General features: G+C 66.5%; 47 protein-coding genes (1 of these 47 only partly in view). 32 read left to right on the top strand and 15 right to left on the bottom strand.

Annotated features, from left to right (window positions below):
• Window positions 1–670: 670 nt before the first annotated feature.
• The 4 genes from KAK88_RS13095 (at window position 671) to KAK88_RS13080 (ending at window position 7816) form a co-directional block, all read left to right on the top strand.
• Complete coding sequence (locus tag KAK88_RS13095; protein WP_242076944.1) at window positions 671–3976, top strand: helicase-related protein; 3306 nt, start codon at window positions 671–673, stop codon at window positions 3974–3976.
• A gap of 137 nt (window positions 3977–4113) precedes the next feature.
• Complete coding sequence (locus KAK88_RS13090; RefSeq protein WP_242076943.1) at window positions 4114–5472, top strand: alpha/beta hydrolase; 1359 nt, start codon at window positions 4114–4116, stop codon at window positions 5470–5472.
• Entirely contained in the window at window positions 5469–7013 is a 1545-nt protein-coding gene (locus KAK88_RS13085) for a GMC family oxidoreductase (RefSeq protein ID WP_242076942.1), read from the top strand. The genes KAK88_RS13090 and KAK88_RS13085 overlap by 4 nt, the downstream gene beginning before the upstream one ends.
• A complete protein-coding gene (locus KAK88_RS13080) occupies window positions 7013–7816 on the top strand; it encodes an SDR family NAD(P)-dependent oxidoreductase (RefSeq protein ID WP_242076941.1) in 804 nt (267 codons plus the stop codon). Before KAK88_RS13085 ends, KAK88_RS13080 begins: the two co-directional genes overlap by 1 nt.
• Before the next feature lie 59 nt (window positions 7817–7875).
• Here the strand turns inward: KAK88_RS13080 and KAK88_RS13075 are convergent, their stop codons facing one another.
• The 3 genes from KAK88_RS13075 to KAK88_RS13065 are packed head-to-tail and all read right to left on the bottom strand — an operon-like array spanning window position 7876 to window position 11595.
• Window positions 7876–8769, bottom strand: a complete 894-nt coding sequence (locus KAK88_RS13075; RefSeq protein ID WP_242076940.1) for an SDR family oxidoreductase — start codon at window positions 8767–8769, stop codon at window positions 7876–7878.
• Window positions 8762–10609: a glycoside hydrolase family 15 protein gene (locus KAK88_RS13070; RefSeq protein WP_242076939.1), complete on the bottom strand. Its 1848-nt coding sequence runs from the start codon at window positions 10607–10609 to the stop codon at window positions 8762–8764. The genes KAK88_RS13075 and KAK88_RS13070 overlap by 8 nt, the downstream gene beginning before the upstream one ends.
• The gene (locus KAK88_RS13065) at window positions 10606–11595 is read right to left on the bottom strand and encodes an SDR family oxidoreductase (RefSeq protein ID WP_242076938.1); all 990 of its coding nucleotides are present in this window, start codon (window positions 11593–11595) and stop codon (window positions 10606–10608) included. Before KAK88_RS13065 ends, KAK88_RS13070 begins: the two co-directional genes overlap by 4 nt.
• A gap of 295 nt (window positions 11596–11890) precedes the next feature.
• On the opposite strand from KAK88_RS13065, the gene KAK88_RS13060 reads away from it, so the two are divergent.
• From KAK88_RS13060 to KAK88_RS13050, 3 genes are read left to right on the top strand one after another with little or no spacing between them, the layout of a single operon-like run.
• Window positions 11891–13414: a TolC family protein gene (locus KAK88_RS13060; RefSeq protein ID WP_242076937.1), complete on the top strand. Its 1524-nt coding sequence runs from the start codon at window positions 11891–11893 to the stop codon at window positions 13412–13414.
• A complete protein-coding gene (locus KAK88_RS13055) occupies window positions 13411–14472 on the top strand; it encodes an HlyD family secretion protein (RefSeq protein ID WP_242076936.1) in 1062 nt (353 codons plus the stop codon). The genes KAK88_RS13060 and KAK88_RS13055 overlap by 4 nt, the downstream gene beginning before the upstream one ends.
• 53 nt (window positions 14473–14525) lie before the next feature.
• Window positions 14526–16784, top strand: a complete 2259-nt coding sequence (locus tag KAK88_RS13050) for an ABC transporter permease (protein WP_242076935.1) — start codon at window positions 14526–14528, stop codon at window positions 16782–16784.
• A 30-nt stretch (window positions 16785–16814) separates the two neighbouring features.
• On the opposite strand, the gene KAK88_RS13045 is transcribed toward KAK88_RS13050, so the two are convergent.
• The 3 genes from KAK88_RS13045 to KAK88_RS13035 form a co-directional block, all read right to left on the bottom strand.
• A complete protein-coding gene (locus tag KAK88_RS13045; RefSeq protein WP_242076934.1) occupies window positions 16815–19286 on the bottom strand; it encodes a TonB-dependent receptor domain-containing protein in 2472 nt (823 codons plus the stop codon).
• Complete coding sequence (locus KAK88_RS13040; RefSeq protein ID WP_242076933.1) at window positions 19273–20229, bottom strand: FecR family protein; 957 nt, start codon at window positions 20227–20229, stop codon at window positions 19273–19275. Before KAK88_RS13040 ends, KAK88_RS13045 begins: the two co-directional genes overlap by 14 nt.
• A gap of 109 nt (window positions 20230–20338) precedes the next feature.
• Window positions 20339–20929: an RNA polymerase sigma factor gene (locus KAK88_RS13035; protein ID WP_242076932.1), complete on the bottom strand. Its 591-nt coding sequence runs from the start codon at window positions 20927–20929 to the stop codon at window positions 20339–20341.
• A 134-nt stretch (window positions 20930–21063) separates the two neighbouring features.
• On the opposite strand from KAK88_RS13035, the gene KAK88_RS13030 reads away from it, so the two are divergent.
• Both KAK88_RS13030 and KAK88_RS13025 read left to right on the top strand, forming a co-directional pair.
• Entirely contained in the window at window positions 21064–22029 is a 966-nt protein-coding gene (locus KAK88_RS13030) for a glucosamine inositolphosphorylceramide transferase family protein (RefSeq protein ID WP_242076931.1), read from the top strand.
• A gap of 3 nt (window positions 22030–22032) precedes the next feature.
• Complete coding sequence (locus KAK88_RS13025) at window positions 22033–23184, top strand: glycosyltransferase (RefSeq protein WP_242076930.1); 1152 nt, start codon at window positions 22033–22035, stop codon at window positions 23182–23184.
• A 3-nt stretch (window positions 23185–23187) separates the two neighbouring features.
• On the opposite strand, the gene KAK88_RS13020 is transcribed toward KAK88_RS13025, so the two are convergent.
• Window positions 23188–23778, bottom strand: a complete 591-nt coding sequence (locus KAK88_RS13020; protein ID WP_242076929.1) for a class I SAM-dependent methyltransferase — start codon at window positions 23776–23778, stop codon at window positions 23188–23190.
• A gap of 124 nt (window positions 23779–23902) precedes the next feature.
• On the opposite strand from KAK88_RS13020, the gene KAK88_RS13015 reads away from it, so the two are divergent.
• From KAK88_RS13015 to pyk, 5 genes are all read left to right on the top strand, one after another.
• Window positions 23903–25936 carry a TonB-dependent receptor gene (locus KAK88_RS13015; protein ID WP_242076928.1) on the top strand — a complete coding sequence of 678 codons (2034 nt, stop codon included), beginning with the start codon at window positions 23903–23905 and terminating at the stop codon, window positions 25934–25936.
• 163 nt (window positions 25937–26099) lie between these two features.
• Complete coding sequence (locus tag KAK88_RS13010) at window positions 26100–27308, top strand: LL-diaminopimelate aminotransferase (RefSeq protein WP_242076927.1); 1209 nt, start codon at window positions 26100–26102, stop codon at window positions 27306–27308.
• A gap of 2 nt (window positions 27309–27310) precedes the next feature.
• Window positions 27311–28255: a DUF808 domain-containing protein gene (locus KAK88_RS13005; RefSeq protein ID WP_242076926.1), complete on the top strand. Its 945-nt coding sequence runs from the start codon at window positions 27311–27313 to the stop codon at window positions 28253–28255.
• 72 nt (window positions 28256–28327) lie between these two features.
• On the top strand, window positions 28328–30031 hold the full coding sequence (locus KAK88_RS13000) for an alkaline phosphatase family protein (protein WP_242076925.1): 1704 nt from the start codon (window positions 28328–28330) through the stop codon (window positions 30029–30031).
• A 136-nt stretch (window positions 30032–30167) separates the two neighbouring features.
• Window positions 30168–31613 carry a pyruvate kinase gene (pyk, locus tag KAK88_RS12995; protein WP_045810132.1) on the top strand — a complete coding sequence of 482 codons (1446 nt, stop codon included), beginning with the start codon at window positions 30168–30170 and terminating at the stop codon, window positions 31611–31613.
• On the opposite strand, the gene KAK88_RS12990 is transcribed toward pyk, so the two are convergent.
• Genes KAK88_RS12990 through KAK88_RS12980 form a run of 3 tightly spaced genes read right to left on the bottom strand, consistent with a single transcriptional unit; the run spans window position 31610 to window position 34209 of the window.
• Window positions 31610–32647, bottom strand: coding sequence for an oxidoreductase (locus tag KAK88_RS12990; RefSeq protein WP_242076924.1), 1038 nt, complete (start codon window positions 32645–32647; stop codon window positions 31610–31612). The two genes, pyk and KAK88_RS12990, sit on opposite strands and share 4 nt — an antisense overlap.
• Window positions 32648–32654: 7 nt before the next feature.
• Window positions 32655–34079 (bottom strand): helix-turn-helix domain-containing protein, encoded by a 1425-nt coding sequence (locus tag KAK88_RS12985; RefSeq protein ID WP_242076923.1) that lies wholly within the window; start codon window positions 34077–34079, stop codon window positions 32655–32657.
• Window positions 34072–34209 carry a hypothetical protein gene (locus KAK88_RS12980; protein WP_242076922.1) on the bottom strand — a complete coding sequence of 46 codons (138 nt, stop codon included), beginning with the start codon at window positions 34207–34209 and terminating at the stop codon, window positions 34072–34074. The genes KAK88_RS12985 and KAK88_RS12980 overlap by 8 nt, the downstream gene beginning before the upstream one ends.
• Between KAK88_RS12980 and KAK88_RS12975 the strand changes: the two genes are divergently transcribed.
• The 9 genes from KAK88_RS12975 to tdh all read left to right on the top strand — a co-directional run bounded on the left by KAK88_RS12975 (window position 34208) and on the right by tdh (window position 45808).
• Entirely contained in the window at window positions 34208–35743 is a 1536-nt protein-coding gene (locus KAK88_RS12975; protein WP_242076921.1) for an acyl-CoA carboxylase subunit beta, read from the top strand. The two genes, KAK88_RS12980 and KAK88_RS12975, sit on opposite strands and share 2 nt — an antisense overlap.
• Window positions 35744–35793: 50 nt before the next feature.
• Window positions 35794–36477: a hypothetical protein gene (locus tag KAK88_RS12970; protein WP_242076920.1), complete on the top strand. Its 684-nt coding sequence runs from the start codon at window positions 35794–35796 to the stop codon at window positions 36475–36477.
• A gap of 36 nt (window positions 36478–36513) precedes the next feature.
• Window positions 36514–38493, top strand: coding sequence for an acetyl-CoA carboxylase biotin carboxylase subunit (locus KAK88_RS12965; RefSeq protein WP_242076919.1), 1980 nt, complete (start codon window positions 36514–36516; stop codon window positions 38491–38493).
• Window positions 38493–39875, top strand: coding sequence for a methylmalonyl-CoA mutase family protein (locus tag KAK88_RS12960; RefSeq protein ID WP_242076918.1), 1383 nt, complete (start codon window positions 38493–38495; stop codon window positions 39873–39875). Before KAK88_RS12965 ends, KAK88_RS12960 begins: the two co-directional genes overlap by 1 nt.
• On the top strand, window positions 39872–42028 hold the full coding sequence (gene scpA, locus KAK88_RS12955) for a methylmalonyl-CoA mutase (protein ID WP_242076917.1): 2157 nt from the start codon (window positions 39872–39874) through the stop codon (window positions 42026–42028). The genes KAK88_RS12960 and scpA overlap by 4 nt, the downstream gene beginning before the upstream one ends.
• Entirely contained in the window at window positions 42028–42450 is a 423-nt protein-coding gene (gene mce / locus KAK88_RS12950) for a methylmalonyl-CoA epimerase (protein ID WP_242076916.1), read from the top strand. The genes scpA and mce overlap by 1 nt, the downstream gene beginning before the upstream one ends.
• Before the next feature lie 52 nt (window positions 42451–42502).
• Entirely contained in the window at window positions 42503–43417 is a 915-nt protein-coding gene (locus KAK88_RS12945; protein WP_242076915.1) for a DUF4232 domain-containing protein, read from the top strand.
• 42 nt (window positions 43418–43459) lie between these two features.
• Entirely contained in the window at window positions 43460–44650 is a 1191-nt protein-coding gene (locus KAK88_RS12940) for a glycine C-acetyltransferase (protein WP_242076914.1), read from the top strand.
• Between the two features lie 105 nt (window positions 44651–44755).
• Window positions 44756–45808 carry an L-threonine 3-dehydrogenase gene (tdh, locus tag KAK88_RS12935; protein ID WP_242076913.1) on the top strand — a complete coding sequence of 351 codons (1053 nt, stop codon included), beginning with the start codon at window positions 44756–44758 and terminating at the stop codon, window positions 45806–45808.
• 17 nt (window positions 45809–45825) lie between these two features.
• Here tdh and KAK88_RS12930 read toward each other — a convergent pair whose 3' ends face one another.
• Entirely contained in the window at window positions 45826–46848 is a 1023-nt protein-coding gene (locus KAK88_RS12930; protein ID WP_242076912.1) for a DNA topoisomerase IB, read from the bottom strand.
• Window positions 46848–47192 carry a hypothetical protein gene (locus KAK88_RS12925; protein WP_242076911.1) on the bottom strand — a complete coding sequence of 115 codons (345 nt, stop codon included), beginning with the start codon at window positions 47190–47192 and terminating at the stop codon, window positions 46848–46850. The genes KAK88_RS12930 and KAK88_RS12925 overlap by 1 nt, the downstream gene beginning before the upstream one ends.
• Before the next feature lie 91 nt (window positions 47193–47283).
• Between KAK88_RS12925 and rlmJ the strand changes: the two genes are divergently transcribed.
• Window positions 47284–48099, top strand: a complete 816-nt coding sequence (gene rlmJ / locus KAK88_RS12920) for a 23S rRNA (adenine(2030)-N(6))-methyltransferase RlmJ (RefSeq protein WP_242076910.1) — start codon at window positions 47284–47286, stop codon at window positions 48097–48099.
• A gap of 22 nt (window positions 48100–48121) precedes the next feature.
• Window positions 48122–48853 carry a glutamine amidotransferase-related protein gene (locus tag KAK88_RS12915; protein ID WP_242076909.1) on the top strand — a complete coding sequence of 244 codons (732 nt, stop codon included), beginning with the start codon at window positions 48122–48124 and terminating at the stop codon, window positions 48851–48853.
• On the opposite strand, the gene KAK88_RS12910 is transcribed toward KAK88_RS12915, so the two are convergent.
• Window positions 48850–49908 (bottom strand): YeiH family protein, encoded by a 1059-nt coding sequence (locus tag KAK88_RS12910; protein ID WP_242078601.1) that lies wholly within the window; start codon window positions 49906–49908, stop codon window positions 48850–48852. The genes KAK88_RS12915 and KAK88_RS12910 overlap by 4 nt on opposite strands.
• Before the next feature lie 79 nt (window positions 49909–49987).
• Between KAK88_RS12910 and KAK88_RS12905 the strand changes: the two genes are divergently transcribed.
• Window positions 49988–50863 (top strand): LysR family transcriptional regulator, encoded by an 876-nt coding sequence (locus KAK88_RS12905; RefSeq protein ID WP_242076908.1) that lies wholly within the window; start codon window positions 49988–49990, stop codon window positions 50861–50863.
• Between the two features lie 146 nt (window positions 50864–51009).
• Here KAK88_RS12905 and hemF read toward each other — a convergent pair whose 3' ends face one another.
• Entirely contained in the window at window positions 51010–51891 is an 882-nt protein-coding gene (gene hemF, locus KAK88_RS12900; protein ID WP_242078600.1) for an oxygen-dependent coproporphyrinogen oxidase, read from the bottom strand.
• A gap of 103 nt (window positions 51892–51994) precedes the next feature.
• On the opposite strand from hemF, the gene KAK88_RS12895 reads away from it, so the two are divergent.
• On the top strand, window positions 51995–53254 hold the full coding sequence (locus KAK88_RS12895; protein ID WP_242076907.1) for a dipeptidase: 1260 nt from the start codon (window positions 51995–51997) through the stop codon (window positions 53252–53254).
• Here the strand turns inward: KAK88_RS12895 and KAK88_RS12890 are convergent.
• Window positions 53251–53700: a tRNA (cytidine(34)-2'-O)-methyltransferase gene (locus KAK88_RS12890; protein ID WP_242076906.1), complete on the bottom strand. Its 450-nt coding sequence runs from the start codon at window positions 53698–53700 to the stop codon at window positions 53251–53253. The genes KAK88_RS12895 and KAK88_RS12890 overlap by 4 nt on opposite strands.
• Window positions 53701–53894: 194 nt before the next feature.
• On the opposite strand from KAK88_RS12890, the gene petA reads away from it, so the two are divergent.
• The 5 genes from petA to KAK88_RS12865 all read left to right on the top strand — a co-directional run.
• Window positions 53895–54452, top strand: a complete 558-nt coding sequence (gene petA / locus KAK88_RS12885; protein ID WP_039245599.1) for a ubiquinol-cytochrome c reductase iron-sulfur subunit — start codon at window positions 53895–53897, stop codon at window positions 54450–54452.
• Between the two features lie 16 nt (window positions 54453–54468).
• The gene (locus KAK88_RS12880; RefSeq protein WP_242076905.1) at window positions 54469–55773 is read left to right on the top strand and encodes a cytochrome b; all 1305 of its coding nucleotides are present in this window, start codon (window positions 54469–54471) and stop codon (window positions 55771–55773) included.
• 5 nt (window positions 55774–55778) lie between these two features.
• On the top strand, window positions 55779–56654 hold the full coding sequence (locus KAK88_RS12875; RefSeq protein WP_242076904.1) for a cytochrome c1: 876 nt from the start codon (window positions 55779–55781) through the stop codon (window positions 56652–56654).
• A 189-nt stretch (window positions 56655–56843) separates the two neighbouring features.
• Window positions 56844–57188, top strand: coding sequence for a hypothetical protein (locus KAK88_RS12870; protein WP_242076903.1), 345 nt, complete (start codon window positions 56844–56846; stop codon window positions 57186–57188).
• A gap of 80 nt (window positions 57189–57268) precedes the next feature.
• On the top strand, window positions 57269–57671 hold the 5' end (the start) of the coding sequence (locus KAK88_RS12865) for a M28 family metallopeptidase (protein ID WP_431307189.1). 1265 nt of this gene lie beyond the right edge of the window; 403 of the gene's 1668 nt are visible here — the first part of the coding sequence; it begins with the start codon at window positions 57269–57271; its stop codon lies off the right edge, out of view.

The following is a 57671-nucleotide window of genomic DNA, read 5'->3' as shown; positions in this document are numbered from 1 at the left end:
CGATAACGAATCCTCGACGGTTTAGTGGAGATGAGGCACCTTAATCTGCAGAGGTTCTGTCAAGTCCGCAGATTGCGCTAGCCCGATCACCCAGAGGCTTGAAGCCTCTGGGCGGTGCCCATCGGGCGCGCTGCGCGTTGTCCCGACGATGAAGCAGCCCTTCCGATACCCTACGACTCCAGACGGCCGCTATTTCGTGGTGCGAGGCCGGCTTTGGCGATGCGCCAATCCAGCGTTGTCGGCTGCGGCGAGGGACGAACTGGTGCATCATCTGATGTCGGCGCGCCGGGCGGTGCGGACGGCCCTGGCGGCTGAGGATCCAGATGCTCTGGCCGCATCGCGGCGGAGCGTGGAAAAGGCCAAGGTGGGGCTGGGCGAGCGGGGGCCAGTTTGGTGGAGCGACGGCTCACCGGATCTCAATCGGCGCATGGTGCGCAACACCCCTACGCGGATTGGTTCGCCAATTTGTCCGAGACGCGCGAATGATGACAGCATTCCATCGTTTCGTTGTGGCTTAGGCCATGCGTTCGATACGGCCACGGCCGAAATAGCCGCCGCACGAAAAGATCCTGCAACTTCCTTTTAGGGCGGTTCCGTCGCGCTGGCGGCTGAAACGACTGGGGGTACGAAAGCGGGCGCAACCCCCGGCTGACCACGGGGTTGAGCCAGGATGAAATCATCACCTGCCGACACCGATCTTTCCGCCACGGGCCAACAGGTCCTCGTTGGAGGGCCAGCGCCCGAGCAGGACGACGGCAAGCGTTGGAAAATGCCGGCGGCGGCCGTTGCGGCTGGACTTGCCGAGATGAAGACAAGGCGCTCGCAGGCCGTGGTGTTCATAGCCACCAGCGAACGCCGCGCCGATGAGATTGCGGCGGCGCTCTCGCCGATGGTGAAGGACGCCGAGGTGCTGGTCCTGCCGCCCTGGGACTGCCTGCCCTACGACCGCGCTGCGCCTTCGCGGGAAAGCATGGGGCGGCGGATGGCCGTCTTGGGCGCCCTGGACGAAGCCGGCGCAAGGCCCGTGTTCCTGGTCGCCTCGCCCGATGCGATCGTGCAGCGGACGCCGTCGCGCGAACGGATCAAGGCCCGCTTGTCGGTCGCGGCGGGCGAGGCGCTGGATCGCGAAGTCTTGGAATCGTTTTTGATGGATACAGGCTATGCGGCGGATGAGCGGGTCGACGAACCTGGCGAGTATGCTCTGCTCGGCGCGGTGGTCGACGTCTTCCCGCCCGCGTCTGCAACGCCTTATCGCATCGCCCTGGATGAGGCGAACCGGATCACCGAAATCCATGCCTTCGATCCCGTGTCGCAGCGCCGGGGCGCCGAGATCCAGACGATCTGTCTGACCCCGGCAGCTGAGTGGAGCGACCGGTCGTCCGAGGATGACGATCCCGATCGTCAGGAGACCGGGCCGTTGATCGATACTGAGACCTCGACGACCCTGTTTGATTTCCTCGACAAGCCGATGATCCTGACCGACGTTGGCGTGGAGGATCGGTTCGAACGCATTCGCGCGCATGTGGCCGAAGCCTATGACACTCGCCTGCGGTTCAGCGAGGGCGCGCGTCCTCCGAAACCCGACAGCCTTTATCTGACGGAGCAGGACGTTCATCAGGCGTTAAAAGGGGTTAAACCCTTGAGCGTCGAGGGTTGGGCGGCTACGCCGGCCTTCGCATTGAAAAAGTCGCCGGGGCGGGCCCTGAAACAGTTCGTTGCCGAGCGGCGCGAGGCGGGCGATCGCATCGTCCTGACAGGATTGCCTCATGAGCACAGGATCGTCCTACGCCTGCTGCGTCGCCACGATATCGATACGCCCGTGGCGCTAGAGAGCTGGAGCGCGATCGCGCCACTGCAGCCCGGGCAGATCGCCGTCATAACCGCCGATCTGGACACAGGTTTCCGCCAGTCGGCGACCGGTCTTGTCGTCCTGACGCCTTCGGATATCTTCGGCGGCCGGATCGCGCGAGCATCCGGCGACACGAACAATGCGTTCGGAGAGACAGAACTGCGGTTGGACGATGTGGTCATCCATGAAGACCACGGACTGGGCGTCCTGAAGGCTTTGGAGCGGGTCGCTGCCGATGGCGTGGAGCGCGACGTTCTGCGCATCGAGTATCATGGCGGAGGAACCATTCTCGCGCCGATCGAGGAGTTCGGCAAAATCTGGCGCTACGGCTCGGAGCCGGACGCGGTGTCGCTGGATCGACTGAATACGCAGGGATGGCTGAAGCGTCGCGCCAAGGTCAGCGCGCAGATCGATGAGGCCGCAGCTGCTCTATCCGCCCGGGCCGAGGCGCGCGCAGCGTTGAGGACCGAACCGATCACCGCGCCGCGCCAGGCGCTCGCCCGCTTCGCCTCCGGGTTCGCCTTCCCCGAAACGGCCGATCAGGCGCGCGCCATCGAGGCGGTCCTGGCGGACTTGGGATCCGGCAAGCCCATGAACCGGCTCGTCTGCGGCGATGTCGGTTTCGGCAAGACCGAGGTCGCCCTGCGCGCCGCGGCGGCCGTGGCCCTTGCCGGCAAACAGGTCATCGTCGTCGCCCCGACCACCGTCCTGGCGCGCCAGCATTTCGAGGTCTTCAAGAGACGGTTCAAGGACACGGACATTCAAATCGGCCATCTGTCGCGCGCCGCAGACAGCGCGGAGGCGCGGGCGGTCAAGGCAGGTCTGGCGGACGGCTCCATGCGCGTCGTGGTGGGTACGCAGGCCCTGGCGTCGGAAGGATTGGCGTGTTTCGACCTTGGGCTTGTCATCATCGATGAGGAGCACCGCTTCGGCGCGCAGATGAAATCTGCCTTGTCAGAGAAAGCGCCGCATCTGTTGTCGATGTCGGCCACTCCGATCCCGAGGACTCTTCAAAGCGCCATGGTCGGCATTCAGGACGTCAGCCTGATCGCCAGTCCACCCGCGAGACGTCGGCCGATCCGAACCTTCATGACCCCGTTCGACGCTGGGGCGGTTCGCCTATCGCTGATGCGCGAGAAGGCGCGGGGCGGCCAAAGTTTCGTGGTCGTGCCGCGGATCGAGGATATGGAACCCTTGGCGGAACGCCTGAAGACCCTGACGCCCGAGCTGTCCGTGGTCTCGGCGCACGGCGATATGTCCCCGTCCGCGATCGACGAGGTTATGAGCCGTTTCTCCGACGGCGAGGGGGACGTGCTTTTGGCCACGAACATCATCGAGACCGGCCTGGATGTGCCGCGCGCCAATACGATGTTGATCTGGCGGCCGGACCGGTTCGGCCTGGCGCAACTGCATCAGCTGCGCGGGCGTGTCGGCCGGGGGCGGCGACAGGGGTTCACCTATCTGCTTTCCGATCCCGAAGCGCCGATGGCGGCGGCCACGGAAGCGCGCTTGCAGACGCTGGAGGCTCTGGACCGACTGGGGGCGGGCTTCGCGATCAGCGGACGCGATCTGGACCTGCGCGGCGGCGGCGATCTGGTGGGCGAGGAACAGGCCGGACATGTCAGGCTGATCGGCTCGGCCCTGTATCAGGCCGTCCTGGCTCGGGCGCTCGCGGCTGCAAAAGGCGATCCCGATCCAGACCAAGCCTCTCCCAGTCTGAACGTCGGCGCGACAGGGCATCTGCCGGCGGACTACATCCCAGACGAAACCGTGCGCATCAATCTTTACGCCCGGTTGGCGCGCGCCACGACGCCGGAAGATGTCGACGCCCTGCGAGACGAGGCCGAAGATCGGTTCGGCCCTTTACCCGACCCGGCAGAGGACCTGTTCACCGGCCGTCGCCTGGCGGCGCTCGCCCGTGATGCCGGCGTCACGGAAATAGTGTCGGGACCGAAGGCGACGGCTTTGCGAATCGCGGCGGCGCGTCGGCCCGGCATGGAAGCCGCCTTCCCGTTGGGCGACGATCGACGCTGGTCCGACGATCGCATGATCGTCGACGCCGCCAACGATCAACCGCACGACACGGCCTTCATTGAAAGGCTTCTGACCGAATTGGCGGCGGCCTGAGGCCAGGGCGGTGTAGAGCTGATTTCGACGTCCAGGTTCTGTTTTGTTGGGAGCAATTCCGCCGGTGGCGCGCTGATCGACGACCGCCGACCGACAAGGACGGGGTTTCGCGTCTTCGCTTTTGAAAAAGCCCCTGCATGCCCACAGATACCCGCCTCGCTGTCGTCTTCCTTCATTCCTTGGGATCGAGCCGCCACGATTGGGACGCGGTGATCGAGCGGCTTGCCGATGAGGTGCTGACGGTCGCGATCGATCTTCCAGGGTTTGGAGACAGGGCGCCGGAAGGCCATGGCGATGTCCAAGTCGTGCTCGACGACCTGAGCCGTCGTCTGACTGATCTCGCTCTCGCACGCTGGATCCTTGTCGGCCACAGCATGGGCGGCAAGTTCGCGACCTTGATCGCTGCACGGGCGCGTGACGGGGCGGCGGGTTTGAGCGGGTTGCTGGGCCTCGTGCTGGTCGCCGGATCGCCGCCCTCGCCGGAGCCGATGGACGAGAACAGGCGTGCGGATATGCTGACCTGGTTCGACGATCCGACAAGGATCGAGGATCGGGGGCGCCAGTTCATCGACGCCAATACGGCCGCCGGTCTGCCGCAAGCCGCTTTCGATCAGGCGCTGGCCGATTTCACGCGGTCAAGTCCCCAAGCCTGGCGCGGATGGCTGGCCGAAGGATCGCGCGAGGACTGGTCCGATCAGGCCGGCGTCCTGCCTTTCCCTGCTCTGATCATCGCCGGCGCACAGGACGGCGATCTGGGCGAGGCGGCGCAGCGGCGTGTCAACGCCCCTCACTATCGCGCCGCTGACGTGGTGGTCGTGTCGGATGCGGCGCACCTGATCCCTCAGGAACAGCCGGACCGTCTCGCCGGCCTGGTTCTGGAATTTGTCGAGAAGCTCGGTTCATCTGCGCTGCCTCCACGCTTCGTGGGTCTGATGGCGTCCGATCGCGTGTCGGATCGCACACGACGCGCAATGCTGGATCGTCACTTCGGTCCGGTCCAAGCCGACGGCGGCGTCCTGAACCCGACCCAGCGCGCCGTTTTGTCGGCGATGATGGCGCGTATTTTGCCGGATGCAGGCGATCCGGATGATTTGGCGCGGCGTCTGGATGTGGGGCTCTCCAGCGGACAGGGCGATGGGTGGCGGTTCGCCGATCTTCCGTCGGACACCGAGGCCTGGCGACGCGGACTGGATGAGATCGCCGCCATGGCGCCGAAGTTCGCAACCCTGGCCTCTGATCGCCAGGACGGCATCCTGCGCGCCATTTCACAGGGCGAGTGGGCAGAGCCAAGCGGGCTTTCGGCGCACGCCATGAGGCTGTGGTTCCAGGACGTCGTCTCCGAGGTCGCGCGCCTGTGGATGTCGCTGCCGGCCACCTGGGCCCAGATTGGTTACGACGGTTTCGCCACGGGTGGCGAAGGACAATTCCAAGGCTACGACCAGACAGCGGCGGACCGCACCGAACCTTGGCGTTTGCTGCGGGAGGGCGAGGGTTGAGCGCGCCCGCAAGGACGGCCGACGAAGCCGATGTCGTCATCATCGGCAGCGGCGCCGGCGGGGCTCCGATCGCAGCCAGGCTGGCGAAGGCCGGGCTGTCGGTCACGGTGCTGGAGGCGGGGCGGGCCTTCGATTCGGCGGAGCATACGCCCGACGAAACGACGGCAGACCTTTACTGGATGGAGGAACGCCTCAGCGGAGGGCACAACCCGACCGCCTTTGGGGCCAACAACTCCGGCCAGGGCGTCGGCGGCTCGCTGCTGCACTGGGGCGCCTTCTGCCCGCGACCCGATCCCCGTGATCTGACGCTGGCCTCGGAGACCGGGCGCGGACGCGACTGGCCGTTCGGCTGGGACGAACTGAAACCTTACGTCGAGAGCGTGGAGGCGGTGATCGGGGTCTCGGGCCCGGCCGACTATCCTTGGGGCGGCCGACAGTTCGCCTATCCGCCTGTGCCGCGCAACGCCCCGGCGGACGCCATGGCCCGTGGCGCAAGTGCGGTCGGGCTCAAGGTTGCGGATGCGCCGGCGGCCGTGCTGTCTCGCGATCGAGCGGTTGGGACGACACCCCACCGCATGGCCTGCGTCAACTGCGGCGCCTGCCATCAAGGATGCCGGACCGGCGCCAAGGGCGGCGCGGACAACAGCTTTCTGCCGATGGCCGCAGCCAACGGCGCCAAGATCATCGCCAACGCGCGGGCGATCGGCGTCGAGCGTCACGCCGGTGGACGGATCAATTCCGTGATCTATCGTCGCGACGGCCAGGATCATCGGCTGAACTGCCGGGCGCTGTTCCTTTGTGCGGGCGGTGTCGAGACGCCGCGCCTGCTGCTGAACTGGGGATTAGGCAACGCCGGCGGCGAAGTCGGCCGCAACTTCATGACCCATGTGGCGACCCAGGTCTGGGGGCGGTTTGACTCCGACATGTCGATGAACCGCGGCTATCCGTCTTCCCTGATCAGCGAAGAAATGGTGCGTCCCTCGGACGCGAACTTCGCCGGCGGCTATCTGATCCAAAGCCTTGGCGTCATGCCGGTCACCCTGGCGGGCGGGTTCGCGCGCGGCGCGGGCCTGTGGGGCGCGCCGCTGGTGGATACGCTGCGCAACTATCGCCGGCTCGCCGGGATCGGCATCAATGGAGAGTGTCTGCCGAACGACGACAACCGCCTGACCCTGTCCGATGAGATCGACGCCGTCGGGCTGCGCAAGGCGCGGATCGACTTCAGCTATGGCGAAAACGAGCGGCGTCTGGACGCCCATGCCCGACGCGTCATGACGGGGATTTGGACCGCCGCCGGCGCCGAGGACATTTTCGCAGTGGCCCGTTCGGCGCACACCATCGGCGGCTGCCGGATGGGAGACAAGGCGGACGGGGCGGTCGTCGACGGCGACGGGTGCAGCGTCGAGATCGACAACCTCTACGTCTGCGACAACTCCGTCTTCCCCAGCGCGCTTTCGGCCAACCCGGCCTTGACCCTCATGGCCGTCGCCCTGCGCACAGCCGATCGTTTCCTCGAACGTCAACGAACAGGAGATTTGTGATGGACCTCGGGATCAAGGGGCGTATCGCCCTCATTTCCGGCGCCGATTCCGGCATGGGCAAGGAGACGGCGCGGCTGCTGCTGGAAGCCGGCGTACGGGTCGCCCTGACCGACAAGCCGGACGGCACGCTGGATGAAGCCGTCCAGGAGCTGTCCGCCTTGGGCGAATGCATCGGCGTGACCGGCGATGTGACCAGGGCCGACGATGTCGAACGGCTGTGGGCGGAGGTCCGAGACCGCATGGGCGATCCGGACATCTATGTGAACGCAGCGGGCGTGACGGGCGCGACCGGCGACTTCCTGGATGTCGATGACGCCGGTTGGCTGGAGACGCTCGACATCAATCTGATGGGCGCGGTGCGGATGTGCCGCCAGGCCATTCCGGCCATGCGGCGTTCGGGCTGGGGCCGTGTCGTCCTGTTCGCGTCGGAGGATGCGGTCCAGCCCTATGTCGATGAACTGGCCTATTGCGCCTCGAAGGCTGGCATTCTCAGCCTGGCGAAGGGCTTGTCCAAGGCCTACGGCTGCGACAATGTGCTGGTGAACACGGTCTCGCCCGCCTTCATCGCCACCCCGATGACCGACGCCATGATGAAGAAGCGCGCCGAGGAACGCGGCGAAACCTTCGACGAGGCCATCAAGAGCTTCCTGGAGGAAGAGCGCCCCGGAATGACCCTGGATCGCAGGGGCAAGCCGGAGGAGGTGGCGGCGGCCGTGGCCTTCCTATGTTCGGAGCGCGCCAGTTTTATCAACGGTGCGGGCATCCGGGTGGATTCCGGCTCGGTCGCCACCCTCGCCGGCTAGTCGTAGGGCTGAGAAAGAGAGACCGGCGGCGGGAAGATCCCGCCGCTGGTTTTGTGTTGTCAGGCGACGCCCATGCCGCCCGTGACGCCGAACACTTCGCCCGTGATGTAGCTGCCTTCCTGCGAGGCCAGCAGCACATAGACCGGGGCGATCTCGACAGGCTGGCCCGGACGACCCAGCGGCACCTGTTCGCCAAACTTCATCACGGCGTCCTGCGGCTGTCCGCCGGACGACTGCAGGGGCGTCCAGAAGGGGCCGGGCGCCACGACGTTGGCGCGTATGCCCTTTTCGATCAGCTGCTTGGACAGGGCCTTCGTATAGGCGACGATCCCGGCCTTGGTGGTGGCGTAGTCCAGCAGGATGGCCGAAGGTTCATAGGCCTGGATCGAGGCGGTGGTGATGACCGAGGCGCCCGCCGGCAGATGCGGGACGGCCGCCTGGGCGATCCAGTGCATGGCGTAGAGGTTGGTCTTCAAGGTCTTGTCGAAGTCTTCCGACGTGACCTGAGAGATGTCCTCGCGATACTGCTGGCGGCCGGCGTTGATGACCAGGACGTCCAGTCCGCCCAGCTCGGACACGGCCTGTTCGACCATCTGCCGGCACCAGTTTTCATCGGTGATGTCGCCGGGCAGATCGATGGCCTTGCGGCCTTCAGCCTCGATCAGCGCGATGACTTCGGCGGCGTCCTTACGCTCGGACGGCAGATAGGAGAGGGCCACATCGGCCCCTTCCCGGGCGTAGGCGATGGCGGCCGCGCGGCCGATGCCGCTGTCCGCGCCGGTGATCAGGGCCTTGCGCCCTTTCAGCTTGCTGGAACCCTGATAGCTGTCCTCGCCATGATCGGGTTTGGGGTCCATCTCGCGCGCTTCGCCGGGCACGGGCTGCGGTTGGCGCGGGAAGGGCGGCTTTGGATATTGCTCGCGCGGATCCTGAAGGGTCAGTCGATCAGTCATGGAACGTCTCCGTTTCGGGTAGGGGGGAGGTGGTCTGCGCCTTGCCGACGGCGGTCAGGGCGGTCAGATGCGCGAGGTGGCTGAGTCCCTGCGGCATGTTGCCGAGGTAGGCGCCGGTGTCCGGGTCGATCATCTCGGTGAGCATGCCCCAGCGACCGCTGAGGGCTTCGCGCAGACCGTCGATGCGGGCGCGCGCCTTGTCCGGTTCGCCTAGCGTCGCCCAGGCTTCGGCGATCCAGAAGGAACAGGCGATGAAGCACCCTTCCTCGGCCTGCATGCCGGAATAGCGATAGTGGAAGACGCCGGCGCCGAGATGGCGATCCAGCGCTTCGAGGGTCGCGCGCAGTCGATCCTCGCCATCGAACCGGAACCGCACCGCCAAGGCCAGGGCGGCGTCCAGCTTGTCGCTGCCCGGATACATGACGAAGGCCTGAAGGCTTTCGGACCAGCAATGCGTCTCGACCCAGGCGAAAATCCGGTCGCGCTCTCGCCGCCAGCGGTCCCGGCATGTCGTCGGCAGTTGCCCCGCGTCCGCCAGTTCGACCGCGCGGGCCAGGGCCTGCCAGCAGCTGATCTTGGACATGGTGTAGTGCTGCTGATCCTCCAGTTCCCACATGCCCGCGTCCGGCTGTCGCCAGGCGTCGGCGCACTGATCCGCCAGTTCGGACAACTGCTGGGCGCTGGCGCTGTCGAGGATGTTGCCGCAGCCGACGAAGCGCGAGGCGGTCTCGAAAATGTCGCCAAACACGCCGTGTTGGGCCTGTTCTGCAGCCCGGTTTCCGGTGACGACCGGACGCGAGCCTTGATAGCCCGGCATGTCCCAGTGCGTTTCCGGCGGCACGAGCGCGCCGTCCAGGCTGTAGCAGACCTTGGCGCCATGGCGCTTCAGCTGCATCAGCAGCCAGCTGAAGGCGGCCTTGGCCTCCGCTTGGGCGCCGGCCGCCAGGAAGGCCTCGATTGTATAGCCGGCGTCGCGCAGCCAGGCGTAGCGATAGTCCCAGTTCTTGTCGCCGCCCAGACGCTCGGGCAGGGACGTCGTGGCCGCCGCGGCGATGGCGCCCGACGGCGAGTACAGCAGCAACTTCAACGCCAGGGCGCTGCGGACGAAGTCGTCGCGATACAGGCCGGGACACTTCAGGCGCGCCGCCCAGTCCCGCCATTCCTGATCCGACAGGTCGATGCGGGCGTCGATCTCTTCGATGGACGGCACGACCAGCGGCTCGTCCCGTCCGGCGACGATGGCCGCCGTGCGCCGCTCGCCTGCGCCGACAACGATGGTTCCGACAATGCCCTCATCGGACCATTCGCAGGAGATGCGCGGATCGTGGACGAACAGGCCGAGCACCCGCTCGACATGGAAAACCGTGTGTTCGCCGATCTTGGAATGATACGGATTGGCCGTATCGCCCCGACGCCCCAAACGCATCTCCAAGGCGAAGGTCACCTCGCCCTCGAGGCCATCGATGCGGCGGGCCAGTTCACACCAGGGCAAACGGCCGGCCGTGCCGCTGTTGAGACTCTCGGTCAGGCGCGCGCGGCCGGTGGCGGTGGTGAAGTCCGTCTCCAGCACATTGCTGTCGGGACGATAGCGGCGGGTCGCCGTGAAGGCTTCGGTCGGCGTGATCGAAAACCGGCCGCCCTCCGGATCCAGTAGGCGGTCGAAAAGGGGCGGCGCATCGATCGCGGGCACGCACCACCAGTCAATGCCGCCATCCAGCGCTGAAAGCGCCACCGTCCGGCCCTCGCCCAGAACGCCATAGTCTTCGAGGGCGACGTAACCGTCGGGACGGAGCGTCTGCGATAAACGCGCGGGGTCGGGCGTGAAGACCGTCTCGGTCATCGTTTTGACGATCCGATCGCATAGCCCGCCGTCATGGCAAGGCCCGCAAGGACACCGACCGCCGCGACCTTGAGCGCCGCGATCTGGCGGCTGCACACGAAACCGATCCACGGTCTGATCACCCGTTCGGTGTCCGGACCGTCGATCGCCGCCGGGCCTTCCTCAGGGCGGTCGAGATTGCCGAGACGCGGCAGTTGCGGCTCGCCCTGCTGCGCTGTGATCATCTTGGCCGCCTGGCGATCCGCCAGCGCAGGCGTGAACTGTTGCGCCAGCGCCATCAGCCATGTCGTGCGACCCACGAAGACCTTGCGGCTGGGCCGCTGCACGGCCGACCAGACGGCGTCTGCACACAGGCGGGGATCGAACAGGGGATCTGGAATGACCTGCGCCCGGTCGGTCCGGTTGCGTGACCACAAAGGCTGGGGCGTGTTGACGGCCGGCAGATAGACGGTGGTCAGGGTGACGTTGGAGGATGAGGCGATCAGTTCGGCCCGAATGGCCTCGGTAAACCCGTCTACGGCGGCCTTGGCGCCGCAATAGGCGGCCTGCAGCGGGGCAGGGCGCAGCGCCAATCCCGAGGAAATTTGGATCACCGCCCCTTTGTCCGCCGGCCGCATGACCCGAAGCGCCGCGCGCGTTCCGTAGACCTGAGACAGATAGGTCGTCTCGACGACGCGGCGGTAATCGGCGTCGGTCAAATCCTCATCGCGCCCGATGACAGTGGACATGGCGTTGTTGACCCAGACATCGATGCTGCCGAAAGCGTCCACGACATCGCGGCCCGCCTGCTCGACGAACTCCGGATCGGACACATCGCCCGCCACGCCGATCACGCGAGCGCCCGACTGCTTCAGCTGCTCGACGGCGGCGGAAAGCCGTTCAGGCTGTCTGGCGATCACCACGACCTGCCATCCGGCTCGGGCGAACCGGTCAGCGATCGCCAGACCGATGCCGGCGCTGGCGCCTGTGACGACGATGACCGGCATGGCGATCCTTCTGATTTCGATTGCGGAGTGACGATCGCAGTTGCGGCCGAAGGGGGGAGGCTCTGACAACGACACGTCCGGAGGAAGGTTGCCGTCTTTCCGGCGACCGGCGCTTAAGTCGCTCGTCAGCATTTTGATGCTGGCGCAAAGCTTCGCCCATAGAGATGGACGGGCACGAGCATGCGGGAGAGCGGCAAACACAGTGCAACGTCATTCGCCGTCGAGCGGTGCGGTGCTGCTGGACCGAGCGGCTAAGCTTCGGATAGTTTCTCTCTGCTGAAGGCGGGGTGAAACGATGCGTGCAGCTTGGATCGGGGCGGTTGCTGTCGGCATTTTGGCCGGATCAGCGCCGAACGCCCTTGCGGCGGTCTCCCAAGTTCAGGCCGCGCCCCAAGAGGCGGCCCAGGGCGACGCTACAGTCGCTCTGACCTATGCGGCCGCTCAACAACGTGTTCGCTCCAACTCCAGTCTCGGTCGCGCTGCGGGCTATGGGATGCAGGCCGCCAGGGCCCAGGCGGATGTGGCTGCCGGGCTGAATCGGCCGACCGTAGCGCTCGATGCTCAGTTGATCCGTTATCGCAAGACATTCGATCTCTCGCTGGGCGACACGCTGGACCGCGCACAGGCCGAGCTCGGCGCCGCCATTCCTGGGCTCATCGCGGATTTGCCCGGTGTGCCGGGTGAGGTGTTGCAGAGTGTCGGCCAGCGGCTGGAAGCGGCGCTTCCCGAAATTTTCGCCGCCTTGCCGCAAGACGTCCGATTGCAGGTCGACGACACGACCTTTCGCCCCACTGTGACGGCGCTTCAGCCGATCTATACCGGCGGCGCAATTCCAGCCTTACGACGAGCGGCGGCGGCCAATGTGGATCTGGCGCAGGCGAAGCAGCAGGAAGCGGTCAGTCTGGAGGACGTAAATCTGGCGCGGGCGTACTTTGGCCAGGTGCTGGCCGCCGAAGCGCTGAAGATCGCACGCGAGACCCGTGACGGCTTCGATCTGCATTTGCGCAACGCTCGACTGTTGGAATCGCAAGGCGTGCTCAGCCACGCCCAGACGCTTCAGGTCGAAGTCGCCCGCGATGCGGCTCAGCGGCAGGTCAACAGGGCCGAACTGGAGCACGACAACGCCGTGGCGTCCCTCGCCAGGGTTGTTGACACCAATGGCGCCGTCGTTCCAACCACGCCCCTGTTCGTAAACCGTGACCCAATCGGTCCAGCCGGCGTGTTTCTTGACCAGGCAAGCCAGACGAACGCTCGCCTTGCGCAGGCTCAAGCCGGGCGCGATCTGGCCGAGGCGGGCGCCGATCTCGCGGCGTCACGAATGAAGCCGTCCGTCTATGCATTCGGAACCTACAACCTGAACCCAGACGACGCTCTGCCGACCGAGCCGGATTGGGCGGTTGGGATCGGCGCCCGTTACACTCTGATTTCGACGGTGGATCGACGACGCATGCTGGGCGCAGCGCGCGCTCAGGCCTCGGCTGCTGCGGAAGTGGAACGACAGGCCCGAGACGACGCCCGATTGCTGGTCACGCGAGCGTATAATCAGGCAGAGTTGGCGCGTCGTCAGTTTCTGAGCATGGACAGCAGCCTGGAGGCCGCCAGCGAGAATCTTAGAGTTCAAGAGGTTGGGTTCCGTGAAGGCGAGGCCACAGCCGCCTCGGTCGTGGACGCCCGCAATCTTCTGGGGGCCGCGCGTTTGCAACGCGCAGCAGCAGCTTACGAATATGATCTCAGCCTGGCCGCCTTGCTGGCGGCGTCGGGAAGCGATCTGACCTTGAACGACTATCTGCAACGCGAAGACCGGATAAGCGCGCCATGAGCGAGACGCCTCCCTTTGCCGATGCCCCGACAAACGGTGCGCCGACCATCGCGGCCAGTCGTACGTCTGCACGGCGACGTATTCTGCCTGTGATCGTGGGCGTCGGCCTCGTGCTGCTGATCGGCTTCATCATCGTGGGCCTCTTCCTCGCGGCCCGTCCTGCCAGGGATCAGGTTCAGGGCATGGTCGAGGCGGAAACCTTCACTGTTGCGACCAAGGTGCCCAGTCGCGTGGAGCGCTTCCTGGCTTCAGAGGGCGATCAGGTGAAGGCAGGTCAGGAGTTGGCTCTGATGAGCAGCCCCGAGGTTGCAGCAAAGGAGGCTCAGGCCCGGGCCCTGCTTCAGTCGAGTGAGGCCATTCAGTCGATGAGCCGCGAAGGCGCTCGCCGCGAGGATGTGCAGTCGGTCGAGTCCGTCTGGCGCGCCGCCCAGGCGACGGCTCGTTTGGCGGACCAGACTGCGCGGCGGGCGGAGAACCTGTTCGCCGAAGGCGTGATTTCCGCCCAACGCCGTGACGAAGCCGTGGCCGCTCGCGCTGCTACAGCCTCGCAATCCGAAGCCGCCCGTCAGCAGTATCTGAAGGCGTTGGCAGGGACACGGCCGCAGGAAAAATCCGTTGCCGACGCCAATGTGCAAGGCGCGCAGGCCGCCGTCGCCGAGGTCCAAAGCCTCCAGGGTGAGACACGACTGCTTGCGCCAAACGACGGCGAGGTTGCGGAGCGTTTCGCCAGTGTCGGCGAGCTCGTGCTCACGGGCGTGCCAGTCTTCACAATCGTGGACATCGGCGACCCGTGGGTTACCTTCAGTGTGCGCGAGGATCAGTTTCGCGATCTGAAAATCGGCGCGATCGTGCGTGGCGATGTGCCCGCACTCGGCCTCGCTGACGTGGGCTTCCGGATCACCGCCATCAATCCTCAAGGCGAGTTCGCCACCTGGCGCTCAACCCGGCAGTCCAGCGGCTATGACGTGCGAAGCTTTCAGGTCAAGGCCAAGCCTGTTCGACCTGTCAACGGCCTGAGGCCTGGCATGAGTGTGCTGTTCGATTGGTCCGCACGGTGAGACGCCTCGCGGCCGTCTTCGTATCGGCCGTTCGGGACGAGGCGCGCGTCCTGGTGACCCGACGGTGGGACGCGTTCGTCGCCTTTGGCCTGCCGCTGATCCTGCTGGTGGTCATCGCGGCGATGCTGGCCACTGGAGTGATCCGTCAGGCCCCGGTCGCCGTGGTCGATCAAGACAATTCGGCCTTTAGCCGCGCCGCAATTCGCAACATGGAGGCGAGCGCCGGTGTTCGCCTGACCCATGCTCCGGCGACGATGACGGAGGCCATGGCCTTGATGCGACGGGGCGAGATTTACAGCGTCGCTCATTTTCCAGCAGATTTTTCTGACGGGGCGTTTCGTCGGCCGGAACAGGTGACCGTGTCGTTCAATGGCGCCTTCCAGACGGTCGGCGCCTTGTCGGCCTTGGGGCAGAGCGCGGCCATCGGATCAGCGGCCGGCCAGCAGTTGCAAGAACGCGCGCGCCAGAGAGGATTGCCCGAAACCGCATTGCAACTCCCCGCTGTCCAGGTGTCGATCGTCGGCAATCCGCAGCTCAGCTTCGAGCTTTTTCTCGGCGGACTTCTGGCGCCGGGGGTCCTTCATCTGCTGGCGGCTTGTTCCGCGGTGTTGGCGGTTGGTCGGCAAATGCAGGGCGGCTCCTTCAAGCGCTTCGAGGCCGAGACGGGCGGCTTCACGACAACAGCTCTGATCGGGCGACTCATTCCGCACGTCGTGGTCTTCAGCCTGTGGGGGTTGGCCTGGATCGCCTGGCTCAGCGGCGTCCGGGGCTGGGGTGTAGCAGGCTCTCTCCCTTTGCTGATCCTTGGCATACTCGCCTTGATGGCGGTGAGCGTTGTCTTGTCGGCTTTTCTGGTCGCCGCGCTTGGCGACGTGGATATGGCGTTCTCGGCCACCGCCATCTATTCGGGTGCGGCTATCGCCTTTTCCAACGGCACTCTCCCGCTGGACCATGGGCCGCGCTTCGCCCGGATCTGGAGCGATATCCTTCCCTATACGCACTATCTACGGCTGCAGACGGGTCAGCTCGTCACGGGGGCGGATTCAGCAGCGGCATGGCGAGACTTGATGATTCTGAGCGGCGTCACCGTGATCGGTCTGATCGTTTCGGCGCTTTTCATCCGGGTACGAGCGCGTCTGGTCGCCAAGCCGGAGAGTTTGAACTTTCCGCTCCCGCAACAGGGCGTTATCGCCGCCTTCGCCGCGACGTTCCGGAACCTGCCGAGTGCGCGGCCGGTCAGCAGCCTGCTGATCCTGGCCGTCGTCCTTTACGCCTTTTACTATCCGGCCGCCTATGCCGGACAGGCCGCGACGGGACTGCCCATCGCCGTAGCGATACCGACGCAGACAACGCTGACGCGCACTCTTGTCGAAGACCTGAATGCTTCGCGCGAGATCGAGGTCGCCGCCGTGATTTCATCCCCTGCTGAGGGCTTTGAACTGATGCGGCGCGGCGTGGTCGACGGGGTCGTCGTCCTGCCTCAGCGTTTTGAGGCCGATCTGTTGAGGGGGGTGCCGACGGGCGTGGCCATCTGGCTGAACGGCGGTTATCTGGTTCGTGTCACAGCGGTCGGCAAAGCCGTCGCCGCCGCAACAGCGCAGGTCGCTGAGGCGCAGTTGAAAGGGCTGCCTGATATCGCCCGCGCCGTCAGATTAGCGCCGACCCTGAAGCAGGTTCCCCTCTTCAACCCGACGGAGGGCTACGGCGGTTACGCCGTGCCGGCGGTCAGTCTTATCATCTTGCAGCAGACGCTATTGCTGGGAGCCGGCGTGATCACCGCCGTGCGTCGAGAGACCGGCGCGGCTAGGCTGAAACGCAGCGCGCGCTTGGGTCTGTGGCTGGCGCTTACGGCGATTGGGACAGCCTCCACTCTCTTTTATTTCGGTTTCGTGTTCTGGTTTCAGGACTATCCCCGCGCAGGCAACCTGATCGGCGTCCTACTGCTGGCGCCCATATTTTCAGCGGCGGTCGCTGCTGTGGGTCTGCTTCTAGGCGCGCTTTTCGATCGCCATGAACGGGTCTTGCAGGTTCTGGTCGGCACTTCCGCGCCCTTGTTTTTCCTGTCAGGCGCTGCGTGGCCGCATTTCATGATGCCTAAAGGTCTCGTCTGGCTCGCGCATTTTTCACCGTCCACCGCTGCCGTTCAGGCCTTTGTTCGCCTGAACGCCATGGGCGCCAGCCTTTGGGAAGTCTCAGGTTTGGCAGCCATTTTGACAGGCCTCGCGGTCGTCTATGGCGGTTTGTGGGTGGTGTGCGGCTCTCTGCGCGTGACGGCGGGGGCGTCATTGTCGCAAAGCGCAACGCGAGAATAGAGACCAATTGAAGCGCAGGGGTGGGTTTGGCTATCGCGACGCCCACCTCAGGGTCACGCCGATCGTGCGAGGACGCAAAGGCGTGATGGCCTGGGCGTCGGGGAGGCGGAAAGGGTCGCTGTAGGCGAAGGTGTTGGCTTCGGTGTCGAAGAGATTGTCCACGAAGACCGTCGCGGTCCACGCCGACGCCTCGACGCCCAAGACCAGCCTGCCTGTGCCGTAATCGCCCATTCGATATTGCTGACGTCCGTCGAACGTCAGGCGCGACGCGCCGACGTAGGACAGGCCGCCGTCGGCCAAAAGTTCAAGACGCTCGCCCAGTGGACGACGCCAGCTGAAGCCGACATTCGCAGAAGCCCGAGGCACCCCGGGCAAGCTCGCGTCGCGACGGGAATCAAACCTCACGCTGGGCGAGGTGATGCGCGGGTCGGCGACGAGCCCGTTGGCGAAAAGCTCAAGCGTCTCGGTGGGACGCCAGTTGGCCTCGACCTCGAAGCCCTTGTCCGCGCCATCGCCGACGTTGACGACATAGGCCAGGCCGCTGGGCAGAAACTGGTCGCTCTGCACATTGCGCCAGCGCGCGGCGTAGACGGCGGCGCGGAGGCGGGCGCGGCCGTCCGCCGATCGGTACTTGGCCCCCAACTCGGCATTCCACAGGCTATCCGGCTTGTACTGGCGCGCGGGTGAATCTGACAGGCCGCTGAAGTCCTGACCGATGACGCCGGCGGTGTTGAAGCCGCCGGCCCGGTGGCCACGACTGACGAGGGTGGACAGGTTCAGGCGATCGCTGGGCTGCCAGACGAGGGCGATCTTGGGTGTGAAGCCGGCGGATTCACCGCGTCCGTCGAAGGATCGCGATCGGGTGAACTGTCGAACCAGGGAGGTGGTGTCGTATTCAAGGGCGTAGTAGCGGGCCCCGGCGGTCAGGGTCAGGTCGTAGGGCAGGTCCAGCGACGCTTCGCCATAAACGGCGGCCTCGTTCAGCCGGTCGCGCCGCGCCTCGGAATAGATGGCGCGAGGCTCGGGCGTCAGGGCGGACAGGACGGGATTGGTGCGTGTGGTGTTGGACGACACCAAGCCGCCGGCCAACCAGCGCCAGCGACCGATGTCGGGAGAGGCGAAGTTGGCCTCGCCGACGATCAGATGGATGTCCTTGCCTTCGTCCAGCGCGCCGATGCGCCAGCCCGATCCAAAGCGACGAAGGGCGCTGGAGGCATCGTAGCGGCTCTTGAAGCCGTGCTCCACGACCGAGACCGATGCAGTTAGCCGGCCCCAGGCACCACGTCCCTCGATCGAGGCCGAGCCCTGGTCGAAGCGGTTCTGGTGCGGTTCTCGGACCAGATTAGCGCGCCTCAGTGGGCCGAGGCCGCGATAGACGTAGTGGGTGTCCTCTGTGACGATGGATTGGTGGACGACGCCGGCGCGCGCCGTCCAGCCGGGCGAAATCTCCAGCGCAGCGGACAGCCGGCCGCCGCGCCGCGTGCCGTCGTTGACTCGCCGCAAGTTCAGTTCGACGTCGTTGATATAGCCGCTGTAGGTCTCGCCATAGAGGGCCGCGCGGATCGCGGCGCGGTCGCCGGCGATCGGCAGGTTGGCGACCAAGCCATAGTCGGAGTTCCAGCCGCCGCCGTCGGTGCGCGACCGGGTCGCCGAGAGCGACAGCGATTCTTCGCCCATCGCCGGAGCCCGCGTGACGATGCGTACGACGCCGCCGATCGGGCCGGTGCCGTAAAGCGTGCCTTGCGGTCCGCGCAGCACCTCGACCCGGTCGATGTCGATCAGCTTCAGATCCGGGTCTGGTGCGGCGTATGTCACCGGCGTCAGGTCGAGGTACAGGCCGACGGTGGATTGGGTCAGGCCGGTGAAGACGCCGTCCGATATGCCGCGTAGAAGGATCTTGTTCCGGCCGGGGCCGAGATTGGTCACCGTCATGCCGGAGACGAGGCTGTCCAATCCCTGCATGCCCGTGACCCCAGCACGAGTGATGCGTTCGGCGCCGACCGCCGTCATGGCCGACGACGAGGACTGGATCAGTTCGGGGCGGCGCGGGGCGGTCACGACGACTTCGCTGACCTGCGCCACGTCTTCGGGCGGCGTCACGGGAGCGGGGCGTGGGGCGACCGGGCGAGCGGGAGCGGGCGGCGCGCTCGAGGGCCTGCTGATGATTACAGCGCCATCCTGGCGAATGGCGTGGCGACATCCGCTGCCCGCCAGCAATCGCGTAAGGGCTGCGTCCAGCGACATCCGGCCGCTGATCGCGGGGCTGACGCCGACGCACGAGGTGAGGTTGCCGCCCAGTGAAACGCGGGCCTGAAGCGCCAGGTCGAGCAGGGCGTCGTCCACGGATTGGCGGGGGATATAGATGTCGAGCAGGCGCGCATCCGCCTGCGCCGGCGTGCTTAAAGCCGTCGTGGCGAGCAGAAAGAGACTGGGAAGAAGGGCGGCGGCGTGTGGCTTGGACAGGGCGAGGTGTTGGGGCCGCCCGGCCTTAACCGGCCTCACGGGCGTTGACGCGGACTTCGCGCGTCGAGGCGTCCACGCGGACGGGGGCGAAATCCTGCAACTGCTTCAACATCACGGCCTCGTCGCCAATGCGAAGGGCGCCGGTGAACCGCAGCGCCCGAGCCGATGTCGATAGCACGACAGGCTTGTCGAGATAACGTGAAAGATCGTCCGCGACATCGGTCATCGGGCGGTTGCGATAAACGAGAACGCTTTGTCGCCAGGGCGAAGTCTGGTCCGGCAAAACCTGAGACAGGGCCGGGGTCTGCTCGCCGCTCTGCGCCAGCGCCTGACCGGCCACCAGTCGAACCTTGGGTGCGTTGACGGGGGTTACGGCGACGACGCCCCGTTCGACGGCGACGGCGAAACGGTCGCCGTGGTTCAGGACATTGAATGCGGTCCCCAAAACCTCGACCTGATGATCGCCCGCGGCCACGATGAAAGGATGGGCCGGGTCGTGGGCGATGTCGAAGGCGGCCTCGCCCTCGGTCAGCGAGACCGAACGTTTGTCGCCGTCGAACCGGACGTCCAAGGTGGAATGGCGGTTCAAATAGACGTACGAACCATCCTCGAGCGCAACCGTCAGGGGGGCGTCGGTGGTGGCGTAAACCTGCGAGCCCGGCGTCAGCCACAGGAACAGGCCGACCGCCAGAGTCACGCTGGCGGCGATGCCGATCGCCGTGCCCAGCCAGGGCGAACGCGGCTTGGCGCGGCGTACACGCGCGGCGGCGAGATCGATGACCGGGGGCTCTGTTGCTGCGGGCGAGGCAGGGGCGTCCAGATCGACCCACAGACGCTCGACGGCGTCGTAGGCGGCGGCGTGGGTCGGCGACGCCTCCAGCCAGTCCTGGAATTCCAGCCAGGCGGATTCGGGCATCTCGTCGTCACGCAGGACGACGAACCACTGGAGCGCCTTTTCCTCAATGTCGGTTCGTGCGGTCATCCGATCCCAGCCTGGAGGAACGCCGTGCAACGCGCCTCCTGATAGCAAGACGACGCCGCCAAGCTTTCACCTTCAGGCAAATTCCCCCAGCGCGTGAAAAGGACGGGCATCACGGTTGAACCTTGCGGGAAAGAACGCGCAGCGCGTCCATCATGTGCTTCTCGACCGAACTGCGTGAAATGCCCATTTGGACGGCGACGTCGGCGTAGCTGACGCCATCGAACTTGTGCAGGCGAAAGACTGTCTGCGTCTTGGGCGGCAGGGTGTCCAGGGCGGCGAGAAGGCGCGCCAGCTTTTCGCGCCCGGCCACGACCGCCTCTGCAGAAGGCGTAGCATCGAGATCTTCGGCGGCGCCTGTCTCGTGGTTCAACTGGCGCCATTGGGCGTCGCGGTTCGCCGACCGTTGCCCGGATCGCCAGCGGTCCATCAGCAGGTTGGACGTCAGGCGAAATAGAAAGGCCCGAGGATTGTCTGGCGGCGGGTCGGGATCGAGCGTCGAGACCTTCAGATAAATGTCCTGCAGCACATCATCGGCATCGCCCGACGCGCCGCCCAGCCGCGCGCGGCAGAACCGGGCCAGATCCTCGCGCTGCGCCAGATAGGCGGCGATCAGGGGATGCGCGGAAGGCGCGGTCAAACGGGCGAAGTCCTCTGGTGCAGCCAAACGGGCCAAGACCTTCAATGCCGTGACGATTTTCATGAGGCAAGGGTCGGTCGGCGGCGTCCTTGTCATGGAGGCGCTGTGTCGCCGCGACGAGCAGGACCCAGATGCGCGCGTTTGCAGGACATGACGGCACGACGGCCCCGGTTCTTTCGGTCGGCTAAGGCGGCGTCGTGTTCGATCTCTGGCGCTCGGGCTTCATCCGCCGTCCCTTAAGCAGCTTCATTGACCATGAGCCGCGCGCGGACGAGATCGTCTGGCTGCCGGACTGCGGACCGCATGCCTATGTCGCGGACCCATTCGGGCTCACGCGCGACGGGGTGCTGACCGTCTTCGTCGAGGCGTTCGACTATCATGTGCGCCGCGGCGAGATTCACTATCGCCAGTATGACGCCGACGACCGGCTGATGGGGCAGGGCGTGGCCCTGTCCGAGCCCTGGCACCTGTCCTATCCGACGCTGATCGAGGACGGCGGCGAACTCTACATGCTTCCGGAAGGCTACAAGAGCGGCGGGCTGATCCTCTATCGCTGCTTGCGTTTCCCGGACCAGTGGGAGGCGGTGGCCCGCATCGGCGAGGCGGCTGCGATCGACGCGACGGTGGTCAAGCACGACGGCCGGTGGTGGATGTTCCATGCGCGGCCCGGACCGGACGACCGGGCGATGCGCGAACTGCATGTCGCCTGGGCCGACAGCCTGACGGGGCCTTGGACGTCGCATTCAGCCAATCCGGTGGTGAGCGGTTTTCAGACCTCGCGGCCGGGCGGGTCGGCGGTCGTTCACGACGGCGCGCTTCATCTGCCAGTTCAGGACTGCGCCGCGACCTATGGGGCGGCGATCAATCTGTTGCGGATCGATGCGCTGACCCCGGACGCGTTTTCGGCGGTGGTCGTGAAACGGTTCGAGCCGGGTCGTCTGCTGGATGGGTACGGCGACGGCTTGCACACCCTGTCCGGTCACGGCGACGTCACCTTCATCGATGTGAAGGGCATCCGCCAGTCGTCGGCGGAGCCTTGGCTGAAGGCCGGGTTCAAGGCGCGTCGCCTGCTGGGCCTGAACGGGCCGCGCGGTCGCCGCGCCACCGGCGCCGCCGTTCATCCCAAGATTTTCGAGACCGCTTCCGTTCGGAAGGAAGGCTAGGCCATGCGTATCGCCGTCGTTCTGCCGCGAGGCTGCACCTTCTGTCCGGACAAGACCAACTCGATGGAGACAGTGGTGCGCACGCTGTCCGCGCACAGCCGTTTGAACCGGCTGGTGACGTTGATCGCCGATGCCGGCGGGCCGACGCCGGCGGGCGTGCAGATGGTGACGGTGCCCGCCGGACTGGGCCGCAAGGCGCGAAATGCGGCGGTGGTTGACGTTCTGAAGAAACTGTCGCCGGACATTGTGGAATACCATCAGCAGCTGAAGGCGGCGTCGGAGTTGGCGCGGCACTCGCCGGACGCGATCCACGTCCTTTATCGCCACACGCGGATCAAGCCGTCGCGCAACCTGATCGAACGCTTGCGCTATGGCCGTCGTCTGGCGCGGTTCGACCGTCTGGTGTTCGTCAGCCGGGCGGCGGGTGAAGAGTTCGCAACAGATTATCCGCGTCTGGCCGGGCGCGTCTCATCGGTTTGCAATCCGATCGAAAGCGACGCTTGGCGCGCATCGCCCGAGCAGCGCGAAAACCTGATCCTGTTTTCGGGACGGGCGATGAAGGACAAGGGGCTGGACCTGTTCTGCGTAGCCCTGGCCGAGACGTTGGATCGCCATCCCGACTGGCGGGGTTCACTGATGCTGGGCGACTGGGACAAGCATCAGGACTGGGCCGCGCCGCAGGTGCGGATGCTGGAGCGGTTCGGCGACCGTGTCGAAATCCACAAATCAGCGTCGCTGGACGCGGTGCGGGCGATGACGCAGCGCGCCGCCATCGCGGTCACGCCGTCGCGTGTGCGCGAGGCCCTGGGACTGGCCGCGCTGGAGGCCCATGCGGCGGGCGCGGCGCTGATCTCGTCGGGGCGCGGCGGCTTGCGCGAAGCCAGCGGCGAATATGCGCTGTATGTCGACGTCGAGGAGGCCGGGTCGCTGACAAGCGCCATGATGCGTCTGGTCGAAAACCCGGATGAACTTCTGGCCCTGGCGCGTGGCGGGCAGGCCTATGTCGAGCGGGTGCATTCGCCGGCCGCGCGCGCCGCCGAGCTGGACGCCTTGCGCGAGGCCTTGGTCGACAAGGCGTTCGTCACGCCGAAGCCGACGCTGCGCCGGCGTCCTCTGTTCGGGCCGGCGGCGTCGCTGACCCGGCTTCAGGGCTAGGCTTCAGCCCCTTCGGATCAGGCTGTCGTAGACGTGGGTGACGGCGTCGAAGCGCACGCGCGTCGGCTGGTCGCCCAGGGGCGCGGCCTGGAAGTCGGCGTCGGTCAGGCCGGCGGCGACGGGATCGGCGATCTTGTCGGTGTTCCAGCCCAGCAGCAGGCGACCGCCCGGGCGTAGGATGGCCGCCAGAGCCTTCAAGGCGCGCTGCTGCTGGTCGGGACTGTCGACGCCATAACCCAGCACCCCGTTGCAGACGACGGCGTCGAAGGTCAGGTCCGGGAACAGCCGATCCGCCTCGCAAACGTCGCCTGTGCGGTGGCGACCCTCGCGGCCCCAGCGTGCGGCGGCCGGATCGATGTCGGTGGTCCAGACCTCGCCGCCCTGCGCCTCCAGCAAGGCGTAGTCGTCCAGCGTATATTCGCGGCATCCGATCCACAGGATGCGCCCGCCGTCGGCCGCCAACGCGGGGACATAGCTGTCGGCCATCACCCGTCGGTCGGGCAAGGCGCGGATTCTGACCGCCTTGGCGGAGCGTCGCCTGCGCTCGGCGTCCTTGCCGAAGATCAAACCCCTGACGAGCGTTCCCAGACCCACGTGCTTCCCCCTCGGACCGTTCGATACGGTTGTTATCGAGGGGGCGGCGATCTGTCTCGCGCTTTTCCTTGCGTTTCCGGCCGCCGGGCTTTGATGTGGCGGAACGACCGCCTACTGACGGCGCATGATCCAGGACGTTCCTCCCCCCGCCACGCCCACCGCCTTGCCCGAGATCGTCGTCACAGCCGCGCGTCTGCCGCCGGCGGCGGCCGATGCTGCGTTCTCGGTGGTGCGGATCGATGAGACGGTGCTGTCGCGGTCGTCGCGTTTGGATGAGGCGTTGCGGTCCGTGCCGGCGGTGTCGCTGTTTCGGCGCACGAGCAGCGCGGCGGCCAATCCGACGACGCAAGGGATCTCGCTGAGGGCCATCGCGCCGTCCGGAGCAGGACGGACGCTGGTGCTGTTGGACGGCGTGCCGCTGAATGATCCCTTCGGGGGCTGGGTCATCTGGTCCCAGGCGACGCCGGAATCCCTGGAAAGCCTGGACGTCATCCGGGGGGCGGGCTCGGGCCCCTATGGCGCGGGCGCGCTGACGGGCACGATCACCCTGCGTGAACGCGGGAAAGGCGGCACGCTGGATGTGTCCGCGTCCGAGCGGGGCGGTTTGCGGGCGGCGGGGTCGGCGTCCACGCGTGTGGGGCGGGTGGCGGTGACGCTGAGTGGGTTGCGCGAAGTGAGCGACGGCTATGTGCCGGTGCGCGGGTCGGCGGCCGGAGCGGCGGACACGCCGCTTGATCTCGATAGCCGAAGTGCGGCGCTCCGGGTCGATACGGCCTTGGGACAGGCGAACCTGTCGGTGCGGGCCGCGACCTGGGAAGAGGATCGCGGATCGGGTCTGGCCGGAACGCGCGCCAACGCCAGCGGGCACAGCCTGAGCGCCACGGCGGCGCAGACGCCGACGGCCGACGGCTATGGCTGGCGGCTGCAGGCGTGGCGGATCGACAGCAATCTGGCCAATAGCTCGGCCTCGGTGTCGGCCGACCGATCGACCGCGACGCCGGCCAACGATCAGTTCAAGACGCCTGCGACCGGATGGGGGGTGAATGCGGCCCTGCGCCGTCGCATGGCGGATTTCGCGGGCGGACGGTTGGAATGGGAGCTGGGCGCCGATGCGCGCTTCAACGACGGCGAAACTAACGAGCTGTTCAGCAATCCAACGGGCGCGGGCTTCACCCGCATTCGGCGTGCGGGCGGGGAGACGGCGGTGGCCGGGGCCTATGTCGATGCGTCCTGGACTGCGGCCGAATGGTTAGTGGCTGGCGGACTGCGAGTGGATCGGTGGGAGAATACGGGCGGATTCCGTCAGGAGAACACCCTGGCGACCGGCGCCGTCCTGCTGAACGAAAGCGACGCGGATCGGTCGGGCGAGGTGGTCAGCGCGCGTCTGGCCGTGCGGCGTGATCTGGGCGGCGGCTATGCGGCGCGAGTGGCGGCCTATTCCGGGTTCCGGCCCGCAACGTTGAACGAACTGCATCGGCCGTTCCGTGTCGGCAACGACATCACCGAGGCCAACGCCGCCCTGACGCCCGAGACGCTGAAGGGCGTGGAGACGGGCTTGGCCTTCGACAGCGACGGCATACGCTGGGGCACATCGGTGTTCTGGAACCAGATCGAGGACGCCATCGTCAATGTGACGATCGGCGCCGGGCCGGCGACCTTCCCGCGCGCCGGGTTCGTGCCGGCGGGCGGGGTGCTGCGGCAGCGCCAGAACGCGGGAACGATCGACGCCTGGGGCGTGGAACTGACGGGGGCGCTGGATCTGTCGTCCGCCGTGTCGCTGAACGCCGCTGCGTCCTGGACAGACGCCGAGATCGACGGCGGATCGTCCGCCGCGCAGCTGACCGGCCTGCGTCCCGCCCAGGCGCCGGAATGGAGCGCGACCGCTGGGTTGGATTGGCGCGCGACCGATCGACTGACCCTGGCCCTGGCGGCGCGTTATGAATCGAGCCGGTTCGACGACGACCTGAACAGCCGGGTGCTGGACGCCGCCGTGACGCTGGATGCGCGTGCGGAGTGGGCCTTCACGCCGAACGCGACCCTCTGGATGGCGGCGGACAATCTGTTCGACGAGGATGTCGAGGTGTCAGAAACGGGCACGGGCGTCGCCGGATACGGCCCGCCCCGAACGGTTAGCGTCGGTTTGCGATTCAGCTATTGAGACCGCTGACCGGCGGTCTTATCGACCAGGTTTTTGCGCGACGCACAGATTTCGTCCGCCCAAAGGGTGAAAATGACCTTCAATGCTGTTGCGCGAGGCGGCTGGCGCGCTAAGCGCTAAGGGCGGACGATCCACGGCCGCTGATCCCAACGACGAGCCTGTCATGTCCGAAGAATTCTACCGCATGAAGCGGTTGCCGCCCTATGTCATCGCCGAAACCAATGCGATGCGCGCGGCGGCCCGTGCGGCAGGCGAGGACGTGATCGACCTGGGGATGGGCAACCCCGACCTGCCGCCGCCGCAGCATGTGATCGACAAGCTGATCGAGGTGGCCAGGAAGCCCGACGCCCACGGCTATTCGCAGTCCAAGGGCATCCCGGGGCTGCGCCGCGCCCAGGCCAACTATTACGGTCGCCGCTTCGGCGTCGATGTGGATCCCGAGACCGAGGTGATCGTCACCATGGGTTCCAAGGAGGGCCTGGCCAGCCTGGCCACCGCCATCACCGAGCCGGGCGACGTGATCCTGGCGCCCAATCCGTCCTATCCGATCCATACCTTCGGCTTCATCATCGCCGGGGCTGCGATCCGCAGCGTGCCGACCACGCCGGACGAGAAGTATTTCGAGGCGCTGGAGCGGGCCATGGCCTTCACCGTGCCGCGGCCCAAGATCCTGGTGATGAACTATCCGTCGAACCCGACGGCGGAGACGGTCGATCTGGCCTTCTACGAACGGGTCGTGGACTTCGCCAAGGCGAACGATCTGTGGATCATCAGCGATCTGGCCTATTCGGAGCTCTATTACGACGGCAAGCCGACGGTCTCGATCCTGCAGGTGCCGGGCGCCAAGGACGTGGCGATCGAGTTCACCTCCCTGTCCAAGACCTACAGCATGGCCGGCTGGCGGATGGGGTTTGCGGTCGGCAACAAGAAACTGATCGCGGCGATGACGCGGGTGAAATCCTACCTCGACTACGGCGCCTTCACCCCCATCCAGGCGGCGGCGTGCGCGGCGCTGAACGGGCCGCAGGACATCGTCGAGCAGAACCGCAAACTCTATCATCGCCGGCGCGACGTGCTGGTCGAGAGTTTCGGCCGCGCGGGGTGGGACATTCCCAAGCCGGCCGCGTCCATGTTCGCCTGGGCGCCCTTGCCGCCGGCGCTCAAGCATCTGGGCAGTCTGGAGTTTTCCAAGCAGTTGCTGACCCACGCCAAGGTCGCGGTGGCGGCGGGCGTCGGCTATGGCGAGAACGGCGAGGGCTTCGTGCGTATCGCCATGGTCGAGAACGAGCAGCGCATCCGCCAGGCCGCCCGCAACATCAAATCCTATCTGAAATCGCAGGGCGTCAATGTGCCGCCCAGCCGGGAAGACTGACTATGCCGTCTGGACTGATCGCACTGCTGGACGATGTCGCCGGCATTGCAAAGCTGGCGGCCGCGTCGCTGGATGACGTGGGCGCGGCGGCCGGCAAGGCCTCGACCAAGGCCGCCGGCGTGGTGGTGGACGATGCGGCGGTCACGCCGCGCTATGTCATGGGCCTGTCGCCCAGCCGCGAACTGCCGATCATCAGCAAGATCGCGCTGGGGTCGTTTCGCAACAAGCTGATCTTCATCCTGCCGGTGGCTTTGGTGCTCAGCGCCTTTGCGCCCTGGGCCATCACCCCGATCCTGATGTGCGGCGGGACCTATCTGTGTTTCGAGGGAGCCGAAAAGCTGCTGGAGGCGATGGGGCACGGCGGGCATGAGGATGCCGCGCCGGTCGCGCGCGATGCGGCGGCGCTGGAGAAGACGACCGTGTCGGGCGCCGTGCGCACCGACCTGATCCTGTCGGCCGAGATCATGGCCATCGCCCTGGCCGATGTGGCGGCGCAGCCGATCCTGACCCAAGCCGCCGTGCTGGCCGTGGTCGGCATCGCCATGACCGTCGTCGTCTATGGCGCGGTCGGCTTGATCGTGAAGATGGACGACATCGGCCTGCATCTGGCTCAGCGGCCCAACGGCGGCGTGCGCGCCCTGGGGCGGGTTCTGGTGAAGGGCATGCCGATGGTGATGAGCGCCCTGTCCGTGATCGGGACGGCGGCAATGCTGTGGGTCGGCGGCGGCATTCTGCTGCACGGCTCCCATACGCTGGGGCTGCACTGGCCGGCCGTGCCGGTCGAGCATTTGTCGCATGCTGTCGGCGAACTGTTCGGGCCGTTGGCGGGCGTGATGAGCTGGCTGACGACGGCGGTGGCCTCGGCCGTGATCGGGCTGATCGTCGGCGGCGCAGTCGTGTTGGTCCTGCATCAGGTCGCGCGCCTGCGGTCCAAGGAATCGCACTAGGAGCGAGCCGGGCTGTCATGCGGGCGCCATCCGCGACAGCTAGAGGCCGCACGGCTGTTGTTGGAGTTGTTCATGTCCCTGTCGCGTCACGTCGCCGCCGCGTGTCTGGCCGTCTTGTCGATCGCGGGCGCCGCCTGTGCGGGCGCGCCGGTCGCCCAGCCGACGGTTCAGGCCGCCGCGCCGCAGTCGTCGGTCGCGGCCCTGACGCCGCCCAAACTGATCGTGACCATCGTGGTCGATCAGTTCAGCGCCAACCTCTTCAACCAGTATCGCAGCCGCTACAGCGGCGGCCTGCGCCGGCTGGCCGACCAGGGGCTGGTGTCGATCAACGGCTATCAGACCCACGGTCTGACCGAAACCTGCCCGGGTCACTCCACCGTTCTGACCGGGATGCATCCGGCCGAGACCGGCATTCCCGCCAACGACTGGATCGACGGCAAGACCGGCAAGGAGGTCTATTGCCTGGCCGCGCCGCAGAACCACCTGGCGCACGGGCGCGACGATACCGACAACGGGCCGGTGGGGCCGGATCAGCTGGGCGCGACGACGCTGGGCGACTGGCTGAAGGCCGTTAGTCCGGGCAGCAAGGTCGTGGCGGTGTCGGGCAAGGATCGCGGAGCGATCAATCTGGCCGGCCATCAGGGGCAGGCCTTCTGGTTCACCGACGGGTTTGGACTGACGACCTATGTCGAGCCGGGTCAGACGGCCGAGACGAAGCTGGCGCCGGTCGCTGCGTTCAACCGCGACTTCAACGCCTGGACGGCGGCGACGCCGACAGCCTGGGACTATCAGAACGCGGACTGCCGGGCGCTGGCGGGGGACTGGACCATTCGCGCCCAGACCTTCCATTCGGTGCTGCCGCCGGCGGAGCTGAAGTTCGACACCTCGCCATTGCTGGACGAGCAGACGCTGAAGGCGGCGGAATATCTGCTGGACAGCCAGAAGCTGGGACAGGGGACGGCGACCGACATGCTGGGCGTCAGCCTGTCGGCCACCGACCGGATCGGCCATATGTACGGCACCCAGGGGCCGGAGATGTGCGAGCAGATGCACCGGCTGGATGCGGCTCTGGGCGCCTTCCTGGACAAGCTGGCCCAGGTTCCGGGCGGCGCGCTGGTCGTTTTGACGGCCGATCATGGCGGTTCGGACTTCGTCGAGCGGCTGCACGAGCATGGCTATCCGCAGGCGCACCGCGCCGACACCGATGCGATCAAGGGCGTCAACGCCGCGCTGAAGGCGCGCTTCAATCTGGACGCCGATCCGCTGCAGTCCGGCGGAAGCGGCTGGATGGTCGCCGATGCGGATCACAAGTCGCTGCCCGATCCGTTGCGGACACAGGTGGCGCAGGCGGCGGTCGAGATGCTGCGCGCCCTGCCGGACGTGGCCTTCGCCGAGACGCGCGATCGGCTGCTGGCCGAGCCTCTGCCGGACAGCCGTCAGCCCGAGATGATGACAGTGCGCGAGCGGATGCGGCTGTCGACCGTCGCCGAGCGATCGCCCGACATCCAGTTCGCCTGGACGCAGAACACCACTTCGGGCGGCCGCGTCGGCTCGACCCTGGCCGGACACGGCACGCCGTGGGAATACGACCGTCGCGTGCCGATCATCTTCTGGTGGCCGGGCGCCAAGGCCGAGGAGCGGTTCCTGCCGATCCGGACCGTCGATATCGCCCCGACCCTCGCCCATGTGATCGGCGTCCCCGCGCCCCGGGTCGAGGGCCGGTGCATCGATCTGAATGGATTTGCCGTGGCGGCTTGCGGGGCGGCGGCCAGATAAACTCCTGTTTCCGGCCGTCAACTCATGTTTCCTGAGGGGAAGGCGGCCTTACACAGCGGGGGTTTCGTTGGCAGAAGAGGGCGAAATCGCCCAGGCGGCCGCGTTCGGCCGTCCGAGAGAGCCAACAGGAAACGTCATGAACCGAGCCCGTCGCGCGCGCATCGTCGCCACCCTGGGACCCGCCAGCCGTGCGCCCAGCACCGTCAAGGCGCTGGCCCAGGCGGGGGTGGACGTCTTTCGACTGAACTTCAGTCATGGGTCGCATGAGGATCACGCCGCGGCATTGAAGGCGGTACGCGGCGCCGAGATGGCCTTGCAGCGTCCGCTGGGCGTGCTGGCCGACCTTCAAGGGCCGAAGCTGCGTCTGGGCCGGTTCAAGGACGTCGAGATCGCGGTCAAGCCGGGCCACACAATGCGTTTCGACCTGGACCCGACGCCCGGCGACGAGACGCGGGTGCAGATGCCGCATCCTGAAATCTTCAAGGCACTCCGCAAGGGGATGCTGCTGCTGCTGGACGACGGACGGGTGCGTCTGCGTGTCGGCGAGCGGACCGACGAGTGGGCCGATGTGACGGTCGAGAGCGGCTCGAAGCTGTCGGACCGCAAGGGCGTGGCGGTGCCGGAGGCGGTGATCCCGGTTTCGGCCCTGACGCCCAAGGACCGCGAGGATCTGGCCTTCGCCCTGCGGATGGGCGTGGACTGGGTGGCGCTCAGCTTCGTTCAGAAGCCCGAGGACATGGCCGAGCTGAAGCGGATCGTGAACGGGCAGGCGGCCTGCCTCGCCAAGATCGAGAAGCCGGCGGCCCTGGCCGATCTGGAAGCCATCCTGGACTATTGCGACGGGGTGATGGTGGCGCGCGGTGACCTGGGCGTCGAGCTGGATCCCGAGGATGTGCCGGTGGCGCAAAAGCAGATCGTGCGCGCAGCCCGCAATCGCGGGGTGCCTGTGATCGTGGCCACCCAGATGCTGGAATCGATGACCAGCGCTCCGGCCCCGACACGCGCCGAGGCGACCGATGTGGCCAATGCTGTCTATGAGGGCGCGGACGCCCTGATGCTGTCGGCCGAGACGGCGTCAGGCGACTATCCGCTGGAATCCGTCGGCATCATGAGCCGGATCATCGAGCGGGTCGAACGCGATCCGATGTGGCCCAGTCTGATGGGCGCCGAACATGCCGGCATGGATGAGCATGATGTGGACGCCCTGGTCGGGGCGGCGCGGATGGCGGCGAATGCGCCCTCGACCGGCTGTCTGGTGGTGTTCACGACCCTGGGCGGCACGGCGCGGCGGATGGCGCGCGAGCGGCCGTTGAAGCCGATTCTGGTGCTGACGCCCAATCCCAACACCGCGCGCCGGCTCGCCCTGGTATGGGGACTGGAGCCGCGTCTGGGCGAGCAGCCGGACTCGCTGGAGGCCGTGACGGACGACGCCGTCAACAGCGCGGTCAAATATGGTCTGGCCGAGCCGGGCCAGCGCATCCTGATCCTGGCCGGCACGCCGTTCGGAGCGCCCGGTGCGGCCAATCTGCTGCGACTGGCCCACGCGCCTGCGGCGACGTCGAAGGGACGTAAGAAGAGCTAGAAGGCGATCTCGCGACGCTCCGCCGCGCTGCGCAGACCGGCGTCGAGGATGCGCATGACGGTCAGGGCCTGATCGGCGGGGACGGGCGGCGGTCCTTCGCCGAGGATCGCATCGCGCATGGCGGCGTAGAAGGCGGGATAGTCGCCACGCTTCGGACCCGGCGTGGTGCGGACGGTTTCGCCGTCGATCTGTTTCGTCAGTTCGCCGGGCGAAGGATCGAGGCCCCAGTCGGGATCACCGGGACGCAGGCCGGCCTTGGACTGGCTCTCCTGAGCGTCGAGGCCGTGTTTGATGAAGCTGCCGCCTGTGCCGTGGACGGCGTAGCGGAGGCTGGCCTCGGCGGCGAGGTGGCTCATGTTCAGGATGACGCGCAGCCGGTCATAGCGCAGCAGGACGTGGGCGTAGTCGATGGCCTTGGCGCCGACACGCTGGGCCTGAAGATCGGCATAGACGGCCAGCGGCGGCCCGAACAGCTGGACCGCCTGGTCGATCAGATGCGGGCCCAGGTCGGCCCAGACCCCGCCGTCGCGCTTGTCTTTCCAGCGGTCGGTGACGGTCGGGCGGAAGCGGTCGTAATGGCTTTCGAATACGGCGATTTCGCCCAGTTCGCCTTGGTCGATCAGGCGGCGCAGGGTCAGGAAGTCGGCGTCCCAGCGGCGGTTCTGGAAGACGCTGAAGACGCCGGGCGATGACGCCGCGACGGCGGCGACGGCTTCGGCCTGCTCAAGCGTGGCGGCGAAGGGCTTGTCGACCACCACCGACTTGCCGGCCTTAAGCGCGGCGATCGACTGTTCGGCGTGCAGGGCGTCGGGGGTGGCGACGACGATCAGGCTGATGTCGTCGCGGGCCAGGGCGGCGTCCAGATCGGGCAGGACATCGACGTCGGGCAGGTCGGCGCGGACGGCATCCGGGCGCGACGAGACGACGGCGGTCAGGTGAAGGCCGGGGGTCGCCTTGATCAGGGGGGCGTGGAAGGTCTGGCCCGCCAGGCCGTAGCCGACGACGGCGACGCCGATGGGTGCGTGTGAGGTCATGCCCCGATCAATAGCGGTCCGGGCGCGGTCCATCCAGCACATAGGGCACCACGCCGCGCTCGTTCTCGGGCACGTGCAGGGCGCGGTCCAGGGGCGGGAAGGCGCGCTGGGTGCAGTCGGTGCGCTCGCAGATGCGGCAGCTGACGCCGATCCGGGCGGCGGGGCCGTTCAGGTCCAGGCCGGCGGCATAGACCAGCGATCCGGCGTGCTCGACCTCGCAGCCCAGGGACAGGGCGTAGCGGCGGTCATTGGCCAGATAGGAGCCGCTGGGCTTGGACACGCTGCGGGCGATGGAGATGTAGCGCGAGCCGTCGGGCATTTCGGCCAGTTGCACCCCAATCCGGTCGGGCGTGGCGAAGGCCTCGTGGACGTTCCACAGGGGGCAGGCGCCGCCGAAGCGGGCGAACTGGAAGCGGGTGGCGCTGTGCCGTTTGGTGATGTTGCCGGCCATGTCCACGCGGGCGAAATAGAAGGGCACGCCGCGCCAGCCGGGCCGTTGCAGGGTCGAGAGCCGGTGGCAGACCTGCTCGAAACTGACCTGGAAACGGGTGCGCAGCCGGTCGATGTCGTGCTTTTCCTCGCGTGCGGCCTCCAAGAAGGCGCGGTAGGGCAACAACAGCGCGCCGGCCGCGTAGTTGGCCAGGCCGACCCGAGCGACGTCCCGTGCGGCGTCGGTGCGGAAGGCGGCCTGATCCAGTTCGGCCTCTATGGTCTCGCGGAAGGACAGCAGGGACAACTGGTGCGCCAGCTGAAACGACCGGCTGGCGCCCGGCTGCCAGGCGTCCAGCGTCAGGACGCGGCTGGTCGGATCATAGCGGCGCAGAGCCTCCTGTCCGGCCACATAAACAACCCGCACCCCGTGCGTTTCGGCCAGTGCGGTCTCCAGCGCCCGTTCGATCTGGCCATCCTGAACCAGGGTCGCCGCCAGCGCTTCGGCCGCGGTGTCCAGCGTGTCGATATAGTTGTCGCGATAGTGGAAGAAGTCGCGCACCTCTTCGTAGGGCAACAGGGCGACGCTGGCGCCGTGTTCGTCCCGACCCAGGGTGTCGTCCAGCGCCTTCACCCGCTCGTCCAGACGGCGGAAGGTCTGGTGCAGGGCCAGGAACTGACGGGCCAGCCGTGGGGTGTTGGCGACGGCCTGTTTCAGCTCTGCGGCCGTGGGCGGCTCTGCCTGACCGGCGATGTCGGTGGTGGCCTCGCGCAGGTCGGCGATCAGGCGGGCGTCGCCCTCCAGATCGAACAGACTGGCGTCCACGTGAAAGGCGCGGGTCAGGGCGATCAGGACGCGGGCGGTCGCCGGGCGCTGATTGGTCTCGATCTGCGACAGATAGGACGGCGACAGGCCCAGCCGTTCGGCGCAGGCCTCCAGCGTCCAGCCGCGCGCCTCGCGCAGCTTTCGCAGTTTGGCGCCCAGGAAAAGCTTCTCAGCCATTCGCAACTTTGCAGATCATATCGCCATCCTTTGCAAGCCCGCGCAGTTCCACACTTTTTGCAAAGTTGCGTTTGCCATTTTGCGATGAAGGCGCCACGCGTTCTTTGAACGAGAGGCGAAAATCCATCATGACTCAAGCCATCCTTGAAGAACTGGAGCGCCGTCGCGCCGCCGCCAAACTGGGCGGTGGGGAAAAGCGTATCGCCGCCCAGCACGCCAAGGGCAAGCTGACGGCGCGCGAACGCGTCGACGTGCTGCTGGACGAGGGCTCCTTCGAGGAGACCGACATGTTCGTCGAGCACCGCAGCCACGACTTCGGCATGCAGGACCAGCGCATCCCCGGCGACGGGGTGGTGACGGGTCGCGGCACGATCGGCGGACGGCTGGTCTATGTCTTCTCCAAGGACTTCACGGTCTTCGGGGGATCGCTGTCGGGCGCCCATGCGGCCAAGATCGTCAAGCTACAGAAGATGGCCCTGACCACCGGCGCGCCGATCATCGGCCTGTTCGACGCGGGCGGGGCGCGGATTCAGGAGGGGGTGGAGAGCCTGGCCGGCTACGCCGACATCTTCCTGCAGAATACGCTCGCCAGCGGCGTCATTCCCCAGATCAGCGTGATCATGGGGCCGTGCGCGGGCGGCGACGTCTATTCGCCCGCCATCACCGACTTCATCTTCATGGTGAAGGACACGTCCTACATGTATGTGACCGGCCCCGATGTGGTGAAGACCGTCACGAACGAGGTGGTCAGCCACGAGGACCTGGGCGGCGCGCGCGTCCACGCCGGCAAGTCGGGCGTGGCCGACGGGGCGTTCGAGAACGATCTGGAGGCCCTGTCGGAGGTTCGCCGCCTGATCGGCTTCCTGCCCCTGTCGAACCGCGAAAAGCCGCCGGTGCGGGAAAGCTATGACGAGCCCGAGCGGGACGAGCCGTCGCTGGACACATTGATCCCGGCCAATCCGAACCAGCCCTATGACATGAAGGAGCTGATCCTGAAGGTGGTCGACGAGGCCGATTTCTTCGAGATCGGGGCCGACTTCGCCAAGAACATCATCACCGGCTTCGGCCGGCTGGACGGCCAGACGGTCGGCATCGTCGCCAACCAGCCCCAGGTGCTGGCGGGCGTGCTGGACATCGATTCAAGCCGCAAGGCCGCGCGGTTCGTGCGCTTCTGCGACGCCTTCGACATTCCGCTGCTGACGCTGGTGGACGTGCCGGGCTTCATGCCGGGGACCAAGCAGGAGTACGGCGCCCTGATCAAACACGGGGCCAAGCTGCTGTTCGCCTATGCCGAGGCGACCGTGCCGAAACTGACCCTGATCACGCGCAAGGCCTATGGCGGCGCCTATGACGTGATGAGCTCCAAACACCTGCGCGGCGACGTCAACTACGCCTGGCCGACCGCCGAGATCGCGGTCATGGGCGCCAAGGGGGCGGTCGAGATCATCTTCCGCAAGGAGGCCGGCGATCCGGAGGCTCTGGCCGCGCGCGAGGCCGAATACAAGGATCGCTTCGCCAACCCCTTCGTGGCGGCGGGCCTGGGATACATCGACGACGTCATCATGCCCCACGGCACGCGGCGGCGACTGGTGAAGGCCCTGCGGACGCTGAAGAACAAGGTCCAGGAGAACCCCTGGAAGAAGCACGACAATATTCCGTTATGACACACCCCAGACCGCCTGAGATCGATCACTTCAATGCTCTGCTGGAGAAGATGCTTCAGTATAAAGGGGATTCACGCGCTGCAATTGGTCCGATATCTGAAGATTTATCTTCCATTACGGGAATTGCTCACGCTGAGTCCTCCTTTGCGCTTTTTCAACTGATCGAGACAATTTGTGCCTTCATAGAAGAAGACATAATTAATAATAAAAATCAAAGAGCTGGTCGCCGCCTTAAGGAGAGAATAGTGGAGCTATTCTCTCCAGATGTTCTTGTTAGTAATTATGCTGATTATCAAAAATCTCAGAAACACAACATAAATACGCTTGTGGATTTGATGTCATTTCTTGACCATTTGGAGTTTGACGCGGCAAAATTTACGGAATCTCGACCAGAAATTGAGTCAGTATTGAGTAAACTTGAGGCGGCGGCGGCGGGAAATGGAGATTTATCCGACGCTCAGCGGAAACTCGTTTTAGCTCAGGTTGCTCTTATCAAACGGTCACTGGCGCGTTTTTCGGTGGATGGGTTGGGACCATTCCGAGACTCAATCTTCACAAGTATAGGTCGGCTGACGATTGAGCTTCGATCATCAGATAAAGGTCAGGCTTCTGCCATCAGGTCGGCGATAGACGATCTGATGCGTGCGAAGGACTTGGCAGAAATGGCTGGTGGTGCGTTGCAACTCACTGGCCCCTACGTTGCGGGTCTTCTTACTGGCCCCGCAATTGGTTGATCTTTGAATCATTCGAACATTTGAAACGATAGCCCCATGTTCTCCAAAATCCTCATCGCCAACCGGGGCGAGATCGCGGTTCGGATCATCAAGACCTGCCGCAAGATGGGCATCAAGACGGTGCAGGTCTATTCGGAGGCCGACGCCGGGTCGCTGGCGGTCGAGATGGCCGACGAGGCGGTGCTGATCGGGCCGGCGCCGGCGGCGCAGTCGTATCTGCTGGCGGACAAGATCGTCGAGGCGGTGCGCCAGACGGGGGCGCAGGCCGTGCATCCGGGCTTCGGCTTCCTGAGCGAGAACGCCGGGTTCGCGCGGCGGCTGAGGGACGAGGGCATCGCCTTCATCGGCCCTAACCCCGAGGCCATCGAGGCCATGGGCGACAAGATCAGCTCCAAGAAGCTGGCGGCCGAAGCCGGGGTTTCGACCGTGCCGGGCCATATGGGCCTGATCGAGACGCCGGAGGAGGCGGTGAAGATCGCCAACGAGATCGGCTATCCGATCATGATCAAGGCCTCGGCCGGCGGGGGCGGCAAGGGCATCCGCGTGGCCCATTCGGACGCCGACATGGCCGAGGGGTTCGCGGCGGTGAAGGCCGAGGCGCTGAACGCCTTTGGCGACGACCGGGTCTTCCTGGAGAAGTTCATCGTCGATCCGCGCCACATCGAGATCCAGGTGCTGGGTGACAAGCACGGCCATGTCGTCCACCTGTTCGAGCGCGAATGCTCAATCCAGCGCCGCAACCAGAAGGTCATCGAGGAGGCGCCGTCGCCCCTGCTGGACGAGGCCACACGCGCCGCCATGGCGGCGCAGGCCGTCGCCCTGGCGCAGGCGGTCAACTATGACTCAGCCGGCACGGTCGAATTCGTGGCCGGTCAGGACAAGAGCTTCTATTTCCTGGAGATGAACACCCGGCTTCAGGTCGAACATCCGGTGACGGAGCTGATCACCGGGGTCGATCTGGTCGAACAGATGATCCGTTCGGCCTGGGGCGAGACGCTGGCCTTCGAACAGAAGGACCTGAAGATCGACGGCTGGGCCATCGAGAGCCGCATCTACGCCGAAGACCCCTATCGCGGCTTCCTGCCCTCGATCGGGCGGTTGGTCCGCTATGAGCAGCCGGAAGAAGGCGACCAGGGAGACTACACCGTCAGGAACGATTCCGGCGTCCGTGAGGGCGACGAGATCAGCATGTTCTACGATCCCATGATCGCCAAACTGTGCGCCTGGGGTGAGACGCGAGAGGCGGCGGTCGAGGGCATGGCCCGCGCGCTGGAGGACACCCACCTGGCTGGCCTGGGCCACAATGTGCCCTTCCTGGCGGCGGTGATGGACCAGGACCGGTTCAAGTCGGGCGAACTGTCGACCAGCTATATCAAGGACGAGTTCCCAGACGGCTTTCACGGCCTGAAGCCGACGCAGGACCAGGAGCAGATCCTGATCGCCTCGGCGCTGGCCATGCACGAGGTCATGGCCGAACAGGATGGCGATCCGTCGGATCGTACCGACTGGATCGTGATGATCGACAAGACGCCGCACGGCGTCGGCCTGTCCTATGACGAGGACGAGGAGATGATCCTGACCCTGACGGGCGGCGGCGACATCCGACTGTCGGACATCGACTGGCGGCCGGGTCTGGCCCAGTTCAAGGCCGATCTGGACGGCGAGCCCTTCACCGCTGAGGTCAAGCGCGTCGCCGACGGCTTCGACATTCGTCACCGCGCGGCCAAGGCGCGGGTCCGGGTGCTGCGCCCCCACGTCGCCGAAATGTATGCGCGCCTGCCGGAGAAGGTCGCGGCGGACACCTCCAAGATGGTGCTGTCGCCTATGCCGGGTCTGGTGGTCTCGATCCCGGTGGTCGTCGGCCAGGAGGTCAAGACCGGTGAGACGGTGGCCATCATCGAGGCCATGAAGATGCAGAACATCCTGAAGGCCGAGCGCGACGGGGTGGTGAAGGCCGTCGGCGCCAAGGACGGCGATCCCGTGGCGGCGGACGACGTGCTGGTGGAGTTCGGTTGATGACGGGCTTTCCCGCGCCCACGCCGCTGGAATGGCGCGAGGCGGCCCAGAAGGCGCTGAAGGATCGCCCGATCGAGTCGCTGATGCATCTCGACGCCGATCAACTGGTGACGCGGCCGCTGTATGCGGGTGCGACGGGCGTGCAGCCGATCTTCGCCCCGCGTCCGTCCGACTCCGAAGGCCGGGCCTGGGATCTGCGGACGCTGGTGGAGGGCGACGATGCCGAGGCGGTCAACGCCGCCGTCCTGACCGATCTGGAGAACGGCGCGGCGTCGGTGGTGCTGAAGGGACGGGTTCTGGCGGACTCCGCCCCGCTCAGCCGGGCGCTGGAAGGCGTGGCCCTGGAGCTGGCGCCCGTCGCGCTGGACGCCGGGATCGACGGGCCGGATGCGACCAATGCGCTGGCGGTCGTCGCCAAGGGCTCGCCGCGCGCCAAGCTGCGGTTTCATATGGACCCGGTCTCGGCCTTCGCCGAGGCGGGCGGCGCCCCGCGTTCGGTGCAAGAGCATTTGAGCCTGGCGGCCAATACGGCGGCGCGTCATGCGGGGGCCTATCCCGACGCGACCTTTTTCCTGGCCAGCGGGCGCGTGGCGCACGAGGCGGGCGGTTCGGCGGCGCAGGAGCTGGCCTTTGCGGCGTCCAGCGTCGTGGCTCATGCAAAGGCGGCGGTCGAGGCCGGCATGTCGGTCGAGGCGGCTATGCGGGGCACGGTCGTCGGCCTGTCGGTCGATGCGGAATATTTCGACAGCCTGGCCAAAATGCGGGCCATGCGGCTGATCTGGGCTAGCCTGACGAAGGCGTTCGACGTGGAGGTTCCGGCGGTTATCGAAGCGCGCTCGTCACGGCGGATGCTGTCGGCGCGCGATCCCTGGCCCAATCTGCTGCGGCTGACGGCGGCCGGGTTCGCCGGTGCGGTCGGCGGGGCGGACGTGGTGGTGCTGGACGGCTTCACCCGCGCCTCCGGCCGATCAGACGCCTTCGCCCGGCGTCAGGCGAGGAACACCCAACTGGTCTTGATGGAAGAGGCCAATCTGGGTCGGGTTGATGATCCGGCGGCCGGCTCCTGGTATCTGGACGCCCGGACGCGCGACCTGGCCGAGGCCGGCTGGGCCGAGTTTCAGATGATCGAGGCCGAGGGCGGTCTGATCGAGGCCCTGAAGGGGTCAGTCATCCAGCCCCGCATCGCTCGCGCCCGCGCCGTTCGCGAGGCCGCTCTCAAGAACGGCGCGGCCCAGATCATCGGCGTGACCAAATATGTGGACGCCGACGTGCGTTCGGCGCCGGTCGAGGCGGGCGGTGAGGCGGCGGTTGTAGTGGAACGGATGTGCGAACCCCTGAGCCCGATCCGGTTCGCCGCAGCCTTCGAAGAGGCGGGCCAATGAGTTTCCCGGACTTCAGCAAGATCGCCCTGAACCTCGATGCGACCGGGCAGGGGCCGGCGCGCGAGCCTTGGCTGACGCCCGAGGGGCTGACGGTCCAGACCGCTTATGGTGCCGACAGCACGGACGCGCTGGATCACCCGCACGGCCTGCCGGGGTTCGCGCCCTTCGTGCGTGGTCCGTATCCCACCATGTATGCGGGCAATCCCTGGACGATCCGGCAATACGCCGGCTTCTCGACCGCCGAGGAGTCCAACGCCTTCTATCGCCGTAACTTGGCGGCCGGTCAGAAGGGGCTGAGCATCGCTTTCGATCTGGCGACGCACCGGGGCTATGACAGCGACCACCCGCGGGTGAAGGGCGACGTCGGCATGGCGGGCGTCGCCATCGACAGCATCTATGACATGCGCACCCTGTTCGACGGGATCCCGCTGGACCAGATGTCGGTGTCGATGACGATGAACGGGGCGGTGCTGCCGATCCTGGCCCTCTATGTCGTCGCGGCCGAGGAACAGGGCGTGCCGCACGCCAAGCTGACCGGGACCATTCAGAACGACATTCTGAAGGAGTTCATGGTCCGCAACACCTACATCTATCCGCCCGAGCCCTCGATGCGGATTATCGCGGACATCTTCGCCTGGACGGCGCAGGAGACGCCGAAGTTCAACTCGATCTCGATCAGCGGCTATCACATGCAGGAGGCGGGAGCCTCGGCGGATATCGAGCTCGCCTACACCTTGGCGGACGGGATCGAGTATCTGCGCGCTGGCGTCGCGGCGGGCATGCCGATCGACCGGTTCGCGCCGCGTCTCAGCTTCTTCTGGGCCATCGGCATGAACTACTTCATGGAGGTGGCCAAGATGCGCGCCGGCCGCCTGCTGTGGGCCGAGGCGGTCAGGAAAGAGGGCGGGGTCGATCCCAAGTCGCTCTCCCTGCGCGCTCACTGCCAGACCTCGGGCTGGTCGCTGGCGGCGCAGGACGTTTTCAACAATGTGCCGCGCACCATGGTCGAGGCCATGGCGGCGGCAGGCGGCCAGACGCAGAGCCTGCACACCAACGCCCTGGACGAGGCCCTGGCGCTGCCCACCGACTTCTCGGCCCGGATCGCGCGCAACACCCAGATCCTGTTGCAGCAGGAGACGGGCCTGACGCGGGTCATCGATCCTTGGGGCGGCAGCTTCTACGTCGAGCGCCTGACCCACGAACTGGCTGAACGCGCCCGCGCCCACATGGCCGAGGTCGAGGCCCTGGGCGGCATGGCCAAGGCCATCGAAGCCGGCATACCCAAGCTGCGGATCGAGGAATCCGCCGCCAAGACCCAGGCGCGGATCGACACCGGCCAGCAGACGGTGGTCGGGGTGAACAAATATCTGAACCCCGTCGTCGACGACATTCCGATGCTGAAGGTCGACAATGCGGCGGTGCTGGCCGCCCAGATCGACAAGCTGAAACGGCTGAGGGCCGAGCGGGATCAGGCGACGACCGATGCGGCGCTGGACGCCCTGACAAATGGCGCACGCGGGAACGCCAACCTGCTGGAGCTGGCGGTTCAGGCCGCCCGCGCCAAGGCGACGGTGGGCGAAATCTCCGATGCGCTGGAGGCTGCCTTCGGCCGCCACGTCGCGACGGTCCAGACCGTGTCGGGCGTTTATGCCAAGGAGGCCGGCAAGGACGCCCGCTTCGCCCGCGCCCGCGAGATGGTCGCGACCTTCGTCGAGAACGACGGCGGGCCGCCGCGCATTCTGATCGCCAAACTGGGCCAGGACGGGCACGACCGGGGCCAGAAGGTCGTCGCGACCGGATACGGCGATCTGGGCTTCGACGTCACGGCCGGCAGCCTGTTCCAGACGCCGTCCGAGGCGGCTCAGGAAGCCGTCGAGAAGGGCGTTCACGCGGTCGGCGCATCATCGCTGGCGGCCGGGCACCTGACGCTGGTGCCCGAGCTGAAGGCCGAGCTGGAGAAGTTGGGCCGGCCCGACATCATGATCGTGGTTGGGGGCGTAATTCCGCCGTCCGACGTGCAGCCCCTGCTCGATATGGGCGCGGCTGCCGTCTATCCGCCCGGTTCGGCCATCGCCGATACGGCGGTCGACCTGATCGAGAAGCTGAACCAGCGTCTGGGTTACGCCCAGCCCGCCCCCGACAAGGACAAGTGATGATCGGCGCCCTGAACCACGTCGGCGTCGCCACGCCATCCATCGCCGACTCGATCAAATTGTATCGCGATATCCTGGGCGCGACGAAGATCGGCGAGCCATTCGACCTGCCGGCGCAGGGGGTGAAGGTCTGTTTCGTCGATACACCGACGGCTCAGATCGAGCTGATCGAACCCTATGACGACACCAGTCCCATCGTCGGCTTCCTGGCCAAGAACCCGAAGGGCGGCCAGCACCACGTCTGTTTCGAGGTCGCCGACGTCCACGCCGCCGTCGCCGAGATGCGAGCCAAGGGGGTGACGATCCTGGGCACAGGCGAGCCGCGCATTGGGGCGCACGGGACGCCGGTGGTCTTCCTTCATCCCAAGGAGATGGGCGGCGTGCTGATCGAACTGATGGAGACGCCGAAAGCGGGGCATTAAGCGGAGCCTTTGGTCAGCTTGGGCCGTTGAAGGCGAAACCAGAGGACATGACATGATGTCGCACCGCCTGACCGCCTTCGTCGCCATCGCCGCACTGACCGGCGCCGCAGCCTGCTCGCGCACCGAACCCGAACAGCCCGCCGCACCGGTCGAGCCAGCGGCCGCGCCTGCATCCGACGCGCCCTCGGTCGGCTATGCCTGCGAAAGCGGCGCGACGCTTCAGGTCCAGTATATCGACAGCGACAACGCCAGGCTGACCCATCAGAACCAGACCTACGCCCTGCGTTCGGTGCAGGCCGCCAGCGGCGCGCGCTATGTCGGCGGCGGGGTGGAATGGTGGACGGCGACGCGCGATGGGCAGGAGAGCGGCACGCTGAGCCGATTGGGGCCGGACGGCACGACCGGCGTCGCGGTGCTGGAGCGCTGCTCGCGGCCGATTCCCGGGGCTGATGCGATGCCCGGACCGTTGCCGACGCCGGGTCAGACGCCGACCGAGGCGGCCGGCGGGGTCTTGTCCGCTGCGCTGCCCTGCAAGGGGCCGCAACTGACGCTGGCGGCGGGCGACGGGGATGCGGGCGCCGGAAATCGGGTCACCAACTTCAGTCTTCAGAATATCGGAACCCAGGCCTGCAGCCTGACCGGCTATCCGACAGTGACCTTGCAGGACGCGCGGGGACGCACCCTGTCGACCATTCGCGCCGAACAGAGCCCAGGAAGCTATTTCCGCCAAGGCCAGGCCCCGACGCCGGTCGAGCTGGCGCCCCGGGCCAAGGCTTATTTCGAAATGGCCTGGAGCGTCGTGCCCAATGAAGCGATGCAAAAGACGTGTCCCGACGCGGCCACGATAAAGGTCACCGCGCCCAGCGATACGGCCGCCGTCAGTCTGCCGTTCTCGTTCAGCCCCTGCGGCGGTCGCATTCGCGTCAGTCCGATCCGGGCCGAGGCCAACCCGTCTCCTGCGACCTGAGGCGGGTGGAAACCGATCGAAAATCGGCGTAGGTCGCGGCCCATGACCCAGAGCTTCTACGACCGCGTCGCTGGCGAACTGTCCGAGATCGACGCCCAGGGCCTGACCAAGCCCGAACGCATCATCGCCTCGCGCCAGGGGCCTGTGATCCAGGTCGCCGGACGCGACGTGTTGAACTTCTGCGCTAACAACTATCTTGGCCTGGCCGGCGACGAGCGCGTGACCCAGGCCGGGATGGCGGCGCAAGCGAAGTGGGGCGCGGGCACCGCGTCCGTGCGCTTCATCTGCGGCACGCTGGAGATCCACAAGGAACTGGAAGCGGCGATCGCCGCCTATCTCGGTTTCGAGGACGCCATCCTGTTCGCCGCCGCCTTCGACGCCAACGGCGGTCTGTTCGAGCCGCTGCTGGGCGAGAACGACGCCATCGTCTCCGACAGCCTGAACCACGCCTCGATCATCGACGGAGTTCGGCTGTGCAAGGCCAAACGCTATCGGTTCGCCAACTCCGACATGGACGAGTTGGAAAGCCGTCTGAAGGAGGCCCGCGCGGCCGGCGCACGCGACATCATCATCGCCACCGACGGCGCCTTCTCGATGGACGGCTATATCGCCAAGCTGGACGAGATCCGGGTGCTGGCCGACAGATACGACGCCCTGATCATGGTCGACGACTGCCACGCGACCGGCTTCCTGGGTCCGCAAGGCAAGGGCTCGTTCGCCCATCACGGGGTCGAGGTCGATTTCGTCACCGGCACCTTCGGCAAGGCCTTGGGCGGCGCCATGGGCGGCTTCATCTGCGCCAGGAAGTCTGTGGTCGAACTGCTGAAACAGCGGGCGCGGCCCTATCTGTTCTCCAACGCCCTGGCGCCAGCGGTCTGTGGCTCCAGCCTGGAGGCGATCCGTATCGCGCAAGGGTCGGAGGGCGATGCGTTGCGCACCCGTCTGTCGGCCAACGCCCATCGCTATCGCGGAGCCATGTCGGACGCAGGGTTCACCCTGCTGGACGGCGAACATCCGATCGTCCCGGTCATGCTGGGCGACGCCAAGCTGGCGCAGGATTTCGCGGCTCGGGCGCTGGAGCTGGGCGTCTATGTGATCGGCTTCAGCTTCCCCGTCGTGCCGCGCGGCCAGGCCCGCATCCGCACGCAGATGTCAGCGGCGCATAGCTTCGATCAGATCGACCGGACGGTCGAAGTGTTCACTCAGGCGGGACGGGAACTGGGCGTCATTTAGCCCCTTTCGCCGGCCATCGACAAAGACAAGGCGGCGAGGAGGCGTGGGGCCTCAGCCGCAGGTTTCGGGATGAACCCGGAGCTGTGATTTCAGGGAGTTAAGAGTATGACCGACACGATGAAGGCCCTGGCCAAGACCGCGCCCGGCATCGGCCTGGAACTGATCGACGCGCCGGTCCCCGAGGCGGGGCCGGAGGATGTGCTGATCCGGGTGCACCGCACCGCCGTTTGCGGCACCGACATCCACATCTGGAACTGGGACGAGTGGTCCCAGAAGAACGTCCCGACCCCGATGATCACCGGCCACGAGTTCGCCGGCGAGATCGTCGCCATCGGCAAGGACGTGGATCGCCCGCTGAAGATCGGCCAGCGCGTCTCGGCCGAGGGCCACGTCATCGACCTGAACTCCGAAGCGGCCCGCGCCGGTCACTTCCACCTGGACCCCAAGACGCGCGGCATCGGCGTGAACCGCCAGGGCGCCTTCGCCGAGTTCGTGGTGGCCCCGGCCTTCAACGTCATCGAACTGCCGGACGACGTGCCCTATGAGATCGGCTCGATTCTGGATCCGTTTGGCAATGCTGTGCACACAGCCCAGCAGTTCGACCTGCTGGGCGAGGACGTGCTGGTCACAGGCGCCGGCCCCATCGGCATGATGGCCGCGGCCGTGGCGCGTCATGCGGGCGCGCGCACCGTGGTCCTGACCGACATCAACGACTTCCGGCTGGAGCTGGCGCAGAAGGTGGCGCCGGGCGTTCGCACCGTGAATACGACCAAGGAAGACATCCATGATGTCATGAAGGAGCTGGGCCTGAAGGTCGGCTTTGACGTGGCGCTGGAGATGTCGGGTTCGCCCATCGCCTTCAAACAGTGTGTCGATACCCTGATCATGGGCGGCGGCATGGCGCTGCTGGGCATTCCCGGCAAGCCGATGGAAACCGACTGGGGCGCGATCATCCTGAAGGCCCTGACCATCAAGGGCGTCTACGGCCGCGAAATGTTCACCACCTGGCGCAAGATGCTGGGCCTGCTGAAGGCTGGCCTGGACCTGAGCCCGCTGATCACCCACCGCCTAGGCTACGCCGACTACCGCGAAGGCTTCGAAGCCATGAAGTCGGGGCAGTCGGGCAAGGTCGTGCTGGACTGGGACAAGGCCGCCTGAGAGACGAGCACCGCTGATCAGACAGCCAGCAGCTGTTTGATCAGCGCTTTTTCGAACCCCTTGGTCTCCGAACCCGGCAAGGCCTTGGCGATTTCGCCGCTTTCGAACAGGGCGAAGACCTTGGGGTGGACATAGGATGCGCGGCAGACGGTGGGGGTGTTGCCCAACAGGCCCGCGACGGCCTTCACGCAGACGGTGATCTTGCGCTTGGCGTCGGTGGGCGAGGTTGGGGCCTCGGTGTCGCGCAGCGCCCGCGCCGCCGAGACGGTGCCGGCCCAGGTGCGGAAGTCCTTGGCCGAGAACTGCTCGCCCATCGCCTCGCGAATGTAGGCGTTCACGTCATCGGAATCGACCGGGCACAGCGTGCCGTCGGCCGCGCGGTATTTGAACAGTTGCTGGCCGGGCAGGCCTTCGAGCTGCCGCACGACCTTGGCCAGGCGGCGGTCTTTGACGCTGACGCTGTGATCTTTGCCGCTCTTGCCGCGAAACTCAAACGTCAGGGCCGCACCGTCCACGTCGATGTGGCGTTTGTGCAGGGTCGTCAGGCCATAGCTGCGGTTCTGTTTGGCGTAGATGGAGTTGCCGACCCGGATCAGGGTGATCTCCAGCAGGCGTACGGCGGTGGCCAGCACCTTGTCGCGACACACGCCGCGAAGGGCCAGGTCATGTTCGACCTTGTCGCGCAGTTTCCCCAGGTTGCGGGAAAAAGCGGGCAGCTTGTCGAACTTGTTCTCGGAGCGGGCCGTGCTCCAGTCGTTGTGATAGCGGTATTGTTTGCGGCCCTTCACGTCCCGACCGGTGGCTTGGATATGGCCGTTGGCCTTGGGACAGATCCAGACGTCGGTCCAGGCGGGCGGAATAGCCAGGGCGCGGATGCGGGCCAGGGTCTTGGCGTCCGTGACGGTCTTGCCCTTGGCGTCGCGATAGGACCAGCCCTTGCCGGCGCGGCGTCGGGTCAGGCCCGCGAACTCGTCGCTGCAATAGCTGAGGCCTTCGGGGACTTCGGCGGCGATGTCGAAGGCGTGCGATCCGTCGGCCATCAGTCGTTCGCCTTTTCGAGGCGGTCATGCAGCCTTTTGATCCAGCGCTCGGCCGGGTCGCCGCCCCACAGCAGCCAGGCGATATAGCCGGCCGAAGGATCGGTGCGGCTGGCCCAGCCCTTGCCGTCCTTATCCACGGTGTGGCGGGCGAAGTAGCTGTAGATGTCCTTGATGTCCTTGTCCGAGACGGGCTTCTGATCCGCCAACTGATGGGCGCGGCGTACGCCGACCTCGGTGCCGCCCCGGTCGTGCTTGTCGCGCAGGTCGAGACCGCGTTTGGCCTGGGCCGCGACGCCCTTGGGCGGCTTGCGTTGCGCGTCGGTGAGGGTGGTTTTGGCGGCCATCGCATCTTTCCGTACAAGGACTTGGCCCGAACGCCGTGTCTGGCGCGCGAGTTCCGCTTGACCGCGCGGGCCGGGCGCGAGACGAGGCGGCATGAACTATCGCCACAGCTTTCACGCCGGAAACTTCGCCGACCTGGTCAAGCACGCCCTGATGCTGTGGTTGGTGAAAGCGCGGCAGGCGGCGGGGCCGCTGACGGTGTTCGACACCCATGCGGGGGCAGGGCTTTACGATCTGTCGGGGGATGGCGCGCGGTCCATGGAGGCCGAGGCCGGCGTGGCGCGGTTGATGTCCGCCGAGGGGCGGACGCCGCTGATGGACGCGCTGGCGACCGAGGTCGCGACGCTGAATCCTGAGGGCGGGGCGCGGTTCTACCCGGGGTCGCCGTTGCTGATCGCGGACGCGCTGACGCCCGGCGGTCGTTATGTCGGGTTCGAACTGAACCCGCCGGTTCGGGCCATGCTGGCCGAGGCGCTGGCGGGGCGAGCGAACGCCGCAGCGCGCGAGGGCGACGGCTATGCAGCGGTCGGCGCGGAGGCGGCGAAAGTGCGCGGGCCGCTAGTGTTGATCGATCCGCCGTTCGAGAAACCCGACGACTATGTCCGCTCGGCCGAGACCGCGATTTCGGTGGTGAGGCGCGATCCGACGGCGACGGCAGCGATCTGGACGCCGCTGAAGGATCTGGAGACCTTCGACGGCTTTATCCGGCGGCTGCAAGGCAAGGCGGGGTCGACCCTGGTCGCCGAGGCGCGGCTGAGGCCGTTGACCAATCCGATGAAGATGAACGGCTGCGCCATGGTGGTGGTGAATCCGCCGGCGGGCGCGGAAGCGGCTGCGAACGAGATCTGCGGCTGGGTCGCGGGGGCGCTGGGGGAAGCGGGCGGACGGGCGGAGGTCTGGACCTTCTGACCGCAGTCACTAGGTTGGTCGCATGACGCGCATCGCCATTCTGGAAACCGGACACCCGCCGGAGCATCTGAAGGACGATTTCGACGACTATCCGGCGCGGTTTCGTGCCCTGCTGGGCGAGGGCGTGCCGACGACGCGGTTCGACGTGCAGTCGGGGCATCTGCCCGACGATCCGTCGGTCTTCCAAGGGGCCATCGTCACGGGGTCGGCGGCGGGGGTCTATGACGATCTGCCGTGGATCCCGCAGCTTATCGATTGGTTGAGGGCGGCGCGGGGGCGGACGCGGCTGGTCGGCATCTGTTTCGGGCATCAGGCGCTGGCCCATGCGTTCGGCGGGGTGGTGGAGAAGTCGCAAAAGGGCTGGGGCGTGGGGCTGCACCGCTATGACGTGCGTGAGGATGCGCCGTGGATGCATCCGCGGGCGCGCACGATCGCCATTCCCGTGTCGCACCAGGATCAGGTCGTCGCGGTTTCGGATGATGCGCGGGTGATCGCGTCCAGCGGCTTCACGCCCTACGCCGGCCTGGCCTGGGGCGACGATGCGATCTCGTTTCAGTGCCACCCGGAGTTTCAGCCGGACTATGCGGCGGCCCTGATCGAGGGACGGCGCGGGGCGCGCATCCCGCATGATGTGGCGGATCAGGCGATTGACAGTCTGAGGCGGCCCAACGACCGGGCGGTGCTGACCGCCTGGATCCGCGCCTTCCTGTTGCTGACCCCGCCGCCGGTCGAGGATGACGGCAGCGGGATTTAAAGGCCCAGCAGCCGGATCAGCGCCAGCGCCAGCACCACCAAGGCGCCCAGCGACAGGATGACGGCGGCGACGACACGGCCGCCAGCGCGGGCGACGGCGCGGATGTCGGTCTGGAGACCCAAAGCGGCCATGGCGACGACGGTCAGCAGGCTGGAGGCGGCGGCCATAGGCGCCAGCGCGGCCTGCGGGATCAGGTCAAACGAGCGCAGGCCGATCATGACAAGGAAGCCGATGATGAACCAAGGCAGCAGGCGCGACAGGCCGGGCTTTGCAGCGCCGGGCGCACGCTCGCGGAAGATCAGCGACAGGGCGAGGATGACGGGGCCGAGCATCAGCACTCGCACCAGCTTGACCACCGTGCCGGTTTGCGTCGCGACGGCGCCGAAGGGGGCGGCGGCGGCCAGAACCTGCGGCACCGCATAGACGGTCAGACCGGCCAGGGCGCCGTATTGCAGGCCGTTGAGATGGATCAGGCCGCCCAGCAGCGGCAGGGCCAGAACCACGATCACGCCGAATACGGCGGTGAAGGCGATGGAGGCCGCCACCTCTTCGCCGTCCGCGTCGATGACGGGGGCGACGGCGGCGATGGCCGAGTTGCCGCAGATGGCGTTGCCGCAGGCGACCAGCAGGGCCATGCGCGGGTTCAGGCCCAGGGCGCGGCCGACGCCGAAACCGACGACGATGGCGAGCGCGACCAGGGCGAAGATGCCAAGCACGAAGCCGACGCCCAGCGACGACAGGGTGGCGGCGCTGACCGAGGCGCCGAGCAGGACAACCGCGACCTCCAGCAGGGTCTTGGCCGAGAAGTCGATGCCGGCCTTGAACCGCACGTCGGGCGTCCAGGCGGTGCGGACGGCGGCGCCCAGCAGTATGGCCAACACTAGCGGCTCCAGCCAGACATGGCCGATCACGTCGCGCTCGATGCTGGTCAGGCCGATGGCCGCCAGCGTCACCAGCAGGCACAGCATGACGCCCGGCCGGATCGTGCGCCCGAACGCCGTCGCTGACGCCATGGACGGTGTGTGCGCGGACGCGGGCAGGGCGGCGGACTTCATCGTCAAGCGTGATGCGCCAACCCTCGACGGCCGTCCAACGGATAGTTATGCTCGTTTCAATCCGATTTGGAGATCAATCGTGACCCTGGAACGCTTGCGTATCTTCGTCGCTGTCGCCGAGCGTGACCACGTGACGGCGGCGGCGCGGGCGCTGAGTCTGACCCAGTCGGCCGTGTCGAACGCCCTGGCGGCGTTGGAAGCCGAGCATGACGTGCGGCTATTTGATCGGGTCGGTCGGGGCGTCGTATTGAACGAGACCGGTCGCGCCTTCCTGCCCGAGGCCAAGGCGGTGCTGGCGCGAGCGGCGGCGGCCGAGGCGGCGCTGGCGGACATGAGCGCCCTGCGGCGCGGGCGTCTGGCGGTGTTCGCCAGCCAGACCATCGCCAGCTACTGGCTGCCGCGCCGGCTGGTGGATTTCCATACGGCCTATCCCGGCGTCGAACTGGCCGTCGAGATCGGCAACACGCGCGAGGCGGCGCAGGCGGTGCTGAGCGGCGCCGCCGAGATCGGCCTGGTCGAGGGGGCGGTGGACGAGCCGGCCCTGTCCCAGGTCCAGGTGGGGTCGGACCGGCTGGCCGTGCTGGTGACGCCGGACCATCCGTGGGCGACGCGACGTCGGCTGGAGGCGAAGGATCTGGCGGGCCAGCCATGGGTGTTGCGCGAAGTCGGATCGGGCACGCGATCGACCCTGGAGGCGGCGGTGCGGGACATGGGGGTCGATCCCGCGACCCTGTCGGTGTCGATGACCCTGCCGTCGAACGAGGCCGTGCTGGCGGCGGCCGAGGCGGGGGCGGGGGCCACGGCCCTGTCGGAAAGCGTGGCCTATGCGTCCGTGGCCGCCGGGCGGCTGGTGACGGCGCCCTTCACCCTGCCCGAGCGACCGTTTCGCCTGTTACGACACCGCGAACGGTATCGCAGCCGGGCCGGCGACGTGTTCGTCGAGGCGATGGGGTAAATCTCCCCAATCCCGCTCATCCCCGCGAAAGCGGAGACCCAGTCCTTTGGGCGATCAATGTTTGGGTGGGTTCGAGGCTGTCATCCAGACAATCGTGCGAGCGACAACATTGGGTTCCCGCTTTCGCGGGGATGAACGGATCTATTTTAGGGCCACTTCACCACCGGGGGCATGGATGACAGGATCGAGTCGACGTTGCCGCCGGTCTTCAGGCCGAACATGGTGCCGCGGTCGTAGAGCAGGTTGAACTCGACGTAGCGGCCCCGGCGGATCAGCTGTTCCTCGCGCTCCTCGGCCGTCCAGGGCTCGGCCATGCGGCCGGCGACGATTCGAGGGTACACATCCAGGAAGGCCAGGCCGATGTCGCGGGTGAAGGCGAAGTCGCGGTCATAGTCGCCGCTGTCGTGATGGTCATAGAAGACGCCGCCGGTGCCGCGCGGCTCCTTGCGATGAGGCAGATAGAAATACTCGTCGCACCAGGCCTTGTATTTGGCGTGCCAGGTCGGGTCGTGGGCGTCGCAGGCGGCCTGCATGGCGGCGTGGAAGGCCACGGTGTCGGGGTGATCCTGACGACGATCCGCCATCAGCACGGGCGTCAGGTCACCGCCGCCGCCGAACCAGCTCTTGGTCGTGGCGATGAAGCGGGTGTTCATATGAACGGCCGGGATGCGCGGGCTGACGGGGTGGCAGATCAGGCTGATCCCCGTCGCGAAGAAGCGCGGATCGACGTCGGCGCCGGGCACGGTCTTGGCGTAGTCGGCGGGGAAGGCGCCATGCACCGTCGAGACATGGACGCCGACCTTTTCGAAGAGGCGACCGTGCATCATGCCCATGACGCCCCCGCCGCCCTCTGGCCGTTCCCATGCGGTTCTGACGAAGCGTCCGGGTTCGCCGGGGAACAGGTCGGCGGGGGCGGCATCCTCCAGCGCCTCGAAGGCGGCGTGGATGCGGTCGCGCAGATGTTCGAACCAGGCGCGGGTCTCGACCTTCTTCAGGTCGAGCGGATCGGAGAAGACGGCGTCGCTCATGGCGCGCTTGAACCACGTCGCGGCGGCGGCGTCATCCGGACAGGTTGTCATAAGCAGAATCGCGGGCGCTAATGGCCGCCTGCCGTTTTCAGGAAGCCCGCCCATGATCCGCCGTCTCGTCTCTGTCGCCGTCACCTCGCTCGCGCTGGGAGGGGCGGCCCAGGCCCAGGACGCCGATGAGGCGCGAGTGATGGAGATTTTGAAGACCACGCCGCTGATCGACGGGCACAACGACCTGCCGTGGGCGCTGCGACAGCAGTACGGAAATGACGTTTACGCCGTTGATCTGACGGAGAATCTGGCGGCGTCGACCAAATTGCATACCGACATCGCGCGCCTGCGGGCCGGGGGTGTCGGAGGGCAGTTCTGGTCCGTCTATGTGCCCGCCAGCCTGACGCCGCTGGAGGCGGTCGAGGAAACCTTTGAGCAGATCGATACGGCCAAGCGCATCATCGCCGCCCACCCCGACACCTTCGGCCTGGCGACCACGGCGGACGAGGTGGATGCGGTGTTCAAGTCGGGTCGGATCGCCAGCCTAATCGGGATGGAGGGCGGCTATTCGATTGACGATTCCCTGGCCCTGCTGCGTGAGTTCTACCGCGCCGGCGCGCGCTACATGACGCTGACCCACTCCAAGACCACGACCTGGGCCGACAGCGCGACGGACGCGCCGAAATGGGGCGGGCTCAGCCCGTTCGGGGAAGAGGTGGTCAAAGAGATGAACCGGCTGGGCATGATGGTCGACCTCAGCCATGTCTCCGAGGAGACGATGCTGGACGCCATGCGCGTGTCCGATACGCCGGTGATCTTCTCTCATTCGTCGGCGCGGGCGGTGACGGATCATCCGCGCAACGTGCCGGATCGGGTGCTGCGGATGATGCCCCAGGACGGCGGCATCGTGATGATCAACCTGGCCCCCGGTTTCGTGTCCGAGGCGGTGCGGGCCTGGAACGGAGCCAAGGCGGGCGAGGAGGCGCGGCTAAAGACCCTGAACCCCGGCGATCCCGGCGCGGTCGAGGCCGGGCTGACGGCCTGGACCGCCGCCTATCCGACGCCTCAGGCGACCTTGGCCGACGTGGTGGCGCATATTCAGCACGTGCGCGAAGTGGCGGGCATCGACCACATCGGACTGGGCGCCGACTTCGACGGCATCGGCAGCCTGCCGGAAGGCATGGGCGGGGTGGACGCCTATCCGCGCATCCTGGCGGCCCTGATGGAGGCGGGCTGGACCGAGGCCGACATCCGCAAGATCGCCGGCGAAAACCTGCTGCGGGTCATGCGGGCGGTCGAGGCCGTGGCGGCGTCAAAGGCCGGCGAGCGGCCGTCGATGGCGCGGCTGGAGCCTGCCTCGGCTCAGAACTAACCGACCCCGCCGGTCTGGCGCAGGCCTTCCCACAGGGCGATCCCGGCGGTGACCGACAGGTTCAGCGAGCGGGCGTCGGGTCGCAGCGGCACGACGACACGCGCGTCGGCGGCGGCGTGGACATAGTCGGGCGCGCCGGCGCTTTCCTTGCCGAACAGCAGGGTGTCGTCGGGCTGGAACACGAAATCGGGCAGGGGCGTCGCGCCCTTGGTCGTAAGCAGCACCAGCCGCCCGGCCGGACGATCCGCCTGAAACGCATCCCAGTCGGCGTGGCGGGTCATGTGGGACAGCGGGCCGTAGTCGAGCGCCGCGCGCTTCATGGCGCGGTCGTCGAAACGGAAGCCCGTCGGCTCAATCACATGTAGATCGACGCCGAAACAGGCCGACAATCGGATGCAGGCTCCGACGTTCTGAGGAATGTCCGGTTGAAAAAGGGCGAGACGCATTCTAAGGCCTGACATACGCGCGGCGAGGGGGTTTGTCGCGGTCTGTTTGCGAGCGTTTCGCAAGAAACGTCAGCAGCTTGCGTCCAAACGGGCGCAAGTCACGGGCCGTCGGGGATTCCCGGCGTCTTTTGTTGGTTCGTGCCGTGGCTGGGGACGCCCTTGAGGGTCTTCTGCGGCGTTCGAGAGGTGGAAACGTGGCCGAATCGGTCGTGCATACGGAAGACGGTCACAGCCCTGAGGGCGGTGATCCCAATCGTCGGGACTTTATCTACATCGCAGCGGGCGCCGCAGCGGTCGGCGCGGGCGCCATGATCGCCTGGCCGCTGATCAACCAGATGAATCCGGCGGCCGATACGCTGGCGCTGGCGTCGATCGAGTTCGACCTGACCAAGGTTCAGGAAGGCCAGCAGGTCGTCATCAAATGGCAGGGCAAGCCGGTGTTCGTGCGTTACCGCACCCCGGCCGAGCTGCAGAAGGTCATTGCGGACGACAACGCGCCTGACCTGAAACAGCCCCAGACCGACGCCGAGCGCACCAAGCCCGGTCACGAGAAATATCTGGTCGTCATCGGTTCGTGCACGCACCTGGGCTGCGTGCCAACCTTCGGCGCGGGTGATTACGGCGGCTGGTTCTGCCCCTGCCACGGCTCGCACTACGACGCCTCAGGCCGCATTCGTAAGGGGCCGGCGCCTCTGAACCTGGTGGTGCCGGAATACGATTATCTGTCCGACACCCGCGTCAAGATCGGCTGAGGACCAAGGGGGAATCATGAGCGATCACGAGAGCACCTACGTCCCGAAGACGGGCGTCGAGAAGTGGCTGGACACCCGGCTGCCGATCATCCGTTTCGGCGCGGACTACATGTCCCTGCCGACGCCGCGGAACCTGAACTACTGGTGGACCTTCGGCGGCATCCTGGCCCTGTGCCTGATGACGCAGATCGTCACCGGCATCGTTCTGGCCATGCACTATACGCCGAACGTCGACCTGGCCTTCGCCTCGGTCGAGCGCATCATGCGCGACGTGAACGGCGGCTGGCTGATCCGCTACGTCCACGCCAACGGCGCGTCGATGTTCTTCATCGCCGTCTATCTGCACATGCTGCGCGGCCTCTACTACGGCTCGTACAAGGCGCCGCGCGAGATGATCTGGATCATCGGCTGCGTGATCTTCTTCCTGATGATCGCCACCGCCTTCCTGGGCTACGTCCTGCCTTGGGGCCAGATGTCGTTCTGGGGCGCGGAGGTCATCACCAACCTGATCGGCGCCATCCCGGTGCTGGGCGAGCCGATCCTAATTTGGCTGCGCGGCGGCCCGGCGATCGACAATGCGACGCTGAACCGCTTCTTCTCGCTGCACTATCTGCTGCCGTTCGCCATCCTGGGCTGCGTCGTGCTGCACCTTTGGGCGCTGCACTCGGCCGGTCAGAACAATCCGGTCGGCATCCTGATCCCGAAGGATCGGGAGAAGAAGGACACGCTGCCCTTCCACCCGTATTTCACGGTCAAGGACGGCTTTGCGATCATCCTGTTCCTGATCCTGTTCGCCATCTTCGTCTTCTATCAGCCGAACGCCCTGGGCCACGCCGACAACTACATCCCGGCCAACCCGCTGCAGACGCCGGCGCACATCGTGCCCGAGTGGTACATGCTGCCCTTCTACGCGATCCTGCGCGCCATCCCGGACAAGTTCGGTGGCGTGGTGGCGATGTTCAGCGCCATCGGCGTGCTGTTCGTCCTGCCCTGGCTGGATACGTCCAAGGTGCGCTCGATGCGCTATCGCCCGACGATGCGGACCTTCTTCATCATCTTCCTGGTGGTGGGCGTGGGCCTGGGCTGGTGCGGTGGTCAGCTGCCTGACGCGCCGGTGATTGGGTCGTTCAGGACCTTCACCCTGATCGACGGCGACCTGAACTCCTATCTGTGGCTGACGCGCGTCTTCACCCTGTACTACTTCGTCTTCTTCCTGATCATCATGCCGTTGGTCGGGTTGAAAGAGCAGCCGCTGCCGATCCCGGCGACGATCTCCGAGCCGGTCCTGACCGGCGCCGGCGCCGTCGAGCACAAGGTCTGAAAATCATGACGATTGGAATGAAGACCGTGTCGTTCAAGACGATCATCGCCTCGGCAGCCATCGCGCTGGGCCTGTTGAGCGCGGCCGCTCCCGCTATGGCGGCAGGCGCCGCCGCCCATCCGCGGTCTGGCGGGTTCAGCTTCGAGGGGCCGTTCGGCACCTATGACCAGGGCCAGCTTCAACGCGGCTACAAGGTCTATCACGAGGTCTGCGCCGCCTGTCACAGCATGAACCTTATGCACTATCGGAACTTGGGCGACCGTCATGGGCCGTTCTGGAATCCGAAGTATCCGAACCCGAACGACAACCCTGTCGTGAAGGCTCTGGCCAAGGAAAATCAGGTCGGCGACATCGACAGCGAGACCGGCGAGGCGATCCAGCGCGACGCCACGCCCGCCGACAAGTTCCGCGCCCCCTATCCGAACGCCACGGCGGCGGCGGCGGGCAATGGCGGCGCAGCGCCGCCTGACTTGTCGGTCATGGCCAAGGCCCGTCACGACGGCGCGAACTACATCTATTCGCTGCTGTCGGGCTACAAGGCCGCGCCGGCCGGCCTGCAGATCCGCGAGGGTCAGCACTACAACCCCTATATGGCCGGCGACCTGACGCCGTTCTGGACCGGCGATCACAAGCACGTTCCGCCCGGCGGCTTCATCGCCATGCCGCCGCCGCTTCAGAACGGTCAAGTGACCTATGACGACGGCTCGCCGCAGACGGTCGATCAATACGCCAAGGACGTGGCGGCCTTCATCGCCTGGACGTCCGAGCCGAAGATGGTCGAGCGCAAGCAGGCCGGTCTGGGCGTGATGATCTATCTGCTGCTGTTCGCCGGCATCACCTATGTCGCCTACCGCCGCATCTGGAAGGGCGTCGCCCACTAAGGGCATCGCCGCCGGATCGAAACCGTAAGCCCGCCGAGGTTCGCCTCGGCGGGCTTTTTCGTTTGCGGATCATCATGGCACGGGCTCGGAACCAGTAAGGTGAACTAACTGAAGTTGATTTCTGTCGCCTTGAGGTAGCGCGTGTTCGCGACCTGTGCCTTAATCGCTGACGCAGTTCGGGAGGTGACAATGTTGATGATGGTTCTCGTCTTGGCGATGACGGTCTCCCCCGCGCAGCAAACCGCCACACCGGCGCCCTCGAATTCGCAGGTCATCTACGCAGTCGGCGGCCTCGCGCGTTTCGAAGACAATGACCGTCGCCTGATCGTCGAAAACGAGCGGCGTGATCAAATCCAGCGTTGGCGGCAGGTGGTTATCAACCAGCGCTTCGAGCTGGCTGATAAACTCGATCGTCTGATCGCCAGCGGCGATTGCGAAGCTGCGCGCGATCTGGCCGTCCGCGGTCGTTATGCTGATATTCGCGAGGCCGTGACAAAAACCTGCGACGCTCGCGAGAGCCCCGTTCCACGCTGACGGAAGGCGCGTTTGTATCGACAGCTGGATGATCGCCCCCTAGGGTCGCGCATCGTTTCTGGCTGTGGGGCCTTCAGTTCATGCGTCTTGTCTCTTCTTTCGCCGCCGTTCTTTTGGCGAGCGTCGCCTTGTCTGCCTGCGCCACGGCGTCTGATCCCGCTACGGTTGATACGGTCCCAGACTTTGATGCGGCTCGGATCTCGCAGGACATCAAGACGCTGTCGGACGACAGCTTCGAGGGCAGGGGCATCGCCACCCCAGCCGAGGAAAAGGTCATCCGCTATCTGAGCGAAGGCTACGCCGCCGCCGGGTTCGAGCCGGGCGGGCCGAACGGCCAGTGGACGCAGGACGTGATCCTGAATCGCTTCACGCAGTCCAATGTGCGGGCCTCGCTGAAGCTGGGCGACTGGACCCTGCCGATGACGCAAGGGCGAGAGGTCGCCATCTCGACCCGCCGCCCGGCCGAACACGTCAGCCTGAAGG

Source organism: Brevundimonas diminuta (assembly GCF_022654015.1).
Classification (GTDB): Bacteria; Pseudomonadota; Alphaproteobacteria; order Caulobacterales; family Caulobacteraceae; genus Brevundimonas; species Brevundimonas diminuta_C.
The sequence above is the reverse complement of the archived record's forward strand: the minus strand, read 5'-3'. Positions and strand labels throughout refer to the sequence as shown.

Bases quoted from the DNA above. Each gene is read 5' to 3' on its own strand.
- KAK88_RS13095 (WP_242076944.1), top strand. From the start codon at position 671: ATGAAATCATCACCTGCCGACACCGATCTTTCCGCCACGGGCCAACAG.
- KAK88_RS12875 (WP_242076904.1), top strand. From the start codon at position 55,779: ATGACGATTGGAATGAAGACCGTGTCGTTCAAGACGATCATCGCCTCG.
- KAK88_RS13015 (WP_242076928.1), top strand. From the start codon at position 23,903: ATGATCCAGGACGTTCCTCCCCCCGCCACGCCCACCGCCTTGCCCGAG.
- KAK88_RS13000 (WP_242076925.1), top strand. From the start codon at position 28,328: ATGTCCCTGTCGCGTCACGTCGCCGCCGCGTGTCTGGCCGTCTTGTCG.
- hemF (WP_242078600.1), bottom strand. From the start codon at position 51,891: ATGAGCGACGCCGTCTTCTCCGATCCGCTCGACCTGAAGAAGGTCGAG.
- KAK88_RS12965 (WP_242076919.1), top strand. From the start codon at position 36,514: ATGTTCTCCAAAATCCTCATCGCCAACCGGGGCGAGATCGCGGTTCGG.
- KAK88_RS12985 (WP_242076923.1), bottom strand. From the start codon at position 34,079: ATGGCTGAGAAGCTTTTCCTGGGCGCCAAACTGCGAAAGCTGCGCGAG.
- KAK88_RS12910 (WP_242078601.1), bottom strand. From the start codon at position 49,908: ATGAAGTCCGCCGCCCTGCCCGCGTCCGCGCACACACCGTCCATGGCG.
- KAK88_RS13075 (WP_242076940.1), bottom strand. From the start codon at position 8,769: ATGACTGATCGACTGACCCTTCAGGATCCGCGCGAGCAATATCCAAAG.
- KAK88_RS12980 (WP_242076922.1), bottom strand. From the start codon at position 34,209: ATGATGGATTTTCGCCTCTCGTTCAAAGAACGCGTGGCGCCTTCATCG.
- KAK88_RS12945 (WP_242076915.1), top strand. From the start codon at position 42,503: ATGATGTCGCACCGCCTGACCGCCTTCGTCGCCATCGCCGCACTGACC.
- KAK88_RS12915 (WP_242076909.1), top strand. From the start codon at position 48,122: ATGACGCGCATCGCCATTCTGGAAACCGGACACCCGCCGGAGCATCTG.
- KAK88_RS12940 (WP_242076914.1), top strand. From the start codon at position 43,460: ATGACCCAGAGCTTCTACGACCGCGTCGCTGGCGAACTGTCCGAGATC.
- KAK88_RS13060 (WP_242076937.1), top strand. From the start codon at position 11,891: ATGCGTGCAGCTTGGATCGGGGCGGTTGCTGTCGGCATTTTGGCCGGA.
- KAK88_RS12975 (WP_242076921.1), top strand. From the start codon at position 34,208: ATGACTCAAGCCATCCTTGAAGAACTGGAGCGCCGTCGCGCCGCCGCC.
- KAK88_RS13035 (WP_242076932.1), bottom strand. From the start codon at position 20,929: ATGAAAATCGTCACGGCATTGAAGGTCTTGGCCCGTTTGGCTGCACCA.
- KAK88_RS12870 (WP_242076903.1), top strand. From the start codon at position 56,844: ATGTTGATGATGGTTCTCGTCTTGGCGATGACGGTCTCCCCCGCGCAG.
- KAK88_RS13080 (WP_242076941.1), top strand. From the start codon at position 7,013: ATGGACCTCGGGATCAAGGGGCGTATCGCCCTCATTTCCGGCGCCGAT.
- KAK88_RS13025 (WP_242076930.1), top strand. From the start codon at position 22,033: ATGCGTATCGCCGTCGTTCTGCCGCGAGGCTGCACCTTCTGTCCGGAC.
- KAK88_RS13010 (WP_242076927.1), top strand. From the start codon at position 26,100: ATGTCCGAAGAATTCTACCGCATGAAGCGGTTGCCGCCCTATGTCATC.
- KAK88_RS13090 (WP_242076943.1), top strand. From the start codon at position 4,114: ATGCCCACAGATACCCGCCTCGCTGTCGTCTTCCTTCATTCCTTGGGA.
- KAK88_RS13005 (WP_242076926.1), top strand. From the start codon at position 27,311: ATGCCGTCTGGACTGATCGCACTGCTGGACGATGTCGCCGGCATTGCA.
- scpA (WP_242076917.1), top strand. From the start codon at position 39,872: ATGAGTTTCCCGGACTTCAGCAAGATCGCCCTGAACCTCGATGCGACC.
- KAK88_RS13065 (WP_242076938.1), bottom strand. From the start codon at position 11,595: ATGCCGGTCATCGTCGTCACAGGCGCCAGCGCCGGCATCGGTCTGGCG.
- KAK88_RS12880 (WP_242076905.1), top strand. From the start codon at position 54,469: ATGAGCGATCACGAGAGCACCTACGTCCCGAAGACGGGCGTCGAGAAG.
- KAK88_RS12960 (WP_242076918.1), top strand. From the start codon at position 38,493: ATGACGGGCTTTCCCGCGCCCACGCCGCTGGAATGGCGCGAGGCGGCC.
- tdh (WP_242076913.1), top strand. From the start codon at position 44,756: ATGACCGACACGATGAAGGCCCTGGCCAAGACCGCGCCCGGCATCGGC.
- KAK88_RS12990 (WP_242076924.1), bottom strand. From the start codon at position 32,647: ATGACCTCACACGCACCCATCGGCGTCGCCGTCGTCGGCTACGGCCTG.
- KAK88_RS13055 (WP_242076936.1), top strand. From the start codon at position 13,411: ATGAGCGAGACGCCTCCCTTTGCCGATGCCCCGACAAACGGTGCGCCG.
- KAK88_RS12970 (WP_242076920.1), top strand. From the start codon at position 35,794: ATGCTTCAGTATAAAGGGGATTCACGCGCTGCAATTGGTCCGATATCT.
- KAK88_RS12925 (WP_242076911.1), bottom strand. From the start codon at position 47,192: ATGGCCGCCAAAACCACCCTCACCGACGCGCAACGCAAGCCGCCCAAG.
- mce (WP_242076916.1), top strand. From the start codon at position 42,028: ATGATCGGCGCCCTGAACCACGTCGGCGTCGCCACGCCATCCATCGCC.
- KAK88_RS12930 (WP_242076912.1), bottom strand. From the start codon at position 46,848: ATGGCCGACGGATCGCACGCCTTCGACATCGCCGCCGAAGTCCCCGAA.
- KAK88_RS12890 (WP_242076906.1), bottom strand. From the start codon at position 53,700: ATGCGTCTCGCCCTTTTTCAACCGGACATTCCTCAGAACGTCGGAGCC.
- KAK88_RS13070 (WP_242076939.1), bottom strand. From the start codon at position 10,609: ATGACCGAGACGGTCTTCACGCCCGACCCCGCGCGTTTATCGCAGACG.
- KAK88_RS12895 (WP_242076907.1), top strand. From the start codon at position 51,995: ATGATCCGCCGTCTCGTCTCTGTCGCCGTCACCTCGCTCGCGCTGGGA.
- rlmJ (WP_242076910.1), top strand. From the start codon at position 47,284: ATGAACTATCGCCACAGCTTTCACGCCGGAAACTTCGCCGACCTGGTC.
- pyk (WP_045810132.1), top strand. From the start codon at position 30,168: ATGAACCGAGCCCGTCGCGCGCGCATCGTCGCCACCCTGGGACCCGCC.
- KAK88_RS13040 (WP_242076933.1), bottom strand. From the start codon at position 20,229: ATGACCGCACGAACCGACATTGAGGAAAAGGCGCTCCAGTGGTTCGTC.